The following is a 56,832-nucleotide window of genomic DNA, read 5'->3' as shown; positions in this document are numbered from 1 at the left end:
GGCTGGTGGCCCTCGGCAGGCCCGACGGGCCGGGAATGAGCATCGCCACGTAGCGGTTCTAGCACTTGACCCGGTAGAGTGCTAAGCAGTTTTGACCACCACGGAGGGTTTCGTGCCTACCTATTCCTATGCGTGCACCGAGTGTGACGACAGGTTCGATGCGATCCAGGCGTTCAGCGATGCCTCACTGACCACCTGCAGCAAGTGCAACGGCCGCCTGCGCAAGCTCTTCGGCAACGTGGGAGTTGTGTTCAAGGGCAGCGGCTTCTACCGCACCGACAGCCGCGAATCCGGCAAGAGTTCGTCGAACGGGTCCACCAACAGTGGCACCTCGGAGTCGAGCTCGTCGTCGGACAAGTCGAGCACCGGTTCGTCGAGTTCGAGCGACTCCGGCAAGAGTTCGAGTTCGAGTTCGAGTTCATCCAGCTCCCCCGCAGCGGCCGCCGCGTCGAGCTGACGCAGGGTTATCCACAGGCTGGCGGTCATCTTCCCCACCGGCGTACAGCGCTGCCTAATTTGGCGGCATGGGGGACACACTCAATCCGTTGCCGATCCATCGACTCACCGAGTTGCTGCGGCCCGACTGGACTCGCACGGCGCTGGCCCGGCGGATTGCCGCGGGCGGGCTGGTGGTGCTCGCCGCCGTCGCGGCGCTGCGCCCCGATCCTGACGACGAGCGCGTCGATGCCGTCGTCGCCGCACGCGACCTGAGTCCGGGCAGCGAACTGACCGCCGACGATGTCCGGCTCGAAAAGCTGAGTGCTGCAACAGCTCCCGATGGTGTTCAGACAGATGTCGCAGCCGTGGTCGGCGGAACGCTGGCCGGCCCCGCACGCCGCGGCGAGGCGATCACCGACGTCCGCATGCTGAGCCCCCGGCTCGCCGAAGCGACGGTGGGCCCCACGGCACGCATCGTGCCGCTGTCGCTCGACGAGACCGCGGTGCTCGACCTGATCCGCCCCGGCGACGTTGTCGACGTGCTGGCCGCCGGCCCCGAATCCGACCCTCGGCCAAGGGTTGTCGCGACCGACGCGGTCGTCGTGCTGGTGTCCGAAAAGCCCACGGGAGTGGGCGGCGGCACCGACCGGGTCATCCTGGTGGCGCTGCCCGCTCACGCCGCCAACGACGTCGCCGCCGCGACGTTGGTGCAGACAGTCACGCTCACGCTGCACTGAAGGACGCCCGTACGGGCATTTCGCCCCTGGTCGGTGCCCACGCAACTAACGTGCCTAACTGTCGACCGAACACCACTGCAAGGAGGATCGAGACAATGTTGAAGGGCTTCAAAGAATTCCTCGCCCGAGGCAACATCGTCGACCTGTCGGTCGCGGTGGTCATCGGTACCGCGTTCACCGGGCTCGTCACCAAGTTCACCGACAGCATCATTCAACCTCTGATCAACCGCATCGGCGCGGGCGGCGAATCCGACTACGGCATCCTGCGCATCGGCATCGGCGGCGGCCAGACCATCGACCTCAACGTGCTGCTGTCGGCGGCCATCAACTTCATCCTCGTCGCCGCGGTGGTGTACTTCCTCGTCGTCATGCCTTACAACCGGCTGCGCAAGAAGGGTGAGGTCGAGCAGGCGCAGGACACCGAACTGTCCCTGCTGACCGAGATCCGCAACATCCTGGCCGAGACCAACGGCTCATCGTCGGGGGCGCACAGTGCGGGCCCCGGCACCGGCCCAGACCCCGACACCGCGAAGACGACCAGCGCCGACAAGTCCTGACGGTAAAAAGGCAGCCCCCGGACGGGTCCGGGGGCTGTCGTGTTGCTCGGGAAAGCGGTCAGTTCATGTTCCACGGCTCGCCGTAGGTGGTGACGCTGTCGCCGGCCGAGGAGATCAGCCGGGCGAACGGACGCAACAACACCCCACCGGCGGCACCGGTCACCGTGCCGTGCGCGTTGGACACCGCCACACCACCATTGGCGCCGGCGACATCGACAGAAAACGTGGCAACCTCCTGAATACCCGGACCGTTGCCGAGGTCGGCGCTGATCGACGCGCCCGGGAAGAAGTTCGGCGTGGTGAGGAAGCCCGCCTCCGGGTTGAGGCTCGGCGGCGCCTGGTCGAACAGCACGTTGGGCGTGGTGTAGCTGAAATTGATGCCCACACCCAACGACCACGGGAAGCCGATCTGATACCCCAACTCCAACGTGCCCTCGAACTCGTCAGCCCCCGGGCCCGACACGATGTACTTCGCGCGGCCACTGTGGAACCACTCGCGAGTCAGCCGGTTGCGGTCAAGGGGAAACACCCCGTTGAGAAACGTGTCCCACTGCTGAATCGTCAACGTCCGGTCCTGACCGTCGACCAAACTCAACTCGTTATCCAGCCCGGCATGCGAGGTACCCGTGCTCACGAACAACGACGCGACAGCGGCCACCATCGCAATCACCACCCGACTGAATACCTTCATGTTCTCCCTAGCGTTGTCGATGCATGCCCCCGGTGGGCCCGCAACTGGTGTCCGTCCGTGCCGGCGCTACCGCCGCTACGCGACATACGCGACATACGCGACATGTGAGCACACGTGGAGCAAATCAGAGAACTCACATGGTGCCCGTACGTCTCGCTCATCCGTTGACACGAGGAACATAACGGCGCCGAAGAGAACCGGCAACGCGAGCGAACGGTCGAAATTCAGTGCGCAACACCACGGAGATTTGTTTGCCGAATTTGGATCGTCGTGCGATTAACGCTTGCAACAAGGAGTTTCGGAACGACGCTGCGCATGTCACAACATGTCAGCCTGGTGTTCTCACCCCTGCCGGCCGCGGGCGGTCGTGTGCTGCAGGGCTACCGACCAGCCTGCCGTGTGCGTGCGACGTTGCGGTCCGGTGACCGGTCGTGACCAAGATCACCAGCAAAGTAGTTTTATTGTTTACCAACCTGCAACGTCACGCCACGGTCAACTCGTGGACGACAAATAGACAGCCCCCGGACGGGTCCGGGGGCTGTCGTGTTGCTCGAGATGGCGGTCAGTTCATGTTCCACGGCTCGCCGTAGGTGGTGACGCTGTCGCCGGCCGAGGAGATCAGCCGGGCGAACGGACGCAACAACACCCCACCGGCGGCACCGGTCACCGTGCCGTGCGCGTTGGACACCGCCACACCACCATTGGCGCCGGCGACATCGACAGAAAACGTGGCAACCTCCTGAATACCCGGACCGTTGCCGAGGTCGGCGCTGATCGACGCGCCCGGGAAGAAGTTCGGCGTGGTGAGGAAGCCCGCCTCCGGGTTGAGGCTCGGCGGCGCCTGGTCGAACAGCACGTTGGGCGTGGTGTAGCTGAAATTGATGCCCACACCCAACGACCACGGGAAGCCGATCTGATACCCCAACTCCAACGTGCCCTCGAACTCGTCAGCCCCCGGGCCCGACACGATGTACTTCGCGCGGCCACTGTGGAACCACTCGCGAGTCAGCCGGTTGCGGTCAAGGGGAAACACCCCGTTGAGAAACGTGTCCCACTGCTGAATCGTCAACGTCCGGTCCTGACCGTCGACCAAACTCAACTCGTTATCCAGCCCGGCATGCGAGGTACCCGTGCTCACGAACAACGACGCGACAGCGGCCACCATCGCAATCACCACCCGACTGAATACCTTCATGTTCTCCCTAGCTACGTCGGCGGTCAGCCGTGGCTCACCGTGCTCTGCTGTTCGTGCGTGGCCCTACTGCTGCCCACACATGCTGCTCATTCTCGGCACGAGGAAACTTAACGGTCGCGTACCAGCCCGGCAACGTGAGATCGCTGCAGGTGTACGGGACGTTACCGGCCTACAGATATTTACTTAGACGTCACGCAGCGGCGCTGTGACGTGCGGTTACCTCGGCGTAACATCGGCGTCCGGATCTGCGCCGTGGAGCGTCACGGCCGCGAGTCGGCCGTCGACCGGCTGGGCAATGGCGTTGCGCCCGTACGGTGTGTCAAAGATGGTGCGGCGGAAGGTTTTCCCGTAACCACCGATCGCGTTCGGCTTCGTCGTCGGGCGACTGGGTATCGCGCTCGTCGGCCGAGATCTGCGGCATATCCTCTCCGAAGACGTCGTCGAGCGCATCCCTGGCTCGTTTAGACGGATCGGTCATATTTCGGCCCGATTGTGACGAAGATCACATTTATCGCAGTGTGGGCGCGACGAGGTCAGATTTCCAGGCTGGACAGTTCGCCGATGATCTGGACCGCCAACGGATTGAGCGTCGCCATACCGTCGCGTACCGCTGCGCGGGAACCGGCGAGGTTGACCACGAGCGTGCTGCCGGAGATGCCCGCGAGCCCCCGGGACACTCCGGCGTCGATCATGCCTGCGGACAGCCCGGAAGCCCGCAGCGCCTCGGAGATGCCGAGCAGTTCCCGGTCGAGGATGTCGCGGGTGGCTTCGGGGGTGACGTCGCGGGGCGTGACACCGGTGCCGCCGACGGACACCACGAGGTCCACTCCGCCGATCACCGCGGTGTTGAGCGCATTGCGGATCTCGACCTCGTCGGACGACACCACGACGACGCCGTCGACGACGAATCCCGCCTCGTTGAGCAACTCGGTGACCAGCGGACCGCTGTGATCCTCCTCGTCGCCGTGTGCGGTGCGGTCGTCGACCACGACCACCAGTGCGCGGCCCACCAACTCCCCTGGCTGTTCCATGAGTGCAACCGTATATGCGGGCTGCGACAGCGGCGCGGCCACTCTCAGCGGGATCGAGCCGGTCGGCGTCACTGCGGAGCCTTTCCGAGCGTGACCTGGACCGACTGCGTCCTGCCCGACGGGTCCAAGAACGACAGCGTGACCTTGTCACCCGGCGCCCGGGAACGGATGGCCGCGACGAGCGCGTCGGCGCTGCTGATCACCCGGTCGTCGACCTTCGTGACCACCACACCGCTCGGCAGGCCCGCCGCGGCGGCGGCACCACCGTCGACGACCTCGACGATGCGCGCGCCGTCGACCGATGCGTCGGTGCCTACCTGCACCCCCAGCGAGGCGTGTGCGGCGGTGCCGTTCTTGATCAGCTCGTCGGCGATCCGTTTGGCCTGGTCGACGGGGATCGCGAAACCAAGTCCGATCGAACCGCTCTGTGCCTGCGGTCCGGCGTCGGCACCCAGCGTGGCGATCGCAGAGTTGATGCCGATGAGCTCGCCGTTCATGTTGACTAGCGCGCCCCCGGAGTTGCCGGGGTTGATCGCGGCGTCGGTCTGGATCGCATCGAGCACGGTGTTCTGATTGCGGGCATCACCGCTCGCCGCGACCGGTCGGTTCAGCGCGCTGATGATGCCCGTGGTCACGGTGCCCTCCAAGCCGAGTGGCGAGCCGACGGCGATCACGTCCTGACCGACCCGCAGGTCCGCAGACGAACCGATGGCGATCGGGGTCAGATTCGATACGCCCTGCGCTTTCACCACGGCGATATCGCTGCTCGGGTCGGTGCCGACGACGGTGAACGAGGTGGTGCGACCGTTGGAGAAGGTGACCTTGGTCGGCCCGCCGGCGGGACCGCCGCCCGGGGCGGCCTGAGCCGCCGAGACCACGTGGTTGTTGGTCAGGATCAACCCGTCGGAGGACAGGATGACCCCGGAGCCCTCTTCGGACGCCCGGCCCATGTCGGTCTCGAGCTTCACCACGCTGGGCACCACCTTCGCGGCGACCTGTTCGACGCTTCCCGCCGGCAGGCTGGCGGCGGGCACACTCGGCGCGGCACCACCGATCGACGATGTCGCCGACTGCCCGTCCGGCTGCACCAGAAGCGCCACTCCGCCGCCGATGCCGGCCGAGACGACAGCGACTGCCACTGCACCGGCCGTCAAAGCGCCTGCGCGAGAACGCTTTTGCGGGGATTGGCCGGGTAGCGGCTGTGGTGCACCGCGGTAGGGGTCGTAGGGCGCGCGGAAATGCTGCTGGGTCGCGTGCTGCTGGGTCACATGCTGTTGGGTCGCGTAACGCCAGTCATACGGCTGCTGCGGGTACATGCCGGGGCGCTGGGCGGCACCCGGGTAGCCGGGCGCCGCATGCTCAGGACCGATCGGCCGACGACCGGGCGGCGGGGGCGGCGGCGAGTACCTCGGGTGGTTCGTCATGTCGCTCGGGCTCTTCCTTCTCTTCTAGGTCCGATATCTGCACAACGCTGGACGTATGGTCAACAGTGCCCAGTCGGGCTGAGAATCCACTTAGAGAACGTTCGGGACACACCCAATTCGTTCCCCCGTTCCCGCCGAGGTCAATCATCGTCGACGCCGACCCGTGGCGGGGCTACTCAGCGGGCGCGTGTCGGGAAACGCCCCGCTCGGGGGGAACGTCCAGCGTGGGCCGCCCCGGCAGCACGACGTGCACCGACGTGCCCGGTGGATTTCCGCCTGGCACGGTGTCCTCGATGCGTAGCGAACCACCGTGCTTGAGCACAACCTGTTTGACGATCGCCAACCCGAGGCCCGAGCCGGACATCGACCGCGCAGTCGTCGACCGGTAGAAGCGCTCGAACACCAGCGACCGCTCCTGCGGCGGAATGCCGGGGCCGTAGTCGGAGACCACCAACTCGGCATACATCGGATCGATCTGGTCCAGGCGCACCACCACCCGGCCGCCCGGAGGGCTCCACTTCGCGGCGTTGTCGAGCAGGTTGAGCACTGCTCGGCCCAACCCGGCCTCGTCGCCGTAGACCACCCATGAAGTGGTCGACGTCTCGAACTCGATGTCGTTGCGGCGGCGGCGAACTCGTTCCAGCGACCGGTCCACGATCTCCGCGACGTCGACCGATTCGTGCACGGTGACACTGGCGTCGTCGCGCGTGAGGTCGACGAGATCGCCGACCAGCGTCGAGAGTTCCTCGATCTGGGCGATCACGTCAGCGCGAAGATCCGCCATCTCCTCCTCCGGCAACCGCGGCGCACCGGGGGCCATCGACGCCATCAGCAGTTCGACGTTGGTGCGCAATGACGTCAGCGGTGTGCGCAGTTCGTGGCCGGCATCGGTGACCAGGCGGGCTTGGCGTTCCCGGGACTCCGCCAGCGCACGCAGCATCATGTTGAACGCCTCGGTGAGGCGGGCGAGTTCGTCGCTGCCGAACACCGGAATGGGCCGCAGGTCGTCGGTGCGCGCCACCCGCTCGGCGGCTTCGGTCAACCGTGCCACGGGGCGCAGGCCCGCGCGCGCGACGGCACCACCGGCGATGGCCGCCACCGCAACCCCGACTCCGCCGACGATGATCAGCACCGTGCTGAGGCGTCGGAGCAGTTGTGCGGTGGGCACCATGCTCTTGGAGATGAGCAGTGAGCTGTCGTTGGGCAGGTGCATCGCCAGCACCCGCTGATGGTTGGCCGTGCGCAGCGACATGATCAGTTCTCCGCGCAGCACGGCCTTTTCGGGTTCGCCCAGCGGCAGCGTCTGCCCCTGCTGGTTGGCCGTGAAGATGGCCCGGCCCGGAATCACCAGCATCGCGTTGACGTCCGAGTACGCGGTGCCCTCGATGGCCTTGCTCGGGTCGGCCTGCAGCGATCCGCTCTCGATCAACAGTCGGGCCCGGGTGCGCAGTTGGTTGTCGACGTCGTCGTACAGGGCGCGCGACACCACCGCCCAGACGGCCACCGCCATCAGCACCACGACCATCGCCACCATCGACATCGCCAGCAGCATCACGCGCCACCGCAGCGACACCGAACTCGTTCTCGACTGCGGATAGCGCGAATCAGGTTGTGGGGCAAACCCGTTACTCGGTGCAGACATCAGGGAGGCGTTTCGCGAAGCACATAACCCACCCCGCGCACGGTGTGGATCAGTCGCGGCTCTCCTTCGGCTTCGGTCTTGCGGCGCAGGTAACCGACGTACACCTCGAGGGCATTGCCGGAGGTCGGGAAGTCGAATCCCCACACCTCTTCGAGGATGCGACTGCGGGTCAGCACCCGGCGGGGGTTGGCGATCAGCATCTCGAGCAGCGCGAACTCAGTCCGGGTTAGGCTGATCGGGCGTTGGCCCCGGGTGACCTCGCGGGTGACGGGGTCGAGCGAAAGATCGGAGAACGTCATCGCGGCCGACTCGGCGTTTTCGTCCTCGGGGCCGGTGCGGCGGAGCAGCGCCCGCATGCGGGCCAGGAGTTCCTCGAGGGCGAACGGCTTCGGCAGGTAGTCGTCGGCGCCGGCGTCGAGGCCGGCCACGCGCTCGGAGACCGAGTCGCGCGCCGTCAACACCAGGATCGGCAGGTCGTCGCCGGTGCTGCGCAGCTGGCGACACACCTCGAGGCCGTCCAACCGCGGCATCATCACATCGAGCACCAGGGCGTCGGGCCGATCGCTGGCGATCAGGTCCAGTGCCTCGACGCCGTCCTGAGCCAGTTCGACGGAGTAACCGTTGAAGGACAGGGATCGGCGCAGCGACTCGCGCACCGCGCGGTCATCATCAACGACAAGAATGCGCACAGCCACAGTGTCGACCCCCTATCTGAGAGTGACCTGAGAGGCGCGTCGCCGGCCGGGCCGGCACTGCAGGCAGAGCGTCAGCGGCGGTCGAGGTCGATCAGGCCCAGGCGGGCTGCCTTGAGCAGCCGACGCGGCACCTTGTGCTGCTGACCGGCGACGTTCACGCTGACGAGCTCGGTGCGCTTGGCCTTCCACTGCGCACGCCGGCTACGGGTGTTCGCGCGCGACATCCTGCGCTTGGGCACAGCCATGATCGGATCTCCTCTTGGGGGTAAGTGCGTGCGGCGTCGGCTGGAGTTCTTTCGCTCCTCGCGTGCGCGGCGCCCTTCAGGATAACCAACGACCTGCGTAGCCTCCAAAACAGCGACTCGTGCGGCCAACCGGTGTGGCAGATGCCTTGACGCGATACCGCCGGTACCCGCTAACCTACCGGTTGGTTGAGGCCCGCAACGAAGGGAGCCTGCGTGACCTCCCCTGTTCCTGATCCGGCTCTGCACTCCGACCCGGTGCGCATCGGCAACTGCTCGGGCTTCTACGGCGACCGGCTGGCGGCGATGCGGGAGATGCTGACCGGCGGCGACCTGGACTTCCTCACCGGCGACTACCTGGCCGAGCTGACCATGCTGATTCTGGCCCGCGACCGCGCCAAGGACCCGGCCCGCGGCTACGCCAAGACGTTCCTGACCCAGCTCGAGGAGTGCCTCGGGCTGGCGCTCGACCGCGGTGTGCGGATCGTGGCCAACGCCGGTGGGCTCAACCCCGCCGGGCTCGCCGAGGCGGTGCGTGCACTGGCCGACCGGCTGGGGCTCTCGGTCAACGTCGCGCACGTGGAGGGCGACGACCTGCTCGGGCGCGCCGACGAGCTCGGGTTCGGCTCGGTGCTGGCGGCCAACGCCTATCTCGGCGCGTGGGGCATCGTCGAGTGCCTCGATGCCGGGGCCGACGTGGTGGTGACCGGCCGGGTGACCGACGCGTCGGTGATCGTCGGGCCGGCCGCGGCGCATCACGGCTGGCGTCGCACGGACTACGACCGGCTCGCCGGCGCCGTCGCGGCCGGCCATGTCATCGAGTGCGGCGCTCAGGCGACCGGCGGCAACTACGCCTTCTTCGCCCGCGATTTTCCCGACCTGACGACCTTGACCCATCCGGGCTTTCCGCTCGCCGAGATCCACTCCGACGGCACCTCGGTCATCACCAAGCATCCGGGCACCGGCGGCGCGGTCACCGTCGACACGGTCACCGCGCAACTGCTGTACGAGATCGGCGGCGCGCGGTATGCCAACCCGGACGCGACGTTGCGGGTGGACAGCATCGAGTTGTCCGGCGACGGCCGCGACCGGGTGGGGATCGCCGGGGTGCGCGGCGAGCCGCCGCCGCCGACGCTCAAGGTCTCGCTCAACAGCATCGGCGGTTTCCGCAACGATGTGACGCTGGTGCTCACCGGCCTCGACATCGAGGCGAAGGCCGACCTGGTGCGGCGCCAGCTGGAGAGCAGCCTGACGGTCAAGCCCGCCGAGATGGAGTGGACGCTGGCGCGCACCGACCACGCCGACGCCGACACCGAAGAGGCGGCGAGTGCACTGCTGCGGTGCGTGGTCCGCGACCCCGACCCGGCCAATGTCGGGCGCCAGTTCTCTTCGGCGGCAGTGGAATTGGCGCTCGCAAGTTACCCGGGCTTCCACGCCACCAGTCCGCCGGGACAAGGACAGGTGTACGGCGTGTTCAGGCCCGCGTTCGTCGCGGCCACCGAAGTGCCGCACGTGGCCGTGTATGCCGACGGCCGCCGTGTCGAGATCCCGCCCGCCGCCGAGACAATGGAGTTGGCGCCGGTGTCGCCGCTCGCGTCACCCGAGCCGCTTCCGGTCGGGGCGACGCGGCGGCTGCCGCTGGGCACCATCGCCGGCGCCCGCAGCGGAGACAAGGGCGGCAGCGCCAACGTCGGTGTCTGGGTGCGCACCGAAGAGCAGTGGCGGTGGCTGTCGCATGAGTTGACCATCGAAAAGCTGCGCGAACTGCTGCCGGAGACCGCCGATCTCACCGTCACCCGGCATCTGTTGCCCAACCTGCGCGCGGTGAACTTCGTCATCGAGGGCATCCTCGGCGAAGGAGTCGCTTATCAGGCCCGCTTCGACCCTCAGGCCAAAGGGCTCGGAGAATGGCTGCGCAGCAGGACCGTCGACATCCCTGTCGAATTCTGTTCAGACATCCCTGAGGAGCTATTGCCGTGAGTATCCGAAGACGAACGCGAGTGAGGATCGCGGCGAGGCACGAGCGAGGATCGGAGCGAGCGGGAGTCGAGGCATGAGTATCTGGCACACCCCCGAGCGTGAGCAACTGCGAAAGACGGTGCGCGCGTTCGCCGAACGCGAGGTCCTTCCGCATGTCGACGAGTGGGAGCGGACCGGCGAGTTGCCCCGCGAACTGCACCGCAAGGCCGGCGAGGCCGGACTGCTCGGCGCCGGCTTCCCGGAAGCAGTCGGGGGTGGTGGCGGCGACGGCGCCGACGCGGTGGTCATCTGCGAGGAGATGCATTACGCCGGATCCCCCGGCGGGGTCTTCGCGTCGCTGTTCACTTGCGGAATCGCGGTGCCGCACATGATCGCATCCGGTGACGAGCGGCTGATCGACACCTATGTCCGGCCGACGCTGCGCGGCGAGAAGATCGGCAGCCTGGCGATCACCGAACCCGGCGGCGGTTCTGATGTCGGACACCTGACCACCCGAGCGGAGCGCGACGGTGATCACTACATCATCAACGGCGCCAAGACTTACATCACCTCCGGCGTGCGCGCCGACTATGTGGTGACCGCGGCGCGTACCGGTGGGCCCGGCGCCGCGGGCGTTTCGCTGATCGTGGTGGACAAGGGCATGACCGGATTTGAGGTCACCCGCAAGCTCGACAAGATGGGCTGGCGGTCGTCGGACACCGCCGAACTGTCCTACACCGACGTCCGTGTGCCCGCCGCCAACCTCATCGGTGCGGAGAACACCGGCTTCGTCCAGATCGCCGGAGCCTTCGTCTCCGAGCGCGTCGGCCTTGCCGCGCAGGCGTATTCGAGCGCTCAGCGGTGCCTTGACCTGACCGTCGAGTGGTGCCGCAACCGCGAGACCTTCGGCCGCCCGCTGATCTCGCGCCAGCAGGTGCAGAACACGCTGGCCGAGATGGCGCGCCGCATCGACGTCGCGCGGGTCTACACCCGCAGCATCGTCGAGCGGCAGCTTCGCGGCGAGACGAACCTGATCGCCGAAGTCTGCTTCGCCAAGAACACCGCCGTGGAGGCCGGCGAATGGGTGGCCAACCAGGCGGTGCAGTTGTTCGGCGGCATGGGTTACATGTCAGAGTCCGAGGTCGAGCGCCAGTACCGCGACATGCGCATCCTCGGAATCGGCGGCGGCACAACCGAGATCCTCACCTCGCTGGCCGCTAAGACGTTGGGATATCAATCGTGACCGCACTGCACTCCACGCTCGACGCCGCGTCACCCGCCTACGACGAGGCGGCGTCCACGATGACCGCCAAGCTTGCCGAGCTCGAAGCCGAGCATGCCAAGGCGTTGGCCGGCGGCGGATCGAAATATGTTCAGCGTCACCACGACCGCGGCAAACTCACCGCGCGCGAGCGCATCGAGCTGCTGCTCGACCCGGACTCGCCCTTCCTGGAGTTGAGCCCGCTCGCCGCGTGGGGCAGCGACTTCACCGTCGGCGCCAGCGTGGTGGTCGGCATCGGGGCGGTCGAGGGTGTCGAGTGCCTGATCGTCTCGAACGATCCCACGGTCAAGGGCGGCACCAGCAACCCGTGGACGCTGAAGAAGATCCTGCGCGCCAACCAGATCGCGCTGCAGAACCGGCTGCCGGTGATCTCGTTGGTGGAGTCCGGCGGCGCCGACCTGCCGACGCAGAAGGAGATCTTCATCCCGGGCGGACAGATGTTCCGCGACCTCACCAGGCTGTCGGCGGCGGGCATTCCGACCATCGCGCTGGTGTTCGGCAACTCGACGGCCGGCGGCGCCTACATTCCCGGCATGTCCGACCACGTCGTGATGATCAAGGAGCGCTCGAAGGTGTTCCTGGCCGGCCCGCCGCTGGTGAAGATGGCCACCGGCGAGGATGCCGACGACGAGTCGCTCGGCGGAGCCGAAATGCACGCGCGCACTTCCGGGCTGGCCGACTACTTCGCGATCGACGAGCCCGACGCGATCCGGATCGGACGCCGCATCGTGGCACGGCTGAACTGGCACAAGCAGGGCCCGGCGCCCGCACCGGTCGTCGAGCCGCTCTTCGACGCCGAGGAACTGCTGGGCATCGTGCCCGCCGATCTACGGATCCCGTTCGACCCGCGCGACGTCATCGCCCGCGTGGTCGACGGCTCGGAATTCGACGAGTTCAAGCCGATGTACGGCTCGTCGCTGGTGACCGGTTGGGCCCGGCTGTACGGCTACCCGATCGGCATCCTGGCCAACGCACGCGGCGTGCTGTTCAGCGAGGAGTCGCAGAAGGCCACCCAGTTCATCCAGCTGGCCAACCGTTCCGACACTCCATTGTTGTTCCTGCACAACACCACCGGTTACATGGTCGGCCGCAAATACGAGGAAGGCGGCATGATCAAACACGGCTCGATGATGATCAACGCCGTGTCGAACTCGACGGTTCCGCACATCTCGCTGCTGATCGGCGCGTCCTACGGCGCCGGCCATTACGGGATGTGCGGGCGCGCCTACGATCCGCGGTTCCTGTTCGCGTGGCCCAGCGCCAAGTCCGCGGTGATGGGCGGTGCGCAGTTGGCGGGCGTGCTGTCGATCGTCAGCCGCGCCGCCGCCGAAGCCCGCGGCCAGGTCTTCGACGAGGAAGGCGACGCGGCACTGCGGGCGGCGGTGGAGGCGCAGATCGAGGCCGAGTCACTGCCGATGTTCCTGTCCGGCCGGCTGTACGACGACGGGGTCATCGACCCGCGCGACACCCGCACGGTCCTCGGAATGTGTCTGTCCGCCATCGCCAATGGCCCGATCAAGGGGACGTCGAACTTCGGCGTCTTCCGGATGTGAGCGCCGAGATGTCAGTGATTTCGGTGTACTTGGTCGCGGTGAGCGCAACCAACTGCGCCGAAATCGCGAAGGAAGGGGCCCGATGATCACACGAGTTCTGGTGGCCAACCGCGGCGAGATCGCGCGGCGGGTGTTCGACACGTGCCGGCGGCTCGGTATCGGCACCGTCGCGGTCTACACCGATCCCGACGCGCACTCGCCCCATGTCGGTGAGGCCGACGCGCGGGTCCGCCTCGAGGGCCGCACCGGATACCTCGATGCCGGGCAGTTGATCGCAGCGGCGAAGGCGACAGGTGCCGACGCGATTCACCCCGGGTACGGCTTCCTCTCGGAGAACGCGGAATTCGCCGCCGCGGTCCAGGACGCCGGGCTGACGTGGATCGGGCCGCCGGTGGCCGCGGTCGCCGCGATGGGGTCGAAGATCGAGGCCAAGAAGCTGATGGCCGCTGCCGGTGTTCCGGTGCTCGACGAGCTCGATCCCGACACCGTCACCGCCGATCAGCTACCGGTGCTGATCAAGGCGTCGGCGGGCGGCGGCGGCCGCGGCATGCGGGTGGTGCGCGAGCTGGCCGAACTTGCGGGCCAAGTCGAGGCGGCTCGCCGCGAGGCGCAGTCGGCCTTCGGTGACCCGACGGTGTTCTGCGAGCGCTACCTCGCCACCGGCCATCACGTCGAGGTGCAGGTGCTCGCAGACGAACACGGCACCGTCTGGGCGGTCGGCGAACGCGAATGCTCGATTCAGCGCCGCCATCAGAAGATCATCGAGGAGGCGCCCTCACCGCTCGTCGAGCGCACCCCCGGCATGCGCGCGAAACTGTTCGACGCCGCCCGGTTGGCCGCCACCGCGATCGACTACACCGGCGCGGGCACAGTCGAGTTCATGGCCGACGAGAACGGCGAGTTCTTCTTCCTCGAGATGAACACCCGGCTTCAGGTCGAGCACCCGGTGACCGAGGAGACGACCGGGCTGGATCTCGTCGAACTGCAACTGATCGTCGCCGACGGTGGTCGGCTCGGCACCGAACCGCCGCCGTCGCGCGGGTACTCGATCGAGGCTCGGCTCTACGCCGAGGACCCGGCCAAGGGGTGGCAGCCGCAAGCCGGCACCGTGCACCGGTTCGAGGTGCCGGCCAACGTGCGCGTCGACTCCGGCGTCGTGGCGGGCTCGGAGGTGTCGATCTTCTACGATCCGATGCTGGCCAAGGTCATTTCGTATGCGCCGAGCAGGCGCCAAGCCGCCGGCGTGCTCGCGGACGCGCTGACCCGCGCCCGGATCCACGGCGTACGCACCAACCGCGACCTGCTCGTCAACGTGCTGCGGCATCCGGCGTTCCTCGACGGTGCCACCGACACCGCGTTCTTCGACACGCACGGCCTCGCCGACCTCGCCGCGCCGCTGGCCGGCGATCACGCGGTGGCGTTGTCCGCGATCGCTGCCGCGCTCGCCGACGCCGCCCACAACCGCGGTACCGCAAAGGTTTTCGCGGCCGCACCCAGCGGGTGGCGCAATCTCGCGGCGGGCCACCAGACGAAGCGGTATGCCGACGTGACGGGCACCGAGCACGAGGTGCGTTACCGGTTCGCCCGCGGCGGCCTCGACCTGCCCGGCCACGACGGCGTCTCGCTGGTGTCGGCCGGTCCGACGCAGGTGGTGCTGCGGGTCGACGGCGTCGACCGGCCGTTCGATGTCGCCCGCTACGCCGACGCGGTGTTCGTCGACTCCCCCTCGGGCCCAGTGCAGCTCACCGCGCTGCCACGCTTCGGCGATCCCGACGCCGCGGTCGCCCTCGGCTCGCTGTTGGCGCCGATGCCCGGATCGGTGTTACGGATCGGCGCGGCGGTCGGCGACGCGGTCACCGCCGGCCAACCGCTGGTGTGGCTGGAGGCGATGAAGATGGAGCACACCGTGACCGCCCCCACCGACGGCGTGCTCACCGAACTGAACGTCGAACCCGGCCAACAAGTCGATGTCGGAGCAGTCCTGGCCCGAGTCGAGAACCCACAAGGAGACCAGCAATGAGCAGTTTCATCGAGACCGAAGAGCAGCAGGCGCTACGCAAGGCGGTGGCCGCGATGGCCGCCAACTACGGCCAGGACTACTACCTCGAGAAGGCCCGCGCCGGCCAGCACACCGACGAGTTGTGGTCCGAGGCAGGCAAACTCGGCTTCATCGGAGTGAACCTGCCCGAGGAGTACGGCGGCGGTGGCGCGGGGATGTACGAGCTGTCGCTGGTGATGGAGGAGATGGCCGCGGCCGGCTCGGCGCTGCTGATGATGGTGGTGTCGCCGGCGATCAACGGCACGATCATCTCGAAGTTCGGCACTGAGGAGCAGAAGAAGCGCTGGCTGCCCGGCATCGCCGACGGCTCGATCACGATGGCGTTCGCGATCACCGAACCCGACGCGGGTTCCAACAGCCACCGCATCACCACCACGGCGCGCCGCGACGGCAGCGACTGGATCATCAACGGCCAGAAGGTGTTCATCTCCGGCATCGACCAAGCGCAGGCGGTGCTGATCGTCGGCCGCACCGAAGATCACAAAACCGGCAACCTCAAGCCGGCGCTGTTCATCGTGCCGACCGACACAAAAGGGTTGAGCTGGACGAAGATCGACATGGAACTGGTCAGCCCGGAGAGCCAGTTCCAGGTGTTCCTCGACGAGGTGCGCCTGCCGTCGGACGCGCTGGTGGGTTCGGAGGACGCCGCGATCGCCCAGTTGTTCGCCGGCCTGAACCCCGAGCGGATCATGGGCGCCGCCAGCGCGGTCGGCATGGGCCGGTTCGCGATCAACAAGGCCGTCGACTACGTCAAGTCTCGACAGGTGTGGAAGACACCGATCGGCGCGCACCAGGGCCTGTCGCATCCGTTGGCGCAGAACCACATCGAGATCGAGCTGGCCAAGCTGATGATGCAGAAGGCGGCGTCGCTCTACGACGCCGGAGACGACGTGGGCGCCGCCGAGGCGGCGAACATGGCCAAGTACGCCGCCGGTGAGGCGTCGGTGCGCGCGGTCGACCAGGCCGTTCAGTCGTTGGGCGGCAACGGGCTGACAAAGGAGTACGGAATCGCCGCCGCGGTGACCGTGTCGAAGCTTGCCCGCATTGCGCCGGTCAGCCGGGAGATGATCCTCAACTTCGTCGCGCAGACCTCGCTCGGTCTGCCCCGGTCGTACTGATGAGTGCACTCGTCGGTTTCGCGGTCGACGGACCGGTCGCCCGGCTCACCCTGGACTCGCCGGACAACCGCAATGCGTTGTCGACCGCGCTGGTCGACCAACTGCACCAGGGCTTCACCGACGCCGTCGCCGACCCCGCCGTGCGGGCGGTGGTGCTCGGCCACACCGGTGGAACGTTCTGTGCGGGCGCCGATCTCGCCGAAGCTGCCGGACGTGACCCCGGCGCACTGGCGGTCGACCGCGCCCACGAGATGACCCGGCTGCTCCGCCGCATCCTCGAGCTGCCGATCCCGGTGGTCGGCGCCATCGACGGGCACGTCCGCGCGGGCGGCCTCGGCCTGGTCGGTGCCTGCGACATCGTCGTGGCCGGCCGGCAGAGCACGTTCGCGTTGACCGAGGCCCGCATCGGCGTTGCCCCGTCGATCATCTCGCTCACCCTGCTGCCGAGGATGACCAGTCGCGCGGCGGCCCGCTACTTCGTCACCGGGGAGAAGTTCGGCGCCGCGGAGGCCGCCGAGATGGGCCTGATCACGATCGCCGCCGACGACGTCGACGCCAGCGTCGCCGAACTCACCACGGCGATCGGCAAGGCGTCGCCGCAGGGTCTGGCCGCGTCGAAAGCCTTGACCACAGCATCGATTCTGGCGGATTTCGACCGCCGAGCCGAAGCCCTCACCACCCAGTCGGCCGAACTGTTCGTCTCCGAGGAGGCGCGTGAAGGCATGATGGCGTTCTTGGAGAAACGCCAGCCGAAGTGGATTTCGACGGCTCGCTCCTAGGGCACGGCCGGCTGCTCGGAGGACTGCTGCGGCGGTGACGGATTCGACCGCCCGCGGTTGCGCCATTTGGTCTTGAGCCGTGTCGGCAGTCGCTCGACGACCTCCCACGGCACGAACGCCAGATACAGCACAAACATGGCGAGGCTGAAGAACCCGACATTCAGGTTGAGCATGATCGTCAAGTGCATCAGCACACCGGCCAGCAGCACCCAGAACCGCCATCGCCGGCTCCAGACCAGTACCGCGAGCGCCAATTCGATCAGCAGGGTGCTCCACGTCAGGACATTGACCAGAATCGCGTTGGCGGACAACCATTCCGGCGCGGTCAGCAGCGCCCACCTGCCGTCGGTGTGCCACGCGTAATAGACCGCCGAACCCTCCACCCAGGGTTTGCCCGCCAGCTTCGCCTGGACGGTCGCGAGGTAGATGACCGACAACTGAATCTGCAGCAGCCGGACGGGCCACACCTGCCTGGCTTCTGCGGACCAGAACGTTCCGGTACGGCGCCGCTGGTCCATCGACAACGCCGCCCCGCACGACGAGAGCGCCAGAATCAGGGCGACGACGGTGAGAATGGCGTCACCGGCATTGAAGTATGGGGCGCCGCGCCGCAGGAACGACTGAAGCAGGACGAACACCAGGACCGCCGCCACGCGGCTGTGCCAGCCCACCGTCATCGCGACGGCCGACAACAGCATCAGCACCCACCCGATCACGAGCGCGGTGTCGCCGGGCCAGAACTCGAACACACTCCACTGGAAGTCGACCCTCGGATGCTCGGGCAGCACACCCTGATTCCCGAATACCTCGAGCAGATCGGGCAGCAGCGCCACGGCCCACGCCATGACCACGACCCCGAACCCCATCCGGACCAGGCCAAGTGTGTACGCCGGCGCAGACGTGAAGAAGAAGGCGCACCAGCGGTCGACGCACCTGCCGACCCCCGCCCGGAGCCGATCGGACACGCTCATCGGGAGCCCGCCAAGTTCTCTTGGTACAGAAGCTTCGTGGCGGTTGGGCGCCGATTTCCCGAAGGCGGTTCGTCCGGTGCCCGCAACGTTTCGGTTCGAAGCACCATGGTGACGCCGACGGCATGTTCGTTCGGCTTGCTGACCTGCCGGACCACCCAGTGCGCGAGCTGTGGCCGGAACGCGGAGTCGAGCACGGCGGCATATCTGAGCAGTAGCCAGCGATCCCACCAGCCGACGCCGCTTGCGCCGGGCTCGAAGGTCCACACCCGGACCTCGCCGCCGGCGAACCGGACCTGAACCTCGACCGTGTCTTGACGCCTGGTCGGGTTGGCGTACATCGCCCAACTCTGATCCAGACCCGTGGGCACCGCGACCGGTTCGACGACCGGTAGCAGGCTGCGCTTGATCGGCGAATCGGGCAGGTTGCACACGATGCCCACGAGGAGGAACAGCACAATGACGACGCTCACCACCGCCTTGCCCACCGGCGAGTCCTCGAAGCGCTGCTGAATCAACGTCGCCCACCCTTGCTCGCGTCGCAAACACCTTAGTTCACGTGAGGGTCGTCGCCATGGCGTCGCATCGTCGCTCATCGACAAGGCGGTCTATTCTGAGGCCTTCACCCGCCGAGGAGGAGCTGATGTCGCGCACGGTCCTCGTCACCGGTGCAACGGGCACGCTGGGGCATCGCGTCGTTCCAGAAGCGGTCGGGGCCGGGCATCCCGTCCGAGCGTTGAGCCGCAAGAGCCACGTCGGATACACCGGCGTGAATTGGGCGCAGGCCGATCTGGTGAGCGGCACCGGCCTCGACGAGGCGGTTGACGGGGTGCACGTCGTGGTCAACTGCGCGACGCAGCCCACCGGCGACAAGGACGTCACCGCGATGCGGAACCTCGTCGAGGCGGCGCAGCGAGCGGGCGTCGCGCACATCGTGCACGTGTCGATCGTCGGCATCGACCTGATCCCGCTGCCGTACTACCGCGCGAAGCTGCGCGCCGAACAAGTCCTCGAGGCATCGGGCGTCGGCCATACGGTGCTGCGCGCCACGCAGTTCCACGATCTGATCGGCGCCATGTTCGCGGTGCAGCGGTACTCCCCCGTGCTGTGGGCGCTGCGCGGCGTGAGATTTCAACCGATCTCCACTACCGACGTCGCGGCACGGCTGGTGGAGCTGATCGACGCCGAACCCGCCGGGCGGGCGCCGGACATCGGCGGGCCGGCCGTGCACACGCACAAAGAGTTGGCGCGCATGTACCTGACGGCGCACCGAAGCCGTCGGCGAGCCGTCGCGGCGCCCCTGCCGGGACACATCGGGGCGGCGCTGCGGTCGGGTGCCAACCTGGTCCCGCGGAACCCTGTCGGCACCGTCGGCTTTGCTGAGTTCCTGACGTCCGGGCGATAAGTTTGGTCATCTACCTTCTTCGCCGTGGCTCGTCAGGGCACAGTTTGGACAATGGTCTTGCGTGTGCCACGGTTCGTCGTAGGCTCGTATCCGATGAGCACTCCAGCGTCGCGGAACGGTTCGATGCGAGCTGCTGACACCGACCGCATTCAGGTGGCGCAGCTGCTCACTGACGCCGCCGCGCAGGGCCGCCTTCAACTCAACGAGTATGAGGACCGCCTGGCCAGGGCGTACGCCGCGCAAACGAACGACGAGCTCGACCGCCTGTCGGCGGATCTGCCCGGCGCGGTCACCCGGGGGCGCAGCGGCGGCCCGTGTCGGCCCGCGCCGTCGACGATGCTGCTGGCGATCATGAGCGGATTCGAACGCCGCGGCCGCTGGAACGTGCCGAGGCGGATGACCACGTTCGCTCTGTTCGGTGGCGGGGTCATCGATTTGCGGTACGCCGACTTCACCTCGCCGGAGGTGGAGATCCACTCGTACTCGATCTTCGGAGGCCAGACGATCCTGGTGCCGCCCGAGGTCAACGTCGACCTGCGTGGTGTCGGGGTGATGGGCACCTTCGACCAGTCCGTGGAGGGCGACGGCTCACCGGGGGCGCCGTGCGTGTGTATCCGCGGCTTCTCGCTGTGGGGCCGCGTTGCCATCAAGCGCAAGAAGCGCAAGGCCGCTTAGCGCGAGTCTCCCGTAGTAAGCAGGAAGCTCCTACGGTCGAGATTGCGCTGAGGGTCGTAGGGCGGCGCACGACCCTGACTGCAATCTCGCGTGTGGGACGCAAGAGTCACCCCGCACTCGGCCCGCTTGACCGTCGCTAGCGCCTCCGGCGCGACCGCAGGTAGTCGCCGACCACGGCCGCACCGAGACCGTCGAGATCGGGCACCACGACCCGGCCCTCCACCCGCCGGGCCACCTGGTCGATGAACCGCGCCAGTCCCGGATCGTCGCCCAACCGGAAGATCGTCACCTGCGCCCCGAGCGCGGCGACCTCGTCGAAGCCCTTGACGGTGTGCGCGATCGTCCGCGGATGCGGCGGGTAATCAAAGAACACGCCCGGCGGCTGAGCCGCCGAATCCGACCCAGCCCCGCGTCCGTATCCCTCCAGGTGCGCGGTCGGCTCACCGTCGGTGACGACCAGCACCACCGGCTGCGCGTTGGGATGGCGGCGCAGGTGCCGCCCGGCGAGCGCCAGCGCGTGGTGCAGGTTGGTGCCCTGCTCGTACACCCCTTCCAGCCCGGTGAGTTCGGCCGCCGTCACGGTGCGCGCGTAGCGGCCGAAGGCGATGATCTGCAGGGCGTCGGACCGGAACCGGGTGCTGACGAGGTGGTTGAGCGCCAGCGCTGTGCGTTTCATCGGCAGCCACCGGTTCTCCATCACCATCGAGAACGAGGTGTCGACCAACAACGCCACCGCGGCCTGCGTGCGCGTCTCGGTCTCGGAGATCTCGACGTCTTCGACCGTGATGCGAATCGGGCGTTCGGCCACCCCCGTCCCCGCCTGGCGCAGCACCGCGTTGGTGAGAGTCCGGGTGACGTTCCACGGTTCGGTGTCGCCGAACGCCCACGGCCGGGTCGCCCCGGTCAGCTCGCCGGCCGCGCCGGCCCGGCGGGTGTCCCGCTCGCCGTGTCGACCCGAGAGCCGTTGTGCCACATCGCGTAACGCCGTCTGACCAAGCTGACGCATCGCCTTGGGAGAGAGCCGCCACTGGCCGTCGGAACCCCGATTCAGGAACCCCTGATCCATCAGCGCCCGTTCGAGCTCCGTCAGCGTGCGCGCGTCGACGGCGGCGTCCTCACCCAGCTGGCGGGCCAGCATGTCGAGGTCGACGTCCTCCATCGTCGCGCCGGCGTAACTCTGCGACAACGCCTCGGCGAGCTGCTCGAGTTCGGCGATGTCGGCCATCGCCTGAGCGCCCTCTCCCATGCCCAGCGGATTGTCGCCGGAGAACTCCGACGAACCGGTCCAGTCCTCCCCCGGCCGCGCCGCCTGCAGGTGGGCGTCCAACCGGTTCAGCGCGTTCATCAACGACGGCGAGCCGAACGCCTGTTGTGCCAACGCATCCAATTCGGCCCGTTGTTCGGCGCTCAAACTGTTGCGGAACCGCTGCGCGGCCGCGGCGCGCTGGGCCAGCGAGTCCAGCAATTCGTCGACGTTGCGCGGGTTCTCCGGAAAGAACTCGCCGTGCTTGTTCATGAAGTCTTGAAAATCCTGTTGGGTGTCTTCACCTTTGGCGTGCTTGTCCAACAGGTCGTTGAGGTCGTCGAGCATCTCGTTAACGCGCTGGCGGTCCTCGTCGGTGGCGTTTTCCAGCGCCTGCTTCATACCCGCGAACCGCTGGTCGAGCATCTCGCGGCCGAGCAGGTCCTTGATCTGCTCGTACTTCTCGCGGGCCTCCTGCGAGCGCCAGTCGTAGTCGGACAGCTCCTGCACGGCCTTGGCCGGTGACGGCGGCAACGACTCGATGCGCATCTCGTTGAACCTGGCGTCATCGTCGAGCGCCCGGGCCAGCTCCTTGCGCTCGGCCAGCACGGCCTCGTCGAGAAGTTTCTTGATCTCGGCCAGCGTGCCGTCGAGATTGTTGCGCGACAACAGCTCTCGACGACGACGGTTGGCCTCGGCGGCGAGTTTGTCGGCGCCGCGCATTTTCTTGGTGCCGCGACGCATGAGTTCCGACAGCGCGCGCCGCGGCGAGCTGCCCTCCATCACGTCCTGGCCGATCTGCTCGAGCGCCTCGCGCAGGTCGAGCGGCGGCGCCAACGGGTCGGGTCCGCCGGTGTATCGCGAATACCGCGAAGTCCGTTTACTCATCGTCACGCGCCTCAACGCGCCTCGTTTGTGAATCTGACGACGTTTTTCGGCGATTTCCGTCGTCAGATTCACACTGGCCGACACGCGGCGTGCTCTTACCCATAGACGGTTTCGCCTTCTCCGGACACCTTGTCGATCCGCTTGGCCAGGTACAGCGCCTCGAGCGCCAGTTCGACGGCCGCGGCCCGCTGACCGTCGGTCACCGCCCCGAGCCGCTTCTGTATCTCGGCGATCGCCGGGACTTCGGGCACCGCGGCCAGCACCTCGCGAGCGGACACCCGCTCGCCGGTGGTGACCGCCGACCCGTTCTCGATTGCCACCACCAGCGGTCCGACGTCGATACCGCCGAGCAGCCGCTGCGCGGTGTCGGCGGTGGCCCGCCGCAGCAGGTGTTCGAGCACCGCCTGCTCGCGGCCCTCCTCGCCGGACTCGAACTCGAGCTTGCCGCGCAGCACGTCGACCACCGAGGACAGGTCGACCACGCGGGCGACGGGCTCCTGCTCGCCGAGGACGGCCGACCGGTGGCGCGCGGCCGCGGCGGCGGTCTCGGCGGCGGCGATCGCGAAGCGGGCCGACACGCCCGAGCGCTGGTCGATCGACCGCGACTCGCGTAGATAGCGGGCGAACCTGGCAAGCACGTGCACCAGGTACTCGGGCACCTCGGCGGCAAGGTGCGCCTCCTGGGTGATGACGCCGACTTCCGCGTCGAGTTCACGCGGATAGTGGGTCCGGATCTCCGCACCGAAGCGGTCCTTCAGCGGCGTGATGATCCGGCCGCGGTTCGTGTAGTCCTCCGGGTTGGCGCTGGCCACGACAAGAACATCGAGCGGCAGCCGCAGCGTGTAGCCGCGGACCTGGATGTCGCGCTCCTCCATCACGTTGAGCATCGACACCTGGATGCGCTCGGCTAGGTCGGGCAGCTCGTTGATCGCGACGATGCCCCGGTGTGCGCGCGGGATGAGGCCGTAGGCGATGGTTTCCGGGTCGCCGAGGCTGCGGCCCTCGGCCACCTTGATCGGGTCGATGTCGCCGACGAGGTCGGCCACGCTGGTGTCCGGAGTGGCCAGCTTCTCGGTGTAGCGCTCGCTGCGGTGCCGCCAGGCGATGGGCAGGTCGTCACCGCTGTCGGCGGCCCGGCGGATCGACTCCGGAGTGATCGGGCGGTACGGATGCTCACCCAGCTCCGAGCCGGCGATCACCGGGGTCCACTCGTCGAGCAGACCGGCCAGCGCGCGCAGCAGCCGCGTCTTGCCCTGACCGCGTTCGCCGAGCAGCACGACGTCGTGACCGGCGATCAGCGCTCGCTCCAACTGCGGGATGACGGTGTCCTCGAAGCCGAAGATGCCCGGCCACGGGTTGCGGCCCTCCGCCAGCGCGGCCAGCAGGTTCTCCCTGATTTCGGCTTTGACGCCGCGCTCGCGATGGCCGGACGTCCTCAGCTCGCCGACAGTGCGGGGCAGATCAGTGGGTGCAGTCACGATCTCCACGCTACGACTTGCTCCGCGACGGTGCGGGTTTGCACCCGACACGCCCGCTCAGTTCGGCGACGGCGGCAGGAGTTGGAAACCCGTCAACATCGTCTCGGTGTCACGTTGATACGTCGGGTCGTCGGGGTCCATGGTCTGGGCGGTCACGCTGACGGCGTAGGTCGCATTGTTGGAATGCATCACGACGCCGAGCGCGATGGCCGGGTGCGCCGCGATGTTGCCCAACACCGGCATCTGGTAGCGGAACGTCCGGGCAGGCAGCGCGCACAGCGTGCCCTCGGCGACGCGGACGTCGGTTGCGCCCAGCCCGGACTCCAACGCGTCGAGCATGTTGTCGAACACCAAGCCCGCGTCTTGGCTGCCCGCGGCGCGCTCGAACGTGACCACGACATTCGCCGCGAAACCGTCGGTGGTGAGACGGTCGTTGCGCAAAGCGAATCGGATCAGCTCCGAATCCATCATCGTCGACCGAACCCAATTCGGCGGCTGAGGGATCTTCATCACCGGCTCGTTATCGCCCCTGGCCGGGATCGTCGTCAGCGGAGCGTCGGTCGTCACGCACTGTGACGCGTCGGCTTCCGCCGCGGTCGCGGCCGCCGACAGGTCGGCGCCGGGCACCGCCCGCGGATCGTCGACGTAGCGGGTGCATGCAGCCAGGATCACTGTCGCCGCCAGCAGTAGGACGGTGGCAGGCCTCGATGCGGCGACCATGCTTGCAACCTAACCAGTCGGCGCGCATTCGCGCAGGGGCGTGGCGGACGTCAGTGCGCGAAGTGTCGCGCCCCGGTCAGGTACAGCGTGATGGAAGCTGCTTCGGCGGCTGCAGTCACCTGGTCGTCGCGCATCGAACCGCCGGGATGCACGATCGCCTTGACGCCCGCGTCGGTCAGCACCTCGAGCCCGTCGGGAAACGGGAAGAACGCGTCCGACGCCGCGACCGCGCCGCGCACCCGATCGCCGGCGCGCTGTACCGCCAGACGGGCCGCGTCGACGCGGTTGACCTGACCCATGCCGACCCCGACGGTGGCGCCGCCGGCGGCCACGACGATCGCGTTGGACTTCACCGCCCGGCAGGTCTTCCATGCGAACTTCAGATCCGCGAGCGTCGCGGGGTCGGCGGGTGAGCCGGTCGCCAGTGTCCAGTTGACCGGATCGTCGCCGGCGGCCGTGAACTCGTCGCGCTGCTGCAGCAACAGCCCGCCGCTGATCTGGCGGAACTCACTGCCACCCGGCTGCGGCTCGGAGGCCACCAGCACGCGGATGTTCTTCTTGCGCGCAAGCACTTCCACCGCGCCCGCTTCGTAGGCCGGCGCGATGATCACCTCGGTGAAGATGTCGGCGACGGTCTCGGCCATCTCGACAGTGACCTCGGTGTTGGCCGCGATCACGCCGCCGAACGCCGACAGCGGGTCGCACTCGTGCGCCTTGCGGTGCGCGTCGGCCACCGACGTCGACGAGACCGCGATGCCGCAGGGATTGGCGTGTTTGATGATCGCCACGCAGATCTCGCTGTGGTCGAACGCCGCCCGCCACGCCGCGTCGGCGTCGGTGTAATTGTTGTAGGACATCTCCTTGCCGTGCAACTGTTCGGCCTGCGCGAGCCCGGGCCACGCGGCATCGTTGCGGTACAGCGCGGCCCGCTGGTGCGGGTTCTCGCCGTAGCGCAGCACCGAATCGCGCCGCCAGGTGGCGCCGAGCCACTCGGGCAGCGGCGCGGCGGCATCCGGCTCGGGCGCCAGCACCGAACCCATCCACGACGCGACCGCGACGTCGTACTCGGCGGTGTGCCGGAAGGCCAACGACGCCAACCTCTTCCGCTCAGCCAACGTGAAGCCACCGGCTCGCACCGCAGCCAGCACGCCGTCGTAGCCGCGCGGGTCGACCACCACCGCGACGCTGGGATGGTTCTTGGCGGCGGCGCGCACCATCGACGGCCCGCCGATGTCGATCTGTTCGACGCACTCGTCCTCACTGGCACCGGACTCGACGGTCTCGGTGAACGGGTACAGGTTGACCACGACGAGTTCGAACGCCTCGACACCGAGCTCGACGAGCGCCGAAACATGTTCGGGTTTACGCTGATCGGCCAGCAGGCCGGCGTGCACTCGCGGATGCAGGGTCTTGACCCGCCCGTCGAGCACCTCGGGAAAGCCCGTGACGTCTTCGACCGGCGTCACCGGAACATCTGCTGCGGCAATGGTTTTGGCCGTCGAGCCGGTGGATACGATCGCGACTCCCGCTTCGTGCAGGCCGCGGGCCAGTTCGGCCAGGCCCGTCTTGTCGTAGACGCTGACCAACGCCCGCCGAATCGGCCGCTTACCTTCGGTCATCCGATCATCGCCTTTCGTCCTGTCCAGGTCACGCCGCGGACGGCCACGGCGGCCAATACTTCCACCAGCAGCCGTCGTTCGACGACTTTGATCCGCTCGTGCAGGGTGGCTTCGTCGTCGTCGTCGAACACCGGCACCGCCTCCTGGGCCAGCAGCGGACCGGTGTCGGTTCCGGCGTCGACGAGATGCACGCTGCAACCGGTCACCTTCACGCCGTAGGCCAGCGCGTCGTGCACCGCGTGGGCGCCCGGAAACGCGGGCAGCAGGGCTGGGTGGGTGTTGATGATCCGGCCCAGGAACCGCGAAAGGAACTGGGGGCCAAGGATCTTCATGAAACCCGCGGACACGATCAGGTCCGGCGAGTGTGCGGCGGTGGCTTCGGTGACGGCCGCGTCCCACGCCGCCCGGTCCGGGTGGTCGCGCAGTCGCACGGTGTACGACGGCACCGACGCCGCCGCGGCGATGTCGACGGCCGGGCAGTCCCGGTCGACCCCGACCGCGACGATCGACGCGGGATAGTCCCCCCCGGTGGCGTCGAGCAGCGATCGCAGCAGTGAACCGGTGCCGGAAGCCAGCACCACCACCCGTGCAGGCACCTTCGGGGGCACACGGAGGGGTTGCTGCACGCCTGGCAGCCTAACGGGTTCCGGGAGCGCCTCCATCGTCGTCCGCGACGAAGTGTTCCTCCGGGTCGTCGAGGGGGGCCGGCGGACCGGCAGCCGGCGGCGCGGGCTCCGGTTCGGGATCCGGTTCCGCGTCGGCCAGCACGTCGGCCTCGCTTTCGATGGGCTCGACGTCGGCTGGCTCGTCGGTTCCGGCGTCGTCCGGCTCGGGTTCGGGTCCGGCCTCGTCGTCCGGTTCGGCCGTCACCGGCTTGGGCACCCGCGGTCTGCGGGTGATGCCGCCGGTCATCGCCACCGTGAGCGCGCCGATCACGACGAACCACAGGAAGACCCCGGGACCGAACGTGGCTTGGTCCACGCCGACGTCGCCGAAGTTGCCCAGCCGCCCACCGCCGGCGTGGCCGAGCAGCGCCATGGTCAGTGCCGCCACCCCCGAGGCGACGGCCAGCTTGCCCATCGCGGGCCCCAGGGGAAGCGGATGCCGCGCACACTGCTGCCCGACCGCCACCGCGGACGCCGCCGCGACGATCAGCAGCGCCACCCACACCGGGCCCAACGGCGGCGACGGCACCGCCGCCAGCACCGGGAGCGCGGGGATGTCGCCGCCGAACACGGTGAACGAGCTGAAGGTGGCGAGCCCGACGTGGGCGCTGGACCCGACCGCGACCGCGGCCGTACCGACGATCACATTCGGGATGTAGAGCACCGACAACACGGTCAGGCTGAGCTGGCCGAACGTCGAATCCGTGATCGAGTAGAGGTCGTGCATGGTCGACCAGTGCACGACCATCGAACCGGCCATCACCACGCCCGAGAGCCCGGCCAGCGCGAGCACACCGGCGACGGCGGCGCGAAGCGCGTCGGGCAGCCATGCGGGCAACGGGGACGCCGCCAGCAGCCGCGGGCCGACCCGCGATCCGACGCCGAGGACTGCACCGATCGCGTGTACGGCCAGCACGCCGCCGAATGCGCGCAACGCGTGCGGGGTCTGCAGGTCGGTGAGGACCGAGGCGGCGTCGTGGATGACGGCCAGCGCGATCGCGGCGATCAGCAGCGGCCCGCCCAGCGCCGATGCCACGATCCAACGCGTCACGAACCACGAGCCCTGCGGGGAGGTGGCCGCGGCCGTCGTGCGGGCCGTCGCCCACACCATCGCGAGCATCGGCAGCAGCGGCATCACCCCCAACTCGGCGCCGCCGATCGACGCCGGCACCAGGTGCACGCCCAGCCACATGCTGGCGATCGCGCCGAGCGCGCCGGTCATGTCGCTGTTGGCGATCAGCAGCTGCAGCAGGACGATCGCCGCGATGATGACAAGCGCCACCAACGACGGCCCGAACGCGACCCGAAGCAGCTCACGCGCCTGGCGTGCGCCGACTGGCCGTTGATCCACTGGTTGGGCCGCTCCTCAGTCAGGCTGCCGCGCGAAGGTCACGCACGCGCGGCTCAGACTACGACGGCGCCGGGCCAGACTGCGACGAAGACGACTGCTGTGCCTGAGTCGTCGGATTCGACGTGTGAGCCGACTGGGACGGCGGCTGGCCGTAGGTGGGGAATCCGGTCGGCGGTGTCGGCGGCCCCTGGTGGCCCTGCTGATGGCTCTGCTGGCCCTGCTGGTGGCCTTGGTGGCCCTGCTGCGGCGCCGACAGGTAGCCGCCCGTCGACGGGCCGCCCGGGTAGCCGCCCGGGTAGGTCGACGGATATCCCGGCCGCTGCTGCGGTCCCCCGTGATGCTGGCCCGGCTGCTGGCCGTAGTACGGGCCAGGGGCGCCGTACTGCTGCCCGTAGGGCTGGTCGTACTTCTGCCGTGGTGCCGGTGGGGTGATGATGCCGGATTCGAACAGCAGCGCCGCCACCGCGACGATCGCCTGGAAGAGCGTGAACGCGATGATCAGGTAGAGGCCCCAGTCGATCGCGGCGCCGCTCGGCCTGTTGATCACCTCGGCGATGACCAAGAGGAACGCGACGACCGCCAGCACGGCGTACACCGACGTGGAGACGGACTGTTTGGGCAGCAGGCTCGTCCCGGCCAGCAGACCCGCCAGAAGCGCCGCCGCGACGGCGAGCACCAGACCGAACGAGGTTCCGCTGATGCTGCCCAAGCCCCCGAACTCGGACGCGGAGATGGTGAACAGCGGCCCGAAACTCGACAGGTACACCGCAAGCCCCAACACCGCCACCGCGATGGCGAGATACATCGGCAGCTTGTTCGCGACGCCGGTGGCCGGTGACCCCACGTCCGGCGTCTTGCCGAACTGTTGCGTCGGCGCGGAGAACTGGGTGGTCGGCTGCTGTGCGGGCGGGTATCCGGGGCTGCCGGGCGGACCTGACGGGTAAGACATGGCCTCTCCTGTGCTTCCTGTGCTCGGGCGGGCTTCGGAACCACGCTAGCGCACAGCGGGTCAGCCCGAGACGTGCACCGGTTCGCCCGATCGCCGTGAACATTCGTCTCCGACCTTGCGCTTGCCCTTCTGACTAGAACACGTTCTAATTCGGGCATGGACTACGGGCTCGTGCTGTTCACCAGTGACCGCGGGATCACTCCCGCGTCGGCCGCCAAGCTGGCCGACGATCACGGCTTCACCACGTTCTACGTGCCTGAGCACACCCACATCCCGATCAAGCGGCAGGCGGCGCACCCCACGACGGGCGACGAGTCGCTGCCCGACGATCGCTACATGCGCACCCTGGACCCCTGGGTCAGCCTCGGCACTGCGGCCGCGGTGACCTCGCGCGTTCGGCTGTCGACGGCGGTGGCGTTGCCGGTCGAACACGACCCCATCACGCTGGCGAAGTCGATCGCCACGCTCGACCACCTGTCGGGTGGCCGCGTCAGCCTCGGGGTGGGGTTCGGCTGGAACACCGACGAATTGGCCGACCACAACGTGCCGCCCGGTCGGCGACGCACCATGCTGCGCGAGTATCTGGAGGCGATGCGGGCGCTGTGGACCGAGGAGGAAGCGTCCTACGACGGCGAATTCGTCAACTTCGGGCCCAGCTGGGCGTGGCCCAAGCCCGTGCAATCGCACATCCCGGTCCTCGTCGGCGCCGCGGGCACCGAGAAGAACTTCAAGTGGATCGCCCGGTCCGCGGACGGCTGGATCACCACGCCGCGTGACTTCGACATCGACGAACCGGTGAAGCTGCTGCAGGACACCTGGGCGGCCGCGGGTCGCGACGGAGCGCCGCAGATCGTCGCGCTGGATTTCAAGCCGGATCCCGAAAAACTGGCCCGCTGGGCCGATCTCGGTGTCACCGAGGTGCTGTTCGGGCTCCCCGACAGGTCCGCCGACGACGTCGCCGCCTACGTCGAGCGCCTGGCGGGCAAGTTGGCCGCGCTGGTGTGATCAGGGCCTGCCGAAGCCCGCTGCGCCGAGCACCTTCTGGCCCGCCTCGCCGGTCACCGCGTCGACGAATTTCCGTGCGAGGTCGGGCCGTGACGACTCCTTCAGCGTCGCAATGGGATAGACGTTGACCGCGTCGGCGGCTTCGGGCAACGCAACCGCGGTGACGTCGGCCCCTGCGTCCCGGACGTCGGTGACGTAGACGATCCCGGCGTCGGCCTGGCCGCTGGTGACCTTGTTGAGGACGTCGGTGACCGACGACTCCTCGCTGACCGGCGACAGTTCCACGCCTGCGGCCTGCTGGACCTTCTGCGTCGCCGAACCGCAGGGGACCTGCGGTGCGCACACGACGGTGCTGACGCCGGGCCGGGTGAGGTCACGTAACGCGTTGATGTGTTTGGGGTTTCCCGGTCGTACCGCGATGGTCAGCGTGTTCGACGCGAAGTTCACCGGGTCGCCGGCCAGCAGTCCCGCCGCCGCGGCCTTGTCCATGTTCCTGGTGTCCGCGGAGGCGAACACGTTGGCGCGCGCGCCCTGGGTCAACTGCGTGACGAGGTCGGACGATCCGGCGAAGGCGAATTCCACCCGAACGCCGGGGTTGTCCGCCTCGAACTGCTTGCCGATTTCGGTGAACACGCTCTTCAGCGACGCCGCGGCGAACACCGTCAGCGTGTCCTGCGATGACTGCTCCGCACACGCGGTGGCCAACATGAGCACCGTGGCCAGAAGCGCGAGTGGTTTCACGGCTGTCCTTCTGCGGTCAGGCCAGGCTCGCGCGGTTGACCTTGTCGCTCGGGCGCACCGTGATCGCCGCCCCGAGTGGGTCGCCGTCGGACATCAGCGCGACGAGGTCGTCCTCCTCGGAGATGGCCAGGAACCGCGAGTCGTCCGAGTCGAGCCTGCCGACGATGATCCCGGTGCGCACCGGCCAGTCGTACCGCACCGAGTACGTCTCGATGGTGGCGCGCCCCTCGGGGCGCTCGGTGACCGGAACCGTCGGCAGCGCAGCGACTTCCGCATTCAGTTCTGCGCTGCGGTCGGCCCGCCAATCGGCAGGAAGCGTCGAATAGATGCCGACCGAGTACTTGCTCATCGTGCCGCCGTTGGCGCCCACAAAGCCGAATCGGCTCGGGATGTCGCGCAATTGGGTGACCGTCTCGGCGATGGCGTGCAACGAGTAGCTGTTGCCCGGCCCGCCGAAGTAGGGCAAGCCGCCGGTCACCGTCAGGCCACGCGGGTCGTCACCATCGATGCCCAGCGCTTCACAGATCACGAAGACCGGGAAGGGGAAGCAGCTGTACAGGTCGAGAGTCGCGAGGTCGTCGACACCGATTCCGGCCACCCGCAGGGCTTCCCGCGCGGCGTGCACGGCCGCGGGGCTCGCGCCGAGGTCGGCGCGGTCCAGCAGGCCTTGCTCGGTCATGTCCGAGTGGCCGTGCAGATACACCCACTTCTCCTCGGGCACCCCGAGGCGCCGTGCGGCGGCCACCGACATCATGATCGCTGCGGCACCCTGGTTGACCTGATCGCGTGCCACCAGCAGGCGGGGATACGGGTCGCAGATCATCCGGTTGTCGTCGGTGACGGTGACGATCTCCTCGACCGAACGCTCGACCGGCGATGACGAAAACGGGTTCTTGGCAGCCACTTTCGACAGCGGCGCGAACAATTCGGCCATCTCCCGCCGGTATTCGGCGACACCCAGCCCGAGCCGGCGGCGCCGCGCGTTGTCCAGCAGGCCGTATTGCACTGCTGCGCCGGTCAATCCGTGCGAGGCGGTGTACTCGGTGAAGTACTGGTGGATCTGATGTCCGCGGTCCTCGAGTTGGCCGTCGACGTGTTCGGTGAAGTCCGGCTTCTCGTCCCGGCTCGCAAAGTAGCGCGCCGTCGATCCCGGCTCCGAGCCGATCACCATCGCCACGTCGAATTCACCGGCGGCAATGGCGTTTCCGGCCTCGGTGACCAGCTTCTGCGGACCCTGCCCGCCCACCGGCTCGAGCACCACTCGCGCGGGATCGCCGCCGACCCGCCGCATCACCGAACGCGGATAGTTGTTCGACTTTCCCAGCGTCGCGGGCATCGGACCGGAGATCTCGAACTGGCGCAGGCCGTACACCGTGTCGATCGCCTTCGCGACTGTGGAAGCCTCCGCCCCAGTGTCGGCCAGCGCCGCGCGCACCGCCTCGGTGGCGAGGTCGACCGCCGACATGCCCCGGTAGTCGGGATCGTCGATCCGCTCGGTGAACTGTCCGACGCCGACGATGACCGGGGTCCGGGGATCGACCATTACAGACCTCCTGACGGGTGTTAATTCGTCAGGCTAATCGACCGGTGGAACGTGGTCCTAATCCTGCGGTGAACTTCACACCGGCCAGGACTACATGCCCTGGAGGATCTCCCGGGCCAGGCGCGCGGTCTCCGACGGCGTCTTGCCGACCTTCACCCCCGCGGCCTCCAGCGCTTCCTTCTTGGCCTGCGCGGTACCGGACGACCCGGACACGATCGCGCCGGCGTGACCCATGGTCTTGCCCTCGGGCGCGGTAAAGCCCGCGACGTAGCCGACGACCGGCTTGCTCACGTTGGCCTTGATGTAGTCGGCGGCCCGCTCCTCGGCGTCGCCGCCGATCTCACCGATCATCACGATGACCTTGGTGTCGGGATCCTTTTCGAACGCTTCGATCGCGTCGATGTGCGTGGTGCCGATGACCGGGTCACCGCCGATGCCGATCGAGGTCGAGAAGCCCAGATCGCCCAGTTCGAACATCATCTGGTAGGTCAGCGTGCCCGATTTGGACACCAGGCCGACCGGGCCGGGGCCGGTGATGTTGGCGGGCGTGATGCCGGCCAGCGCCTCGCCGGGCGTGATGATGCCCGGGCAGTTGGGGCCGATGATGCGGGTCTTCTGTCCCTTCTCGACGTTATAGGCCCAAACGAAGGCGGTGTCCTGCACGGGAACACCCTCGGTGATCACCACGAGCAGCGGGATCTCCGCGTCGATGGCCTCGATCATCGCGTCCTTGGCGAACTTCGGCGGTACGAACACCACGGACACGTCGGCGCCGGTTTCCTTCATCGCCTCGGCGACGGTGCCGAACACCGGCAGCTCGACGTCGTTACCGTCAGAGTCCTTGTGCGACACCGTGGTTCCGGCCTTGCGGGCGTTGACGCCGCCGACCAGTTGCGTGCCGGCCTTGAGCATCAGCGCGGTGTGCTTGGTGCCCTCGCCGCCGGTGATCCCCTGGACGATGACCTTGGAATCTCTGTTGATGAAAATAGACATCGGTCATCTCTCCTTAAGATTTGCTCGCCAGCTCGGCGGCTTTGTCGGCGGCTTCGTCCATCGTGCCCAATTCGGTCACCAACGGGTGGTTGGCCTCCGCCAGGATGCGACGGCCTTCATCGACGTTGTTGCCGTCGAGTCGGACCACGAGCGGCTTGTTGGCCTCGTCGCCGAGGATCTTCAGCGCGTTGACGATGCCGTTGGCGACCGCGTCGCAGGAGGTGATGCCGCCGAACACGTTGACGAACACGCTCTTGACCTGCGCATCGTGCAGGATCACGTCCAGGCCCGCGGCCATCACCTCGGCCGAGGCGCCGCCGCCGATGTCGAGGAAGTTGGCCGGTTTCACGCCGCCGTGCTTCTCGCCCGCGTAGGCGACCACGTCCAGCGTCGACATCACCAGGCCCGCCCCGTTGCCGATGATTCCGACCTCACCGTCGAGCTTGACGTAGTTGAGGTCGTGCTCCTTGGCCTTGAGCTCCAGCGGGTCGGTGGCGTCGCGGTCCTCGAACTCGGCGTGCTCGGGATGACGGAAGTCGGCGTTGCCGTCGAGCGTGACCTTGCCGTCCAGCGCGAGGATCTGATCATCGGGAGTGCGCACCAGCGGGTTCACCTCGACCAGCGTGGCGTCCTCTTTGACGAACACCTCCCACAGCTTGGCGATCGTCACCGCGGCCGCGTCGAGCACCTCGGCGGGCAGGTGCCCCTTCTCGGCGATCTCACGCGCGAACGCCTCGTCGACGCCCTTGGTGGCGTCGACGGGCACCCTGGCCAGCCGGTCCGGCTTGGTGGCGGCGACCTCTTCGATCTCCATGCCGCCCTCGACCGAGCACATCGCAAGGTAGGTGCGGTTGGCGCGGTCGAGCAGGAACGAGATGTAGTACTCCTCGGCGATGTCGCTGGCCTCGGAGACCAGCAGCTTCTTGACGATGTGGCCTTTGATGTCGAGGCCGAGGATGTTCTGCGCGTGGGTGAACGCGTCGTCGGCGGTGGCCGCGTACTTCACGCCGCCGGCCTTGCCGCGGCCGCCGGTCTTGACCTGCGCCTTGACCATGACGGGTTTGCCGATCTCCTCGGCGATCGCCTTGGCGTCCTCGGCGGTGTCGGTCACCCGACCCGGTGTGGTCGGTACGTTGTGCTTGGCGAAGAGCTCTTTCGCCTGATATTCGAAGAGATCCATTGGCTTTGGAACGTCCCTGTCTCTAGCGCGTCGATTGCGGAGTTGTTGGGCCGAAGGCTCGGGGGAACTTTATCCACACCCGTGGAACGCGATGGCACCGCCCACCTGTCATGTGGCAGATCTCACCGCTCGGCCGCAGTGATACAAGTCACATTCGCTCGCGGAATAGCCGCACAGGTTGCAGCCTTCATTGGGATTTGGTTAACGTGCCTCTGGCTTCGATAACGTTTCGATCACGGCAACCTTCACGACAAGCAAGGACCCTTCACGTTGGCTGCGCACCGTTCGTCTGGATCTCATCGCAGATCATCGACGAACCGGCAAATAGACGGCCGCGTAAGCGAATCCCCCGCCGAAGTCACCGACATCATTCCGTTCAACGAGTTCGGCGGCTTGCCCGATTTGGGAGGCGACGCCGACTTCCGTGAGAACAGCGCGTTCGACCGCGAAGCACAGGTCATCCACGCCCCCGAACTCGACGATCTGAACGACACCGACGACCTCGTGCCGCTGCGGCTGGCGGTCCCCTCGGAGTTCCAGGCCGGGCCGCGCCACGCGCGCCGCTCGCATGCCTACCGCGACAGCAACACCGACACCAGCGACGGCATGGCCGCCACCGACGTGATCAACATCGGCGGCCGCGGAGGCCAGCACCGCAAGCAAGAGATCCCGGTGAAGGGCCGGCTGATGGTCGCAGCGATGGCGGTCGGCGCGACTGCCGCGGGGGCGTACTCGATGGCCAACGCCGCGCAGGAGTCGTCGTCGCAGACCGTGCTCGCCGTCGACCAGGACGCCCTCGCGAACGCGGTCGGCGGCACGACGGACGGCATGCAGATCGTCGCCGTCACGCCCGCCGCCAGCTCGGCGCTGCACACCGAGGAGATCCAGAAGGCCGCGGCCTTCGCCCAGGAGCGTGCCGAACGCGAAGCACGCCTGCAGCGGCCGATGTTCGTGATGCCCACCAGGGGCGTGTGGACGTCGGGCTTCGGCTATCGCTGGGGGGCACTACACGCCGGGATCGACATCGCCAACTCGATCGGCACACCCGTGCTCGCCGCGTCCGACGGCGTGGTCGTTTCCGCCGGCCCGTATGCCGGTTACGGCAACATGGTCAAGCTGCGCCACGCCGACGGCACCGTGACGCTGTACGGCCACCTCAGCGCGTGGGAGGTCGAGGTCGGACAGCGGGTGTGGGCCGGTGACCAGATCGCCAAGATGGGCAACACCGGCAACTCGACCGGACCGCATCTGCACTTCGAGGTGCACCTGAACGGAACCGACCGCGTCGACCCGGTGGGTTGGCTGGCCAAGCGCGGGCTGAACCCGTCGAACTAGTCTGGCCAAGTGGCCGGCGACGACGACCCCGACGAGGGACGGGCAGAACCTCCGCGGCGCACACCGTCGAACGCTGAGACGGGCATCATCCGCCGCCATCCGACGGGCGAGATCCCCACCGGTCAGGACCCGCAGACCAGCATCATCCGCCGCCACCCCACCGGCGCGATTCCCGTCGCCGAGGCCGAGCCGCAGACGAGCTATATCCCCCGGGCCCGGCCGGTCACCGTGTCTCCCACCCAGCCCCGACCGGCCAGCCCGAAGCCGGCGATCGCCGCGGCGGCCGTGAGCATCCTGACCGGTTGGGCCACCGCCGTCATCGCCACCGACCTGATCACCGGTTGGTGGCGCACCGATCGCCTGTTCTGCGTCGCGGTCGGCTTCCTGACCGCGATCTCTGCGGCCGCCCTCATCGCCGGGCTGATCGGGCTGCTGTTGCGCCGCTGGGTCAGCCGGTGGCTGATCGTCGTGGGGGCGGTGGTGGCGCTGCTGATCTTCTCCAGCCTGTTCGTCGCCGGCGCCAAGCTGCCCGCCGCGGTGTACGCCATCCCGGTGCTGCCGCTGGCCAGCATCGTGCTCGCGGCCCTGCCCGCGACGGGCCGCTGGGAGCGCTCGGGCTAAAGCTTGCTGATCGGCGCGTGGTTGTGCATCAGCTTGACGCGGCCGGAGCTGCCGAAGTCGATGAGCGACATCGCCGACTCCCCCACCCCGGTGACCTCCTCGACCCGGCCCAACCCGTACTTGTCGTGGGTGACCCGGTCGCCGGGCTCGAGCACCAGCAACGGCCGCTTACCCGCTCCCGACCGCGTCGGCGACGGTCGCGGGGAGCCGAACCGGCCCGCGCCGCTCACCGGCGCGCTGAACGACGGTGTCGGGTCGGTGCGCCGCCAGTCGATGAGGTGCTGCGGAATCTCCTTGAGGAAGCGCGATTCCGGGTTGAGGATCGGCTGACCCCACGACGAGCGGACCTTCGCCCGGCTGACGTAGAGCCGCTGTCGCGCCCGGGTGATGCCGACGTAGGCCAAGCGGCGCTCCTCGGACAACTCGGTGGGATCGCCGAGCGCCCGCATGTGCGGGAACATGCCGTCCTCCCAGCCGGTCACGAACACGACCGGGAACTCGAGGCCCTTGGCGGTGTGCAACGTCATCATCGTTACGACTCCGGCGCCGTGCTCGGGCAGTTCGTCGGCGTCGGCCACCAGCGACACCCGCTCCAGGAACTGCGCCAACACCCCGGTGTCGGGGATGTCCTCATCGACGGGCTCGTCCTCGTCGAGTGCCTGCGCGTTGGCCAGGTCGGTGCTGAATTCGTGCGCGACGCTGACCAACTCGTTGAGGTTGTCGAGCCGCGCGAGATCCTGCGGATCGCTGGACGACTCGAGTTCGGCGCGGTAGCCGGTGCGGTCGAGCACCGCCTCCACCAGCTCGCCGAGCTCACCATCGAGACGGCCACGCAGGTCGTCGAGCATGTCCACAAACGCCGAAATGCACTTCTCCGCACGGGTGTTGAGCATCGGCACCTTACCCTCGGCGGCCGCCTGCAGGGCGTCGTTGAAGCTGAGCCCGGTGTTCTCGGCATACACCGCGACACAGGCTTCGGCTCGGTCGCCGATGCCGCGACGGGGCGTGTTGAGGATGCGGCGCATGCTCACCGAGTCGCCGGGATTGTCCAGCACCCGTAGGTAGGCGACGATGTCGCGGATCTCCCGGCGCTCGTAGAAGCGCACTCCCCCAACGACTTTGTACGGGATGCCGGCGCGGATGAAGACCTCTTCGAGCGAGCGCGACGAGTTGTTGGTCCGGTAGAACACCGCGAAGTCGTTGTAGGAATACCCGCCCTGGTCGGCGAGCGCGTCGATCTCCTGCGCGACGAACCGGGCCTCGTCGTGTTCGTTGTCGGCGACGTAGCCGACGATCAGCTCACCGTCGCCCTCGTCGGTCCACAGCCGCTTCTCCCGGCGGCCGGCGTTGCGCGAGATCACCGAGTTCGCCGCGTTCAGGATGTTCTGCGTCGAGCGGTAATTCTGTTCGAGCAGAATCGTTGTGGCATTGGGGAAATCGCGTTCGAAGTCCTCGATGTTGCGGATCGTCGCACCGCGGAACGCGTAGATCGACTGGTCGGCATCGCCCACCACGCACAGTTCGGCCGGTGCCACCCCGGCTGGATCGTCTTGCGAGGCCGCCGTGCCGACCAATTCGCGCACCAGCACGTACTGGGCGTGGTTGGTGTCCTGGTACTCGTCGACCAGGATGTGCCGGAACCGGCGCCGGTAGTACTGCGCGATCTGCGGAAACGCTTGCAGCACAGCGACTGTCTCGCCGATCAGGTCGTCGAAGTCGAGCGCGTTGGCCGCGCGCAGGCGCCGCTGGTACTCGGCGTAGACCTCGGCGATGATGCCGGGCAGCTCCTCACCGGCCTCCGAAGCCTCGGCCGCTGCCTGTTCCGGCCCGATCAACTCGTTCTTGTGGTTGGAGATGCCGTTGGACAGCAGCCGCGGCGAGTACCGCTTGGTGTCCAACCCCATGTCCTTGCCGATCATCAGCAGCAGGCGCCGCGAGTCGTCGGCGTCGTAGATCGAGAAGTTGGAGTTCAGGCCTTTGATCAACGAGGCCTGGTTGCGCAGGATCCGTACGCACGAGGAATGGAAGGTGGAAATCCACATGTTCCTGGCCTTGGGACCCACCATGGCCACCACCCGCTCGCGCATCTCGGCGGCGGCTTTGTTGGTGAACGTGATGGCCAGCACCTGCCCGACGCCGACGTCGCGAGCGGCCAGCAGGTAGGCGATCCGGCGGGTGAGCACGGCGGTCTTGCCGGAGCCGGCACCGGCGACGATGAGCAGCGGTGAGCCCTGGTGCAGGACGGCCTCGCGCTGCTGCGGGTTGAGCCCCTCGAGCAGCTGGTCGGTTTCGGGGGCCAGGTTCATCTGGGTCATGTCACTACCGAACTTACCGCTGCGCAGGGACATCCCCGCGGTCGAACCGCGTATCGAGCTTTGCGCTGGCAGGGCTGTTGGTGGCACACTTTGTCTCGTGCTCAGCAAACAGCGATTTTTCTACGGGTACCGGTCCGCGGTACCCGTGGTCTAGCTGCTTCCCAAGAGCCTCCGCGGTCCGCTTCGGTGATCCGCGGCACGCCTCTTGTGTGAGGCCTAAAGGAACCGGACGAGACCAGACCCACACAACGAGAGCGGTGAGAATCCCATGACGACCGAAACCGAGCCCGTGCCCGATATCGATGACCTGCGCCAGGAGATCGACCGGCTCGACGCCGAGATCCTCGCGGCCGTGAAGCGCCGCACCGAGGTGTCCAAATTGATCGGCCAGGCCCGGATGGCGTCCGGCGGAACCCGCCTGGTGCACAGCCGGGAGATGAAGGTGATCGAGCGCTACAGCGAACTCGGCCCCGACGGCAAAGACCTCGCGATGCTGCTGCTGCGCCTGGGCCGCGGTCGCCTCGGCCACTGATCTCACGTGATTTCGGTGTAGTTGGTTGCGCTGACCGCAACTGGCGACACCGAAATCACTAGCGCAGCGCGTCGGTCAGCCAGGGCGTCAGCCACTCCACCGCTTCGGGGGTCGGATGCACGCCGTCGCTGCGGATCCGGATGCCGTCGATTCGGTTGGTGTAGCCCCCGTTGGGGCCCAGCTTGCGGTTCAGGTCGAGCACCGAGACGTTCTGCCGGTACTTGACGGCGCTGCGCAACAAGGCGTTCCAATCGTCGGTGCGATCCGGGTCGTCCTCCGGATAGAGGCTGCCGTCGGGTTTCTCGGCGCGCCGGTTGTAGGGCTCGGTGGTGACGACGACGCGCGCGCCGGTCGAGGACAGGATGTCGAGCGCGCGATTGAGTTCGGCCCGCAGATAGGCGTCGTAGGCCGGCTCGCCGATGTGGGTCCAGCGGCCTTCGTTCATCCGGTCGACGACCTCCCACCGGCCGACGATCAGCAGCACCACGTCGGGGCGGTCGTGTTTGATGCGCTGTGACCACCTGCTCGGCCATGAATCGCATTCGGGTTTCTGGTTCAGCGTCTGCCCGACGTACCGGTACGGCCCGCCGCGCGCGATGCCGCATCCGATCGTCGTGTAGTCGGTGATCGCCAGCCCCGGCGTTTCGGGCAGGTAGCGCATCAACGTCCACGCGACCGAGTCGCCGAACACCGCGACGGTCTTGGTGCCGGGCTCGTGGGCGACGGTGCGCTGCACCTCGACCGGAATCTCCGGTGCGACCAGCGCGGCGGAGTCGATGCGCGAATCCTGCACCGGGGCGGACGGCACGCCGACCGGCAGCACGGTCATCGTGACGACCGCGGCGGTGGCAGCCGTCGCGCCCGCCAGCGGCAGCATCGGCACGATCACCGGTCGCCAGCGTCGGATGGGCTGTTCCAGCAGCCACCACGACAGCGCCGCCACCGCGAGCGTGGCGGCGCACCGCAGGGCGAACAACGACCAACCGGACCATCCGGTGCGTTCCCCGTTGACCACCAGAAAGATCGGCCAGTGCCACAGGTAGACGCCGTAGGAGATCGCACCCAGCCAGACCAGCGGCCGCCACGCCAGCACCTGCGCGGCGGGTCCGTCCTGGTCCATTGCCACCGCCCCGATCACCAGACCTGCCGCAAGCGCCACGACGATCAGCAGGCCGGCGCGGAAGTCGCCGACGCTGCCGGTCGCGGTGTGCACGGCGAAGATGAGTACCGCGATGCCGACGACGGACAGGATGCGGGCGGCCCACCGCAGCCACCGCGTCCGGATCACCGGCCCGGCCATGGTCACCGTCGTCCAGTCCCGCACCAGCAGGGCCGCCGCTGCGGCGCCGACGAGCAGCGCCTGCGCACGGGTGTCGGTGCCGAAGTAGATGCGGTTGAGCGACCCGTCGTTGACGAACACGATCGCCGCCGTCGCCGACGCGATCGCGCCCGCGGTCGCCAGGGCGAACACCACCCACCGCAGGTGCAGCCGGTCGCGCCGGCAGAACACGAACCCGACCGCGATCAGCAGCAGCGGCCACAGCAGGTAGTACTGCTCCTCGACCCCCAGCGACCAGGTGTGCTGCAGCGGCGACGGCGGTGCGCCCACAGCGAAGTAGTCGGTGCGCTGGGCGACGAACGCCCAGTTGGCCACCCAGAAGAACGACGCGACGGCGTCGTCGCGCAGCGCCGAGATCGCCTCGGTCGAGAAGAGGTCCCGCGCCGCCACCACTGCGAGCACCATGACCAGCAGCGCGGGCAGCAATCGGCGGGCCCGGCGAATCCAGAAGTCGCGCAGCCGGATTCGGCCGGTGCGGGCATGCTCGTCGAGCAGCAGCGACGTGATCAGGAAGCCGCTCAGCACGAAGAAGACGTCGACGCCGAGGAAGCCGCCGGTGACGCCCGGGATGCCGCCGTGGTCGGCGAGTACCAGTGCGACAGCGACGGCGCGGATGCCGTCGAGGGCGGGAATCTCGCCACGCCGATGCGCACGCGAGGAGCGAATGTCGGACAGCGAGCGGCGATCAGCGGGCGCGACGGAGCGACGCGCATTCACTTGCGAAATCTTGCCTTCGCCGACGGACGCGGGGGTGCAGGCGCGGCGGCGTGTCGGCCTACTTCGTCAGCGCGATGTACTTGATCTCGAGGTACTCGTCGATGCCTTCGAAGCCGCCCTCGCGACCGAAGCCGGACTCCTTGACGCCGCCGAACGGCGCCGCCGGATCGGAGATCACGCCGCGGTTGACGCCCACCATGCCGGACTCGATGCCCTCCGCGACGCGCAGCGCACGGTCCAGCGACCTGGTGTAGATGTAGGCCGCCAGCCCGTACTCGGTGTCGTTCGCGGCGGCGATGCCATCCTCCTCGGTGTCGAAGCCGGTGATCGGCGCGACGGGGCCGAACACCTCCTCCTTGAGGATTCGCGCGTCGGCGGGCACGTCGGTCAGCACCGTCGCGGGATAGAAGTTGCCGGGGCCGCCGGGGGCCTCGCCGCCGACGGCGACGGTCGCACCGCGGTCTACCGCGTCTGCCACCAGTTCGGTGACGGTGGCGACCTGCTTGGCGTTGATCAACGGTCCCAGCGTCGCCGACTCGTCGAGACCCTTGCCGAGCGTGAATTCGCTCATCCGCTTGACCAGCTTCTCGGTGAACTCCTCGCGCACCGGGTTCGCGACGTGGAAGCGGTTGGCCGCGGTACACGCTTCGCCGCCGTTGCGCATCTTGGCCAGGATGGCGCCGTCGACGGCGGCGTCGATGTCGGCGTCGTCGAACACCACGAACGGCGCATTGCCGCCGAGTTCCATCGAGGTGCGCAGAAGCTTGTCGGCCGATTGCTTGACCAGCGCCCTGCCGACGCCGGTGGAGCCGGTGAAGGTCAGCTTGCGCAGCCGGCCGTCGTCGATGAGCGCGGCGGTGACGTCTTTCGGGTTGTTGGTCGGCAGCACCGACAGCACACCCTTGGGCAGACCCGCGTCGTCCATCAGCTTGGCCAGCAGCAGCATGGTCAGCGGCGTCTCCTGCGCAGGCTTGACGATCATCGTGCAGCCGGCGGCGAGCGCCGGGCCGATCTTGCGGGTGCCCATCGCCAGCGGGAAATTCCACGGCGTGATCGCGTAACACGGGCCGACCGGCTGCTTGGTGACCAGGACGCGGCCGCTGCCCGCCGGGCTCGGGGTGTAGCGGCCCGCGATGCGCACGGCCTCCTCGGCGAACCAGCGGAAGAACTCGGCGCCGTAGGTGACCTCGCCCATGCTCTCGCGCAGCACCTTGCCCATCTCGAGGGTCATCAGCGTGGCGATGTCCTCGGCGCGTTCGGTGATGGTGTCGAAGACCGCGCGCAGGATCTCGCCGCGCTCGCGCGGGGCGGTGGCCGCCCACTCGGCCTGCACGCCGCAGGCCACGTCGAGCGCGGCGACCGCATCCTCGGCTCCCGCATTGGCGACGGAGGTCAGCACGGAGTCGTCGGACGGGTCGAGCACGTCGAACGTCGAGGACGTCTGGCGTTCTTCACCACCGATCCACAGTCCGGTGGGCACTGACGACAGCAGCTTCGCGGTATCCATCCTTCTTGATTACACCTTTGGGCATTTGGCCGCACTAAGGTCGTGCCCATGAGCAGCGATGAGCGCTTGCGCGAAGAGCCGACAACATCGGAGATTCCCGATATCGCCTCGACCCCGGCATGGCAGGCCCTGCAACGGCATCACGACGAGATCGGCGGCAAACACCTCCGCGAGTTCTTCGCCGAGGATCCGGCTCGCGGCACCGAGTTGGCGACGACGGTCGGCGATCTCTACGTCGACTACAGCAAGCACCGCGTCACCCGTGAGACGCTCGCACTGCTGGTCGACCTGGCCCGCGCTGCGGGCCTTGAGCAGCGGCGCGACGCGATGTTCTCCGGCGTGCACATCAACACCTCCGAGGACCGGGCGGTGCTGCACACCGCGCTGCGAATGCCGCGCGGCGCAGAACTGTCGGTCGACGGCCAAGACGTCGTCGCCGATGTGCACGCGGTGCTCGACAAGATGGGCGACTTCACCGACCGGTTGCGCAGCGGCGAGTGGACCGGGGCGACGGGCCAGCCGATCAAGACCGTCGTCAACATCGGCATCGGCGGCTCGGATCTCGGGCCGGCGATGGTCACGCTGGGGCTGCGCCACTACGCCGACGCCGGCATCTCGGCGCGGTTCGTGTCCAATGTCGACCCGGCCGATCTGGTGGCCAAGCTGGACGGACTCGACCCCGCGACAACGCTTTTCATCGTCGCATCGAAGACATTCTCCACCCTGGAGACGCTGACCAACGCGACGGCGGCGCGACGGTGGCTCACCGACGCGCTCGGTGACGCGGCGGTGGCCAAGCACTTCGTCGCGGTGTCGACCAACAAGAAGCTGGTCGACGATTTTGGCATCAACACCGAGAACATGTTCGGCTTCTGGGACTGGGTGGGCGGGCGCTATTCCGTCGACAGCGCAATCGGTTTGAGCGTGATGGCGGTCATCGGCCGCGAACGGTTCGCCGAGTTTCTGTCCGGCTTCCACGTCGTCGACGAGCACTTCCGCACCGCGCCGTTGGAGTCGAACGTGCCGGTGCTGCTCGGCTTGATCGGGCTCTGGTACAACGAGTTCTTCGGCGCGGAAACCCGTGCCGTGCTGCCGTATTCGAACGACCTGGCGCGGTTCGCGGCGTATCTTCAGCAGCTGACGATGGAGTCCAACGGCAAGTCGGTGCGTGCCGACGGGTCACCGGTCACCACGAGCACCGGCGAGATCTTCTGGGGCGAGCCGGGAACCAACGGCCAGCACGCGTTCTACCAACTGCTGCACCAGGGCACGCGGCTGGTGCCTGCCGACTTCATCGGTTTCTCCCAACCCACCGACGACCTGCCGACCGCCGACGGCCGCGGCAGCATGCACGACCTGCTGATGAGCAACTTCTTCGCCCAGACGCAGGTGCTCGCATTCGGCAAGACCGCCGAGGAGATCGCCGCCGAGGGAACACCACCGAATGTGGTGCCGCACAAGGTGATGCCGGGCAACCGGCCGACCACGTCGATCCTGGCCACCAAGCTGACGCCATCGGTGCTCGGCCAGCTGATCGCGCTCTATGAACACCAGGTGTTCACCGAAGGCGTCATCTGGGGCATCGACTCGTTCGACCAATGGGGCGTCGAACTCGGTAAGACGCAAGCCAAAGCGCTGCTGCCGGTCATCACCAATGACGACGCCCCCGCTGAACAATCGGACAGCTCGACCGACGCGCTGGTGCGGCACTACCGCGCCGAGCGTGGCCGCAGCGCGTAGCGATTAGGCGTCGGGGTCCGGACGACTCCAGCCGAGGATCATCGCCGGCGCGCAACCGCCGAACACCAGCACGGCCAGCGACATCAGCGCACCCGCGTACGCCACGTCGGTGTCGGTGTCGCGCAAGTAAATTGATGCGACGATCAGGTAGCCGATCGGGATCAACATCAAGTTCTGGGTGATGGTCAGGCCGATCGAGCGGGCACTGTTGCGCTGCTGCACCTCGTACTCGTCGAGGGCCGCCTCCGGGGCGTCGCCCTGCCTGCCGGAGACGATCTGCAGCATGATCCACAGCGGGAAGAAGAACAGACATGCGACCAACCACAACAACGGCGCCCACCATAATCCGAAGGCGCTCAGGACACTCACCGCGAACATGAACGCGAAGGTGAGGCCGAGACCGACCACGAGAATTCGGCGTCGGGACTGGGTGCGCCAACTCGGAAGCGAGTGGGCATAGGTCCGCTCGTGCTTGAGGAACCGCCTCGTCCGGTAGTCCTGGTAGCGATCGATGAGCGTTCGGTCAGTCTGCCGGGTCGATGGGGACATCTGAGTCGCCTCCTTGTGCGCGCGGGTTCCTCCGGTAGAGCTCGATGGACAGCGGCGTGAACTCCGTGCGGGAGAACACCGCCTCGACGGGCAGGCCGAACACGTCGCAGATCCGAAACGCCAGGTCCAGGCTCGGATAGTGGTCGCCGCGTTCGAGCGCGCCGACGGTCTGCGGGTTCACATCGATCAGCGCCGCGAGTTCAGCCCGCGTCATCCGCCGCTCGGCGCGCAGGACGCCGATGCGGTTGTGGATGGGGAGCGAATCGCCCCGTCTCACCGGACTCACACAACACAGTGTTAGGAAAACCCAATGATCTGTCAAGCAGACCTATCGGTCGGTGGTTCGCAGGTGCCATCGGCGCGGCGCGACTCACCGAGCGGTCCTTCTACCGGCCATCACCGGAGCGCGGTGCGATTGCCGGGACAACGTCGCGGGCACACCGAACGTATGCGAGGAACCAATGCGCGTGCCATCGCGGCGGTCGGCATCGTGCTCGCCGCGGTGGCCGCAGCCTGTTTGATAATGCCGGCGGCCAGGGAGTTGGGAACACTTTCGGGGATGTGGGTGGCAGCGGCCATCCTGGGCGTACCAGTCCTGTTGATCCTGGCTATCTCTGGATTTCCGGCCTATGGAGTGCGTCGTTCCCTGGCAGTGGCGATCGGCGTCACAGTGGTGACGTGCGCGGTGTCATGGGTCGTGGCGGTGTTCGCGTTTGCGACCGCATTGAGCGGCACGTCGTCTGGGATACTGCTGGCGATTGTGCTTTTCGGTGCTCCTGCTGCTTCTGTCTTGGTGTTCGGGTTTCTGGCGCGCCGCCTGGTCACCGACCGCACCGAGGCCATTGGCTGAAATCCCCTGTGCTACAAGTTCGTCAGCGAGTTGGTCAGCGCAGCGCGGCGCACGCTCACCGAGAAGCGTGCGCCGCGACGCTGGGCGAACTCAGCTGCTTGTTACGGAGCCGGGATGTTCACGCAGCCGACATTCGGCAGGCACCCGCTCGCACCGCCGGGTCCGGCCGTGCCGCCGGGTCCGTTCGGAGCCAGCGAACCGCTCGCGCCACCGGGACCGGCCGAACCTCCCGGGCCGCCGGGGATCACGCCGCCGGCGCCGCCTCCGTCGGCGGTGCCCTGCGGGCCGTTCGGAACATTCACTTGCGCACCACCACCGGGACCGGCCTCGACATTGCCGATACCGGCACACGGGGTGCCGTCGGCGTTGAGACACGGCGGGGGCGCCGGTTGCGCACCGGCGGTCGGCGCGACGGCGATCGCGACTGCCGCAGCGCCCGAGAACAACAGGGGCGTCATCTTCGTCAGTTTTTCGATCATGGGACTTGGCTACCACGACGCGGGATTGCTTAAACCTGCGAACGACCTACAACCTGGCCACCTGCCTCAGCCCGGCGACGGTGTCCGCCAGCGTCTCCTGCGGGTCCCGGTAGCTGATGGCGAGTTCGATCTCGCTGGGTGAATCGTCAGACGACGGCATCTGGGTGTAGTACTGCATCGCCGCCCCAGTCACCGGCGCGTCCAACGGTAGATAGGGCCCGGCCACGTCGACCACCCTTCCGAGGTTGCGCAGCAACGTATCCGGCACCGGGTACACCCGAAGCGACCGGTTCGCTGCGCGGCCGATCATCGACGCCAGGTCGGCGATCGCAACGCGCTTGCCGCCTGCCATGTATCGACGTGGCCCCTTGCCGGGTTCGAGTAGCGCGGCGTGCAGCGCAGCCAGATCGCGGACGTCGACCACGATCCAGGCGGCACCGCGCCCGGGGACCCCTCGCATCTGAACCGCCGCCTGGACGCCTTCGGCCGCTTCGCCGAACTGGTTTCCCGCCGGCGGCCCGAGCACCATTCCCGGATACGTGATGGTCACCGGCGCACCCGCATCCTGTAGCTCTCGTGCGTACTTCTCCACCTCCGCCTTGGACTTCCCGTAGCCGTCGGATCCCCCGACCACGGGAAGATCGGCGTGAAGTACGTCGAGGCCGGGACGGAACAGTGCGGTGAAGCTGGATACGTGGACGACCGGATCGAGACCGCGCTCAACCGCCGCGCCAAGGACGTTGCGGGCTCCGGCGAGATTGGTCCGCAGCATCTTGTCGGCCTGCCGTGGATCCATGGAAACCATTGCTGCGGAGTGGATTACAGCGTCACAGCCGTCCATCGCCGCGGCCGTCGCGTCGGCGTCGGCAATGTCGCCGATGGCGTAGTCGTCGGTGTCGACGCCGATCTGCGCGGCGCTCGTCTCCAACCGCGCCGGATCACGGACCAGGAAGCGAACCTGATGCCCCGCGTCGGTCACTGCCTTGGCCGTCCACGCTCCAACGAACCCGGTGCCACCGGTCAGCAACACTTTCATCGGAGCCGGGCTACCCGTTGGCGCCGGCCTTTACACGGCTCGCCGCTTCAGGCGAACGGCTTCATGAGGCGAGGCGGCAGCACCCGCATCAGCCCGACCAGCGGCGCCCATGGCCACCACGGCACCGCCGCGCGCCCGGTCTCGCGCTCGATGACGGCCACCATCGCGCGCACCCCGGTTTCGTTGTCCACCATCAACGTCGTCGATTCGGCCTTCGCCGACATCTCCGATTCGATGTAACCGGGCTCGAGGACCGTGACCTTGATGGCCCCACGCGCGTACTCCGCGCGCAACGACTCACCGAGCGACGACACACCGGCCTTGCTCGCGGCGTAGGCCGCCTTCACCCCCGGAACGCCCTTGTTGCCGAGCACCGAGGAAACGAGCACCAGATGGCCTCCGCCCGTTTGCTTGAACATCTCGAGCGCTGTCTCGATCTGCACCAGTGCGGCAACGAGATTGGTTTCAATGGTGGCCTTGTTCGCCCACAGCTTGCCCGATCCCAGCGGCGCGCCCTTTCCGATGCCCGCATTGACGATGACGCGGTCGATGCCGCCGAGTTCGGCGGCCAGCTCACCGAACACCTTCGGCACCTGGTCGTGGTCGTTGACGTCGAGCGCGGAGACGGCGACTTCGATTCCGGGATGACGCTCGAGCAGTTCGGCCTTGAGCTCGTCGAGCCGGTCGATGCGGCGCGCACACAGCGCGAGATCGCGGCCCTTCGCGGCGAACGCGCGGGCCATTCCGGCGCCCAGGCCGGAGCTCGCGCCGGTGATCAAGATCTTCTGCCGAGTCACCCCGACAGACTAAGCGAGGGTGATCGAGGTCGATGATGGATGCATGGTTGCCCTGCGGATGACGACATCGGCCCTGGTGATGCTGCTTGTCGCGATCTCACAGCCGGTCGCGCATGCCCAGCCGGTCAGCCCGCTGTACCGGCTGGTGGACACCGCGGCGCAGCGGCTGGCCACCGCCGACCCGGTCGCGGCGGCCAAATGGATCAACGGTGGGCCGATCACCGACCGGCAGCGCGCCGACGCGGTCCTCGACGCCGTCGCCGCCGACGCCGCCGCACACGCCGTCGACCCGGGCTACGTGCGGACGGTCTTCACCGACCAGATCGACGCCACCGAGGGCATCCAGTACACCCGCTTCGGCCAGTGGAAGTTCGACCCCCCAGCCGCACCCACTGTGGCGCCCGAGCTGTCCGTGCTGCGATCGGAGATCGACGGGCTCAACAAGATCATGGTCGATGAGATTGCACTGCAATGGAATACGCTACACAGCCCCGATTGCGTGCGAACGCGCAAGGATGCGTCGGACGCCGTGGCCAATGCCCGCCAGCTCGACGCCCTCTACCGGCAGGCGCTCTCGGCGGCCACCCGCTCGTACTGCCGGATCACTTGAGCAGTCGCGACATCCGACGATCGGCCAGCACCTTGCCGCCCGTCTGACAGGTCGGGCAGTACTGGAAAGACTTGTCCGCGAACGACACTTCGCGCACGGTGTCCCCGCACACCGGACAGGGCAGACCGGTGCGGGCATGTACCCGCAAGCCGGAGCGCTTCTCCCCCTTGAGCGTTGCCGCCTGCTGACCGACCGAACGCGTCACCGCGTCGGTGAGGACACCGATCATCGCGTCGTGAAGCGCCGCCAGCTGCGCATCGGTCAGCTTGCCCGCCGTCGCGAACGGAGAGATCCGCGCGACATGCAGAATCTCGTCGCTGTAGGCGTTGCCGACACCTGCGATCACCTTCTGGTCGGTGATCACCGTCTTGATTCGGCCGCTGTTGCCCGCTAGTACTCCGGCGAGATCTTCGGGGCCCAGCGACAATGCGTCGGGGCCCAACCCCGCGATGCCCGGTACCTTGGCCGGATCGTCGACGAGCCACACCGCGAGCCGCTTCTGGGTCCCGGCCTCGGTGAGGTCGAATCCCGCTGCCTCGCCGGGTGTTCCGAGGTGAACCCGGAGCGCGATCGGCCCCTTGCCGGGCTTCAACGGCGCCGCCGCCAGCTTGTCCGACCACCGCAACCAGCCCGCGCGCGACAGGTGGGCGATCAGGTACAGGTCGCCGGCCTGCAGGCCCAAGTACTTGCCCCAGCGGTTGGCGTCGGTGACGGTCCGCCCGTGCAGCGCGGTGACCGGTGGGTCGAACGTCTTGAGCACCGAGAACGCCGACACGTCGACGCGGCCGATCGGGTGTCCGACGGCGTGGCGACGCAGGTGATCGGCGAGCGCTTCGACTTCGGGCAGTTCTGGCATGGCTCCAGTGTGCCTTCCTCGCACACCGTGCGGTCAGGGTTGACGCCTAGCCGCGGCTGCTCACTGTTTAACCGCGGCCGGTGACCACCGACAGCAGCCAACTCACGATCGACAGCACGATTGCCGCCCAGATCGCCGTCCACCAGAAGTCGTCGATGAACAGGCCCCAGTGCGTGGTGTGCTCGGTGATCCAGGACGTTATCCACAGCATCAGCGCGTTGATGACGATGTGGAACAGGCCGAGCGTGAGGATGTAGAGCGGGATCGAGATGATCTGCACGATCGGCTTGATCACCGCATTGACCACGCCGAAGATGACCGCGACCACGAAGATGATGCCGACGTCGGCCAGCGCGGAATCGCCGCCGACGAAGCGGATGCCGGGCACGATCAGCGTCACCACCCACAGCGCAACCCCCGTCAGCGCGGCGCGGACAACAAACGACACCATGCCGGCGATCTTGCCACGGTCGCGTTGCGAAGAAATGGCTCTAAGGGGTTGATCGCATGCAGCAGGTGAAGGCAATTAACCCCCGTTAACTGCGTCCAGGCGCCGAACGCAGGAGGTAGGTGTCCATGATCCAGCCGTGCCGGGCCCTGGCGTCGGCGCGCACCGCCGCGATCCGCGAGCCGACCTCGCCGACGGTGCCCGACATCAGCAACTCGTCGGGCGTGCCGAGGTAGGCGCCCCACCAGATGCGGGTGTCGGGCGGGCACGACAAGAAAGAGCAGTCGGCGTCGAGCATCACCACCGCGCTTCCGGCCAGCCCACGGTCGCGCAGTTGCCTGCCGGTGGTGATGAGCACGGGTTCGCCGACGTCGTTGAGCGGGATGCGATGCCGCGCGGTGAGCGTCTGAATCGCAGTGACGCCCGGGATCACGTCGTAGTCGATGTCGACGTGGCTCGCGACGGCGTCGAGGATGCGCAGCGTGCTGTCGTACAGCGACGGATCACCCCACGCGAGAAATGCTCCGGTGGCGCCGTCAGAAAGCTCGGAGGCGATCGCGTCGGCCCACACCCGCGCCCGCGCCGCATGCCAGTCGGCGACCGCCCGGCGATAGTCCGGACCGTCCGCGGCGGCCCTGTCCCTGGGCAGGTCGGGCAGTTCGACGAACCGGTAGCCGGGCTCGCGGATGAACCGTTCGCAGATCTGCCTGCGCAGCGCCACCAGGTCGTGCTTCGAGTCGCCCTTGTCCATCGCGAAGAACACCTGCGTGTCGTTGAGCGCGGTCACCGCCTGCGCGGTCACCTGGTCGGGATCGCCCGCGCCGATGCCGATGACATGAATCCGACGGGTCACGCCCGCAGTATGCCTTCAGTGTTTGCGGCCCCGCGAAAAACGCAGCCGCCTGGCCCGCTTGACGTCCTTCTTCTCGGCGGCCGCTTCCTTGCGCAGCTTGTGGGTGTCCTTGGGTGGTAGCTGCAATTCCTGCTCGGCGGCCAGACCGGCCTGCAGCTGACGGCTGCGCTCCAGCTCGGCGTCCACTTCGGCGCCGAACAGCAGGGCGAGGTTGGTGATCCACAACCACAGCAGGAAGACGATCACACCGGCCAACGCGCCGTAGGTCCTGTTGTAGCTGCCGAAATTGGCCGCATAGACACCGAACAGCAGGGACGCGAGGAGCCACACCAGGATCGCGAGCGCCGCGCCGCCGCTGATCCAGCGGAACCTCGGCTGCTCGACGTTGGGTGTGACGTAGTACAGGATCGCGACGGCCAGCACGACGAAGAGCAGGATCAGCGGCCACTTGGCGATACTCCAGACCGTCACCGCCACCGCGCCGAGGCCGATCGCATTGCCGACCGCCTCGGCGACCGGCCCGCTGACCGCCAGCATCAACACGACCGCCGCAGCGAGCACCAGGCCGGCCAGCGTCAGCAGCAACTGCACCGGACGCAGCTTCCACACCGGTCGACCCTCCTCGACCTCGTAGATGCGGTTCATCGCGCGGCCGAACGCGCCGACGTACCCCGACGCCGACCACAGCGCGCCCGCGATGCCCATCACCAACGCGAGCCCGGCCGTCGGGGAGTTGACCAGCTGCTCGACTGTCGGCCGCAGTGTGTCGAGCGCGGACGCCGGGGCCACGTCATCGGCGATGTCGAGCAGCCCGTCGACCGTGCGTTTGCCCTGCCCGAACACGCCGAGCAGCGACACCATCACCACCAGCGCCGGAAACACCGAGAGCACCGCGTAATACGTCAGCGCCGCGGCAAGGTCGGTGCACTCGTCGTCCCGGAACTCCCGGACGGCCTTGCGCATCGCGTAGAGAAGCGACGGCCGGGTGAGGTCAGTCGGCGACTGAGGCTTGCGCGGGTCGTCGGGGTCCGGTGCACGAGTGGCGTTGTCGGACTCGTCAATTCGCATACCACCCGATACCCCGGGCGGCCCCGGCCAAACGCTCGGTACCGGAAGTATGCGGTACCGCAGGTATTGACTCCGATGCGCGGGCTGCCTACCTTGGGGATCAAGTCACCCAAAGGGAGGTCGCCGATGACAACCCCCGCTGTCGCGTCCAGCCGCAACGAGTTCTCCGAGCGCCTGCTGAAGGGGTCGGTGAAGAAGTCCTACGCCCCCGTGGTCGACATCGACTGGTCCGCGCCGCTGGACCCGGACAAGTTCTTCCTGCCGCCGAAGATCGTCTCGCTCTACGGCACACCACTGTGGGACACGATGACGCGCGAGGAGCAGATCGAACTGTCCCGCCAGGAACTGGTGAACACCTTGTCCGCCGGCATCTGGTTCGAGAACATCCTCAACCAGTCGCTGCTGCGCAAGATGATGCATCAGGACCCCACCGCCAGTAACACGCACTATGAGTTGACCGAACTCGGCGACGAAACCCGTCACATGGTGATGTTCGGCAAGGCCATCGAGCGGGTCGACGCAAAGCCGGTGTGGCCCAAGTGGTATCAGCGGGTCATCATCAACGCGCTGCCGTTCGTGTTCCAAGGCTCGGCGTTGTGGGTCGCCGCCCTGATCGGTGAGGAGATCTTCGATTCGCTGCAGCGCCAGATGATGGACGACGACGAGCTACAGCCCATCGTGCAGCGCCTGATGCGTATTCACGTCACCGAGGAGGCCCGGCACATCCAGTTCGCCCGCGACGGATTGCGCAAGCGGGTCCCGCACATGCGTCCGCTGCCGAAATTCGTGCTGTCCAACATCAACGGTCTTGGCGGCTACTTCTTCCGCTTCCTGTTCACCAACAAGGTGCAGTACTCGCGCGTCGGCCTCGACCCCAAGCAGACGCGGCGCATCGCGCGCAGCAGCCCACATCGGCGCGAAACCCAGATGACCGGCTTCGCACCGCTGGCGGCATTCCTCGACGAGGTAGGGCTGCTGGGCCCGATTGCGCGCCGGATGTGGCGGCGAAGCGGCTTCCTGCCCCAATGACCGGCGTCTACGACGGGCCGGCCGAACTGCGGTTGCACGATGCGGAGCACGGCGTGCGGGTGCGGCTGACCGGTCACCTCGACCCGATCGACGGTCGGTACCACTGGCGGGGCATGGTTTTCGACCTGGCACCGGATGTCCGCATGCCGCAGACCGTGCACATATCGATCGGCGACCGCACGGCGCAGGGGCAGTTGACCGAGGTGACGCCGTGGGGCACGCACTGCGTTGCAGGCGTCGGCGCTCCGCCATACCCGCCGGACACCGAGGGTTAAGGCGTCGGCTCCGACCTGCGCTGTGCGACAACGCGTTCGCGTACCGCGTCGCCGTCGGGCTCCTGCGCGAGCGCGGCATAAACCGTGTCCGCCTTGGCTTCCGGCATCAGCGGCGGAAGCATCGGCGTCTTCGGGTCGACGACGGCTTCGAGCACGGTCGGCCGGTCGGCCTCGAACGCCCGTTGCCACGCCGCATGCGCCTGCGCCGACTCGCTCAGCTTCAGTCCCTGCAGCCCGAGGAGTTCGGCGTAGTCGGCGTAGGGGAACGGCGGAACATCCTGGGACGCCGGGAAGCGCGCATCGCCCTCCATTTCGCGCTGCTCCCACGACACTTCGGCCAGATCCTGGTTGTGCAGCACCAGGATCACGAACCGCGGATCCGGCCAGCCGCGCCACCGGTCCGCGATCGTGACGAGTTCGAGCAACCCGCTCATCTGCATGGCGCCGTCGCCGACCAGCGCGATGACCGGGCGGTCCGGCGCGTCCAGCTTGGCCGCTATCCCATACGGCAGCGCGCAGCCCATCGATGCGAGATAACCCGACACATGCGCCGGTACCCCGCGCGGCAACCGGAGCTGACGGGCATACCAGTATGTCGCCGACCCGACGTCCACGGCGACCCGGGCGTTGCCCGGCAGGTGGTCGCTCAACGCCCGCACGACGAACTCCGGGTTCGCCGAATCATGTTGGGCATCAGCGCGTTCGGCCGATTCGCGAAGCCAGTGCTGCGTCCAGCGCGTGACCTGCTGCTGCCACCGGCGGTCGGTCTTGCGGTGAATCAGCGAAGACAACCGGGTCAACGTGTCCGCCGCATCGCCGGTGAGCGCCACGTCGACCGGATACTTCGCGCCGACGACCCGCGGCTCGATGTCGATCTGCACCGCGCGCGCCTGCCCGGGGCCGGGATAGAACTCCGTCCACGGGTCGTTGCTGCCGACGATCAGCAGGGTGTCGCAGCCGGCCATGAGTTGCGCGCTGGCCGTCGTGCCCAGATGACCCATCACCCCGGTGTGCCACGGCGCAGCCTCGTCCAGGACCGGCTTGCCGAGCAGTGAGGTCGCCACGCCGGCGCCGAGCAGGTCGACGATCTCGGCGATCTCGTCCTCGGCGCCCATGCCCCCGCGTCCGACCAGCAGCGCGATCTTCTCGCCGCTGTTCAGCAGCTCGGCCGCGCGGTGCAGGTCGGCGTCCCGGGCAACCACGTGCGGACGGGTGTAGGTCGCCGCTGAGGGGACCACACCGTGACTGTGCTGGATCTCGTCGGGCATCTGCGCCTTCTGCACGTCGTGCGGCACGATCAGGCACGTCGGCGTCGACGTCGCCAATGCGGTCCGCATCGCGTTGTCCAACGCCATCGGCATCTGCTCGGGCGCGAAGACGGTCTGGACGTACTGCGCACACACGTCCTTGAACAGCGTGTGCAGGTCGACCTCCTGTAGATAGCCACTGCCCAGCGCCGTCGACACCACCTGCCCGACGATGGCCACCACCGGTTGGCGGTCGAGCTTCGCGTCGTAGAGGCCGGCGAGCAGGTGGATCGCGCCGGGGCCCTGGGTGGCGAGGCAGACGCCCACCTCACCGGTGTACTTGGCGTGGCCGCAAGCCATGAACGCCGCGAGCTCCTCGTGCCGGGTCGCGACGAATTCCGGCTCACCGGCCCGGGCGAGCGCCCCGAGAAGTGTGTTGACGCCGTCGCCCGCGTAACCGAAGATCCGCGTCGCTCCCCAGTCGCGCAGCCGCGTCACCAACGCGTCGGCGACGAGATCGGGCACCGCTCACCTCGGTTCCGCGCAAGAACGCGCTAGCGCAGGTCTTCGTTGGTCAGTGCGTGGAATCCCTTGGCCTGTGCCCGGGCGAGGGCCGCACGGATCAGGCCGACGATCAAACCCTGCAACGCGGCGGCGATGAACACCTCGCGCGTCGATCGGCTGAGGTCCTTGGGATCCGGCTCCTCATCCTCCGGGTTGATCCGCTGCCAGACCTCGGTGAAGATCTTGCCGGCGATGAGGCCACCGACAACACTGCTGGCGATTGACAAGGGCTTGGACATGGTCTTGGCCGCGCTCACGGCGTTCAAGTTCCCTGCGTGCCATCTCCTAAACCCGGGACTAGAACCCGTTCTAGTATTGCGGCGTGCGGTTCACCTATGCCGAAGCGATGACCGATCCGACGTTCTACGTACCGTTGGCGCAGGCCGCCGAGGCGGCGGGCTACCACGCGATGACGATCGCCGACAGCGTCGCCTACCCGTTCGAGTCGGACTCCAAGTACCCCTACACACCAGACGGCAGCCGCGAATTCCTCGACGGCAAGGCGTTCGTCGAGGCGTTCGTCCTCGCGGGTGCGTTGAGCGCGGTCACCACGACGCTGCGGTTCAACTTCTTCGTCCTCAAGCTGCCGATCCGGCCGCCCGCACTGGTGGCCAAACAGGCCGGCTCGCTGGCTGCGCTCTTCGGCAACCGGCTCGGGCTGGGCGTCGGCACCAGCCCGTGGCCCGAGGACTACGAGTTGATGGATGTGCCGTTCGCCAGGCGCGGTAGACGCATGGACGAGTGCATCGAGATCATCAAGGGCCTTACCACCGGCGAGTACTTCGAATTCCACGGCGAGTTCTACGACATCCCGAAAACGAAGATGACACCGGCACCCACCAAGCCGATCCCCATTCTCGTCGGGGGCCACGCCGACGCCGCGCTCAAGCGGGCGGCCCGCAACGACGGCTGGATGCACGGCGGCGGCGACGCCGAGGAATTGGATCGACTCCTCAAGCGGCTCAATCGGTTTCGCGAAGAAGAGGGCCGCACGGGACCGTTCGAGGTGCATGTCATCTCCGCCGACGCCTACACGCCCGACGGCATCAAACGGCTCGAGGACAAAGGCGTAACTGACGTCATCGTCGGTTTTCGGATCCCGTACATCACGGGGTCGGACACCGAACCGCTCGACACCAAGATCCGCCATCTCGAGAAGTTCGCCGAAAACGTCATCGCCAAGCTCTGACAAGGGTTATCCACGCTCTAGCGCGGGTAGTCCGACCACGATGGCGGACAC

At 67.7% G+C, this 56,832-nt stretch carries 57 protein-coding genes and 2 pseudogenes (2 of these 59 only partly in view); 23 read left to right on the top strand and 36 right to left on the bottom strand.

The annotated features are described in order from the left end of the window. The 4 genes from AU187_RS14465 to mscL form a co-directional block, all read left to right on the top strand. Positions 1-53, top strand: partial view of a 5-formyltetrahydrofolate cyclo-ligase gene (locus AU187_RS14465; RefSeq protein ID WP_059098095.1) — the 3' end only. The gene continues 571 nt to the left of window position 1, outside the view; the window shows 53 of its 624 coding nt (coding positions 572-624); the start codon falls outside the window, past its left edge; it ends in the stop codon at positions 51-53. A 59-nt stretch (positions 54-112) separates the two neighbouring features. Continuing rightward, the gene (locus AU187_RS25100; protein ID WP_082683869.1) at positions 113-457 is read left to right on the top strand and encodes an FmdB family zinc ribbon protein; all 345 of its coding nucleotides are present in this window, start codon (positions 113-115) and stop codon (positions 455-457) included. Between the two features lie 67 nt (positions 458-524). Then, complete coding sequence (locus AU187_RS14455) at positions 525-1,175, top strand: SAF domain-containing protein (RefSeq protein ID WP_059098097.1); 651 nt, start codon at positions 525-527, stop codon at positions 1,173-1,175. Between the two features lie 95 nt (positions 1,176-1,270). After that, on the top strand, positions 1,271-1,732 hold the full coding sequence (gene mscL / locus AU187_RS14450; RefSeq protein WP_059098098.1) for a large-conductance mechanosensitive channel protein MscL: 462 nt from the start codon (positions 1,271-1,273) through the stop codon (positions 1,730-1,732). Positions 1,733-1,790: 58 nt separating this feature from the next. Here mscL and mspA (AU187_RS14445) read toward each other — a convergent pair whose 3' ends face one another. The 8 genes from mspA (AU187_RS14445) to rpmF form a co-directional block, all read right to left on the bottom strand. Then, positions 1,791-2,423 (bottom strand): porin MspA, encoded by a 633-nt coding sequence (gene mspA / locus AU187_RS14445; protein ID WP_059098099.1) that lies wholly within the window; start codon positions 2,421-2,423, stop codon positions 1,791-1,793. 562 nt (positions 2,424-2,985) lie between these two features. Next, entirely contained in the window at positions 2,986-3,618 is a 633-nt protein-coding gene (mspA, locus tag AU187_RS14440; RefSeq protein ID WP_059098099.1) for a porin MspA, read from the bottom strand. A gap of 319 nt (positions 3,619-3,937) precedes the next feature. Further along, entirely contained in the window at positions 3,938-4,096 is a 159-nt protein-coding gene (locus tag AU187_RS25685) for a hypothetical protein (RefSeq protein ID WP_172800263.1), read from the bottom strand. Positions 4,097-4,151: 55 nt separating this feature from the next. Continuing rightward, entirely contained in the window at positions 4,152-4,697 is a 546-nt protein-coding gene (locus tag AU187_RS14435; protein ID WP_172799595.1) for a MogA/MoaB family molybdenum cofactor biosynthesis protein, read from the bottom strand. Positions 4,698-4,717: 20 nt separating this feature from the next. Continuing rightward, positions 4,718-6,073 (bottom strand): S1C family serine protease, encoded by a 1,356-nt coding sequence (locus tag AU187_RS14430; RefSeq protein ID WP_059098100.1) that lies wholly within the window; start codon positions 6,071-6,073, stop codon positions 4,718-4,720. A 172-nt stretch (positions 6,074-6,245) separates the two neighbouring features. After that, positions 6,246-7,715, bottom strand: coding sequence for a HAMP domain-containing sensor histidine kinase (locus AU187_RS14425; RefSeq protein ID WP_059098101.1), 1,470 nt, complete (start codon positions 7,713-7,715; stop codon positions 6,246-6,248). Continuing rightward, the gene (mprA, locus tag AU187_RS14420; RefSeq protein ID WP_059098429.1) at positions 7,715-8,404 is read right to left on the bottom strand and encodes a two-component system response regulator MprA; all 690 of its coding nucleotides are present in this window, start codon (positions 8,402-8,404) and stop codon (positions 7,715-7,717) included. Before mprA ends, AU187_RS14425 begins: the two co-directional genes overlap by 1 nt. Positions 8,405-8,481: 77 nt before the next feature. Continuing rightward, the gene (rpmF, locus tag AU187_RS14415; protein WP_059098102.1) at positions 8,482-8,655 is read right to left on the bottom strand and encodes a 50S ribosomal protein L32; all 174 of its coding nucleotides are present in this window, start codon (positions 8,653-8,655) and stop codon (positions 8,482-8,484) included. 255 nt (positions 8,656-8,910) lie between these two features. On the opposite strand from rpmF, the gene AU187_RS14410 reads away from it, so the two are divergent. From AU187_RS14410 to AU187_RS14385, 6 genes are all read left to right on the top strand, one after another. Further along, positions 8,911-10,632 (top strand): acyclic terpene utilization AtuA family protein, encoded by a 1,722-nt coding sequence (locus tag AU187_RS14410; protein WP_172800278.1) that lies wholly within the window; start codon positions 8,911-8,913, stop codon positions 10,630-10,632. Positions 10,633-10,705: 73 nt separating this feature from the next. Further along, entirely contained in the window at positions 10,706-11,854 is a 1,149-nt protein-coding gene (locus AU187_RS14405; protein ID WP_059098103.1) for an acyl-CoA dehydrogenase family protein, read from the top strand. Then, positions 11,851-13,446, top strand: a complete 1,596-nt coding sequence (locus AU187_RS14400; RefSeq protein WP_059098104.1) for an acyl-CoA carboxylase subunit beta — start codon at positions 11,851-11,853, stop codon at positions 13,444-13,446. Before AU187_RS14405 ends, AU187_RS14400 begins: the two co-directional genes overlap by 4 nt. Before the next feature lie 82 nt (positions 13,447-13,528). After that, positions 13,529-15,466: an ATP-binding protein gene (locus AU187_RS14395; RefSeq protein ID WP_059098105.1), complete on the top strand. Its 1,938-nt coding sequence runs from the start codon at positions 13,529-13,531 to the stop codon at positions 15,464-15,466. Beyond that, positions 15,463-16,623, top strand: coding sequence for an acyl-CoA dehydrogenase family protein (locus tag AU187_RS14390; protein WP_059098106.1), 1,161 nt, complete (start codon positions 15,463-15,465; stop codon positions 16,621-16,623). The genes AU187_RS14395 and AU187_RS14390 overlap by 4 nt, the downstream gene beginning before the upstream one ends. Next, entirely contained in the window at positions 16,623-17,402 is a 780-nt protein-coding gene (locus AU187_RS14385; RefSeq protein WP_059098107.1) for an enoyl-CoA hydratase family protein, read from the top strand. Before AU187_RS14390 ends, AU187_RS14385 begins: the two co-directional genes overlap by 1 nt. Here the strand turns inward: AU187_RS14385 and AU187_RS14380 are convergent. Both AU187_RS14380 and AU187_RS14375 read right to left on the bottom strand, forming a co-directional pair. After that, entirely contained in the window at positions 17,399-18,373 is a 975-nt protein-coding gene (locus AU187_RS14380) for an HTTM domain-containing protein (RefSeq protein ID WP_059098108.1), read from the bottom strand. The two genes, AU187_RS14385 and AU187_RS14380, sit on opposite strands and share 4 nt — an antisense overlap. Further along, positions 18,370-18,888 (bottom strand): hypothetical protein, encoded by a 519-nt coding sequence (locus AU187_RS14375; RefSeq protein WP_156425491.1) that lies wholly within the window; start codon positions 18,886-18,888, stop codon positions 18,370-18,372. Before AU187_RS14375 ends, AU187_RS14380 begins: the two co-directional genes overlap by 4 nt. Before the next feature lie 125 nt (positions 18,889-19,013). Here AU187_RS14375 and AU187_RS14370 point away from each other — a divergent pair, with 125 nt between their 5' ends. Next, positions 19,014-19,775: an SDR family oxidoreductase gene (locus AU187_RS14370; RefSeq protein ID WP_059166877.1), complete on the top strand. Its 762-nt coding sequence runs from the start codon at positions 19,014-19,016 to the stop codon at positions 19,773-19,775. A 93-nt stretch (positions 19,776-19,868) separates the two neighbouring features. Further along, positions 19,869-20,450 carry a DUF1707 SHOCT-like domain-containing protein gene (locus AU187_RS14365; RefSeq protein ID WP_059098111.1) on the top strand — a complete coding sequence of 194 codons (582 nt, stop codon included), beginning with the start codon at positions 19,869-19,871 and terminating at the stop codon, positions 20,448-20,450. A gap of 136 nt (positions 20,451-20,586) precedes the next feature. Here the strand turns inward: AU187_RS14365 and AU187_RS14360 are convergent, their stop codons facing one another. The 7 genes from AU187_RS14360 to AU187_RS14330 form a co-directional block, all read right to left on the bottom strand. Beyond that, positions 20,587-22,581, bottom strand: coding sequence for a VWA domain-containing protein (locus tag AU187_RS14360; protein ID WP_059098431.1), 1,995 nt, complete (start codon positions 22,579-22,581; stop codon positions 20,587-20,589). A 95-nt stretch (positions 22,582-22,676) separates the two neighbouring features. After that, positions 22,677-24,059, bottom strand: coding sequence for a sigma 54-interacting transcriptional regulator (locus AU187_RS14355; RefSeq protein WP_059098432.1), 1,383 nt, complete (start codon positions 24,057-24,059; stop codon positions 22,677-22,679). 57 nt (positions 24,060-24,116) lie between these two features. After that, on the bottom strand, positions 24,117-24,779 hold the full coding sequence (locus tag AU187_RS14350) for a hypothetical protein (protein WP_059098112.1): 663 nt from the start codon (positions 24,777-24,779) through the stop codon (positions 24,117-24,119). A 50-nt stretch (positions 24,780-24,829) separates the two neighbouring features. Continuing rightward, the gene (gene purH / locus AU187_RS14345) at positions 24,830-26,398 is read right to left on the bottom strand and encodes a bifunctional phosphoribosylaminoimidazolecarboxamide formyltransferase/IMP cyclohydrolase (protein ID WP_059098113.1); all 1,569 of its coding nucleotides are present in this window, start codon (positions 26,396-26,398) and stop codon (positions 24,830-24,832) included. Next, positions 26,395-27,024 (bottom strand): phosphoribosylglycinamide formyltransferase, encoded by a 630-nt coding sequence (gene purN, locus AU187_RS14340; protein ID WP_059098433.1) that lies wholly within the window; start codon positions 27,022-27,024, stop codon positions 26,395-26,397. Before purN ends, purH begins: the two co-directional genes overlap by 4 nt. A gap of 10 nt (positions 27,025-27,034) precedes the next feature. Next, positions 27,035-28,414 (bottom strand): cell division protein PerM, encoded by a 1,380-nt coding sequence (locus AU187_RS14335; protein WP_059098114.1) that lies wholly within the window; start codon positions 28,412-28,414, stop codon positions 27,035-27,037. 58 nt (positions 28,415-28,472) lie between these two features. Beyond that, on the bottom strand, positions 28,473-29,363 hold the full coding sequence (locus AU187_RS14330) for a DUF5336 domain-containing protein (protein WP_059098115.1): 891 nt from the start codon (positions 29,361-29,363) through the stop codon (positions 28,473-28,475). A 156-nt stretch (positions 29,364-29,519) separates the two neighbouring features. Between AU187_RS14330 and AU187_RS14325 the strand changes: the two genes are divergently transcribed. Next, complete coding sequence (locus AU187_RS14325) at positions 29,520-30,368, top strand: LLM class F420-dependent oxidoreductase (protein WP_059098116.1); 849 nt, start codon at positions 29,520-29,522, stop codon at positions 30,366-30,368. Here AU187_RS14325 and modA read toward each other — a convergent pair whose 3' ends face one another. The 4 genes from modA to sucC form a co-directional block, all read right to left on the bottom strand. Then, a complete protein-coding gene (gene modA, locus AU187_RS14320) occupies positions 30,369-31,076 on the bottom strand; it encodes a molybdate ABC transporter substrate-binding protein (RefSeq protein WP_059098434.1) in 708 nt (235 codons plus the stop codon). A 49-nt stretch (positions 31,077-31,125) separates the two neighbouring features. Then, positions 31,126-32,652 carry an acetyl-CoA acetyltransferase gene (locus AU187_RS14315; RefSeq protein WP_059098117.1) on the bottom strand — a complete coding sequence of 509 codons (1,527 nt, stop codon included), beginning with the start codon at positions 32,650-32,652 and terminating at the stop codon, positions 31,126-31,128. A 90-nt stretch (positions 32,653-32,742) separates the two neighbouring features. After that, positions 32,743-33,645, bottom strand: coding sequence for a succinate--CoA ligase subunit alpha (sucD, locus tag AU187_RS14310; protein ID WP_059098118.1), 903 nt, complete (start codon positions 33,643-33,645; stop codon positions 32,743-32,745). Positions 33,646-33,658: 13 nt separating this feature from the next. Further along, on the bottom strand, positions 33,659-34,825 hold the full coding sequence (gene sucC / locus AU187_RS14305) for an ADP-forming succinate--CoA ligase subunit beta (protein ID WP_059098119.1): 1,167 nt from the start codon (positions 34,823-34,825) through the stop codon (positions 33,659-33,661). Positions 34,826-35,095: 270 nt separating this feature from the next. On the opposite strand from sucC, the gene AU187_RS14300 reads away from it, so the two are divergent. Together AU187_RS14300 and AU187_RS14295 are read left to right on the top strand one after the other, a co-directional pair. Next, on the top strand, positions 35,096-36,160 hold the full coding sequence (locus tag AU187_RS14300) for a M23 family metallopeptidase (protein ID WP_059098120.1): 1,065 nt from the start codon (positions 35,096-35,098) through the stop codon (positions 36,158-36,160). A 9-nt stretch (positions 36,161-36,169) separates the two neighbouring features. Then, complete coding sequence (locus tag AU187_RS14295; protein WP_059098121.1) at positions 36,170-36,781, top strand: hypothetical protein; 612 nt, start codon at positions 36,170-36,172, stop codon at positions 36,779-36,781. Here AU187_RS14295 and pcrA read toward each other — a convergent pair. Continuing rightward, positions 36,778-39,096, bottom strand: a complete 2,319-nt coding sequence (gene pcrA, locus AU187_RS14290) for a DNA helicase PcrA (protein WP_172800262.1) — start codon at positions 39,094-39,096, stop codon at positions 36,778-36,780. The two genes, AU187_RS14295 and pcrA, sit on opposite strands and share 4 nt — an antisense overlap. Positions 39,097-39,328: 232 nt before the next feature. Here pcrA and AU187_RS14285 point away from each other — a divergent pair. Beyond that, positions 39,329-39,628: pseudogene (locus AU187_RS14285) on the top strand (chorismate mutase); the annotation flags it as partial. A 58-nt stretch (positions 39,629-39,686) separates the two neighbouring features. Here AU187_RS14285 and AU187_RS14280 read toward each other — a convergent pair. Continuing rightward, positions 39,687-41,642, bottom strand: a complete 1,956-nt coding sequence (locus tag AU187_RS14280; protein WP_172800276.1) for an acyltransferase family protein — start codon at positions 41,640-41,642, stop codon at positions 39,687-39,689. A 100-nt stretch (positions 41,643-41,742) separates the two neighbouring features. Further along, positions 41,743-43,191, bottom strand: coding sequence for an NAD-dependent succinate-semialdehyde dehydrogenase (locus AU187_RS14275; protein ID WP_059098123.1), 1,449 nt, complete (start codon positions 43,189-43,191; stop codon positions 41,743-41,745). A gap of 48 nt (positions 43,192-43,239) precedes the next feature. On the opposite strand from AU187_RS14275, the gene pgi reads away from it, so the two are divergent. Next, on the top strand, positions 43,240-44,931 hold the full coding sequence (pgi, locus tag AU187_RS14270) for a glucose-6-phosphate isomerase (protein WP_059098124.1): 1,692 nt from the start codon (positions 43,240-43,242) through the stop codon (positions 44,929-44,931). A 3-nt stretch (positions 44,932-44,934) separates the two neighbouring features. On the opposite strand, the gene AU187_RS14265 is transcribed toward pgi, so the two are convergent. Continuing rightward, positions 44,935-45,480 (bottom strand): hypothetical protein, encoded by a 546-nt coding sequence (locus AU187_RS14265; protein WP_059098125.1) that lies wholly within the window; start codon positions 45,478-45,480, stop codon positions 44,935-44,937. Beyond that, positions 45,455-45,766, bottom strand: coding sequence for a helix-turn-helix transcriptional regulator (locus tag AU187_RS14260; RefSeq protein WP_059098126.1), 312 nt, complete (start codon positions 45,764-45,766; stop codon positions 45,455-45,457). The genes AU187_RS14265 and AU187_RS14260 overlap by 26 nt, the downstream gene beginning before the upstream one ends. A 162-nt stretch (positions 45,767-45,928) precedes the next feature. Between AU187_RS14260 and AU187_RS14255 the strand changes: the two genes are divergently transcribed. Continuing rightward, a complete protein-coding gene (locus AU187_RS14255) occupies positions 45,929-46,330 on the top strand; it encodes a hypothetical protein (protein ID WP_059098127.1) in 402 nt (133 codons plus the stop codon). 101 nt (positions 46,331-46,431) lie between these two features. Here the strand turns inward: AU187_RS14255 and AU187_RS25465 are convergent, their stop codons facing one another. The 3 genes from AU187_RS25465 to AU187_RS14240 are packed head-to-tail and all read right to left on the bottom strand — an operon-like array spanning position 46,432 to position 48,642. Beyond that, positions 46,432-46,809 (bottom strand): hypothetical protein, encoded by a 378-nt coding sequence (locus tag AU187_RS25465; protein WP_059098128.1) that lies wholly within the window; start codon positions 46,807-46,809, stop codon positions 46,432-46,434. Between the two features lie 46 nt (positions 46,810-46,855). Then, positions 46,856-47,845 carry an NAD-dependent epimerase/dehydratase family protein gene (locus tag AU187_RS14245; protein ID WP_059098129.1) on the bottom strand — a complete coding sequence of 330 codons (990 nt, stop codon included), beginning with the start codon at positions 47,843-47,845 and terminating at the stop codon, positions 46,856-46,858. A gap of 47 nt (positions 47,846-47,892) precedes the next feature. After that, a complete protein-coding gene (locus AU187_RS14240; RefSeq protein ID WP_059098130.1) occupies positions 47,893-48,642 on the bottom strand; it encodes an SDR family oxidoreductase in 750 nt (249 codons plus the stop codon). A 58-nt stretch (positions 48,643-48,700) separates the two neighbouring features. Here AU187_RS14240 and AU187_RS14235 point away from each other — a divergent pair, with 58 nt between their 5' ends. Continuing rightward, positions 48,701-49,252 carry a chorismate mutase gene (locus AU187_RS14235; RefSeq protein ID WP_059098131.1) on the top strand — a complete coding sequence of 184 codons (552 nt, stop codon included), beginning with the start codon at positions 48,701-48,703 and terminating at the stop codon, positions 49,250-49,252. Here the strand turns inward: AU187_RS14235 and AU187_RS25980 are convergent. The 5 genes and pseudogenes from AU187_RS25980 to AU187_RS14215 form a co-directional block, all read right to left on the bottom strand. Beyond that, complete coding sequence (locus tag AU187_RS25980) at positions 49,245-49,703, bottom strand: zinc finger domain-containing protein (RefSeq protein ID WP_231740249.1); 459 nt, start codon at positions 49,701-49,703, stop codon at positions 49,245-49,247. The two genes, AU187_RS14235 and AU187_RS25980, sit on opposite strands and share 8 nt — an antisense overlap. Positions 49,704-49,865: 162 nt before the next feature. Continuing rightward, positions 49,866-50,108, bottom strand: a pseudogene (locus AU187_RS25975) (DNA-formamidopyrimidine glycosylase family protein); the annotation flags it as partial. A gap of 67 nt (positions 50,109-50,175) precedes the next feature. Beyond that, complete coding sequence (locus tag AU187_RS14225) at positions 50,176-50,559, bottom strand: phage holin family protein (RefSeq protein ID WP_059098133.1); 384 nt, start codon at positions 50,557-50,559, stop codon at positions 50,176-50,178. Between the two features lie 85 nt (positions 50,560-50,644). Further along, the gene (gene cobF, locus AU187_RS14220) at positions 50,645-51,409 is read right to left on the bottom strand and encodes a precorrin-6A synthase (deacetylating) (RefSeq protein ID WP_059098134.1); all 765 of its coding nucleotides are present in this window, start codon (positions 51,407-51,409) and stop codon (positions 50,645-50,647) included. Between the two features lie 15 nt (positions 51,410-51,424). Then, the gene (locus AU187_RS14215) at positions 51,425-52,477 is read right to left on the bottom strand and encodes a YihY/virulence factor BrkB family protein (protein WP_059098135.1); all 1,053 of its coding nucleotides are present in this window, start codon (positions 52,475-52,477) and stop codon (positions 51,425-51,427) included. 126 nt (positions 52,478-52,603) lie between these two features. Here AU187_RS14215 and AU187_RS14210 point away from each other — a divergent pair, with 126 nt between their 5' ends. After that, entirely contained in the window at positions 52,604-53,506 is a 903-nt protein-coding gene (locus AU187_RS14210; protein WP_059098136.1) for an AurF N-oxygenase family protein, read from the top strand. After that, a complete protein-coding gene (locus AU187_RS14205; RefSeq protein ID WP_172800261.1) occupies positions 53,503-53,781 on the top strand; it encodes a DUF4873 domain-containing protein in 279 nt (92 codons plus the stop codon). The genes AU187_RS14210 and AU187_RS14205 overlap by 4 nt, the downstream gene beginning before the upstream one ends. On the opposite strand, the gene AU187_RS14200 is transcribed toward AU187_RS14205, so the two are convergent. Then, the gene (locus AU187_RS14200; protein WP_059166876.1) at positions 53,778-55,553 is read right to left on the bottom strand and encodes a thiamine pyrophosphate-requiring protein; all 1,776 of its coding nucleotides are present in this window, start codon (positions 55,551-55,553) and stop codon (positions 53,778-53,780) included. The genes AU187_RS14205 and AU187_RS14200 overlap by 4 nt on opposite strands. A gap of 29 nt (positions 55,554-55,582) precedes the next feature. Then, positions 55,583-55,831 carry a DUF4235 domain-containing protein gene (locus tag AU187_RS14195; protein WP_172800275.1) on the bottom strand — a complete coding sequence of 83 codons (249 nt, stop codon included), beginning with the start codon at positions 55,829-55,831 and terminating at the stop codon, positions 55,583-55,585. Positions 55,832-55,914: 83 nt separating this feature from the next. Here AU187_RS14195 and AU187_RS14190 point away from each other — a divergent pair, with 83 nt between their 5' ends. Next, positions 55,915-56,781: a TIGR03619 family F420-dependent LLM class oxidoreductase gene (locus AU187_RS14190; protein WP_059098139.1), complete on the top strand. Its 867-nt coding sequence runs from the start codon at positions 55,915-55,917 to the stop codon at positions 56,779-56,781. A gap of 40 nt (positions 56,782-56,821) precedes the next feature. After that, positions 56,822-56,832, top strand: partial view of a hypothetical protein gene (locus AU187_RS25680; protein ID WP_156425492.1) — the 5' portion only. It continues 136 nt past the right edge of the window; only the first 11 of its 147 coding nucleotides appear in the window; its start codon is at positions 56,822-56,824; its stop codon lies off the right edge, out of view.

The sequence above is a fragment of the Mycobacterium sp. IS-1556 genome (genome assembly GCF_001499985.1).
Taxonomy (GTDB): Bacteria; Actinomycetota; Actinomycetes; order Mycobacteriales; family Mycobacteriaceae; genus Mycobacterium.
This window is presented reverse-complemented; position numbering and strand designations above follow the sequence as displayed.

Coding starts and splice junctions, on each gene's coding strand:
- AU187_RS14455 (WP_059098097.1), top strand. CDS start 525: ATGGGGGACACACTCAATCCGTTGCCGATCCATCGACTCACCGAGTTG.
- mscL (WP_059098098.1), top strand. CDS start 1,271: ATGTTGAAGGGCTTCAAAGAATTCCTCGCCCGAGGCAACATCGTCGAC.
- mspA (WP_059098099.1), bottom strand. CDS start 2,423: ATGAAGGTATTCAGTCGGGTGGTGATTGCGATGGTGGCCGCTGTCGCG.
- mspA (WP_059098099.1), bottom strand. CDS start 3,618: ATGAAGGTATTCAGTCGGGTGGTGATTGCGATGGTGGCCGCTGTCGCG.
- AU187_RS25685 (WP_172800263.1), bottom strand. CDS start 4,096: ATGACCGATCCGTCTAAACGAGCCAGGGATGCGCTCGACGACGTCTTC.
- AU187_RS14430 (WP_059098100.1), bottom strand. CDS start 6,073: ATGACGAACCACCCGAGGTACTCGCCGCCGCCCCCGCCGCCCGGTCGT.
- AU187_RS14425 (WP_059098101.1), bottom strand. CDS start 7,715: ATGTCTGCACCGAGTAACGGGTTTGCCCCACAACCTGATTCGCGCTAT.
- rpmF (WP_059098102.1), bottom strand. CDS start 8,655: ATGGCTGTGCCCAAGCGCAGGATGTCGCGCGCGAACACCCGTAGCCGG.
- AU187_RS14405 (WP_059098103.1), top strand. CDS start 10,706: ATGAGTATCTGGCACACCCCCGAGCGTGAGCAACTGCGAAAGACGGTG.
- AU187_RS14395 (WP_059098105.1), top strand. CDS start 13,529: ATGATCACACGAGTTCTGGTGGCCAACCGCGGCGAGATCGCGCGGCGG.
- AU187_RS14390 (WP_059098106.1), top strand. CDS start 15,463: ATGAGCAGTTTCATCGAGACCGAAGAGCAGCAGGCGCTACGCAAGGCG.
- AU187_RS14385 (WP_059098107.1), top strand. CDS start 16,623: ATGAGTGCACTCGTCGGTTTCGCGGTCGACGGACCGGTCGCCCGGCTC.
- AU187_RS14380 (WP_059098108.1), bottom strand. CDS start 18,373: ATGAGCGTGTCCGATCGGCTCCGGGCGGGGGTCGGCAGGTGCGTCGAC.
- AU187_RS14370 (WP_059166877.1), top strand. CDS start 19,014: ATGTCGCGCACGGTCCTCGTCACCGGTGCAACGGGCACGCTGGGGCAT.
- AU187_RS14365 (WP_059098111.1), top strand. CDS start 19,869: ATGAGCACTCCAGCGTCGCGGAACGGTTCGATGCGAGCTGCTGACACC.
- AU187_RS14360 (WP_059098431.1), bottom strand. CDS start 22,581: ATGAGTAAACGGACTTCGCGGTATTCGCGATACACCGGCGGACCCGAC.
- AU187_RS14350 (WP_059098112.1), bottom strand. CDS start 24,779: ATGGTCGCCGCATCGAGGCCTGCCACCGTCCTACTGCTGGCGGCGACA.
- purH (WP_059098113.1), bottom strand. CDS start 26,398: ATGACCGAAGGTAAGCGGCCGATTCGGCGGGCGTTGGTCAGCGTCTAC.
- AU187_RS14330 (WP_059098115.1), bottom strand. CDS start 29,363: ATGTCTTACCCGTCAGGTCCGCCCGGCAGCCCCGGATACCCGCCCGCA.
- AU187_RS14325 (WP_059098116.1), top strand. CDS start 29,520: ATGGACTACGGGCTCGTGCTGTTCACCAGTGACCGCGGGATCACTCCC.
- modA (WP_059098434.1), bottom strand. CDS start 31,076: ATGTTGGCCACCGCGTGTGCGGAGCAGTCATCGCAGGACACGCTGACG.
- AU187_RS14315 (WP_059098117.1), bottom strand. CDS start 32,652: ATGGTCGATCCCCGGACCCCGGTCATCGTCGGCGTCGGACAGTTCACC.
- sucD (WP_059098118.1), bottom strand. CDS start 33,645: ATGTCTATTTTCATCAACAGAGATTCCAAGGTCATCGTCCAGGGGATC.
- sucC (WP_059098119.1), bottom strand. CDS start 34,825: ATGGATCTCTTCGAATATCAGGCGAAAGAGCTCTTCGCCAAGCACAAC.
- pcrA (WP_172800262.1), bottom strand. CDS start 39,096: ATGACCCAGATGAACCTGGCCCCCGAAACCGACCAGCTGCTCGAGGGG.
- AU187_RS14275 (WP_059098123.1), bottom strand. CDS start 43,191: ATGGATACCGCGAAGCTGCTGTCGTCAGTGCCCACCGGACTGTGGATC.
- pgi (WP_059098124.1), top strand. CDS start 43,240: ATGAGCAGCGATGAGCGCTTGCGCGAAGAGCCGACAACATCGGAGATT.
- AU187_RS14265 (WP_059098125.1), bottom strand. CDS start 45,480: ATGTCCCCATCGACCCGGCAGACTGACCGAACGCTCATCGATCGCTAC.
- AU187_RS14255 (WP_059098127.1), top strand. CDS start 45,929: ATGCGAGGAACCAATGCGCGTGCCATCGCGGCGGTCGGCATCGTGCTC.
- AU187_RS25465 (WP_059098128.1), bottom strand. CDS start 46,809: ATGATCGAAAAACTGACGAAGATGACGCCCCTGTTGTTCTCGGGCGCT.
- AU187_RS14245 (WP_059098129.1), bottom strand. CDS start 47,845: ATGAAAGTGTTGCTGACCGGTGGCACCGGGTTCGTTGGAGCGTGGACG.
- AU187_RS14235 (WP_059098131.1), top strand. CDS start 48,701: ATGACGACATCGGCCCTGGTGATGCTGCTTGTCGCGATCTCACAGCCG.
- AU187_RS14225 (WP_059098133.1), bottom strand. CDS start 50,559: ATGGTGTCGTTTGTTGTCCGCGCCGCGCTGACGGGGGTTGCGCTGTGG.
- AU187_RS14215 (WP_059098135.1), bottom strand. CDS start 52,477: ATGCGAATTGACGAGTCCGACAACGCCACTCGTGCACCGGACCCCGAC.
- AU187_RS14210 (WP_059098136.1), top strand. CDS start 52,604: ATGACAACCCCCGCTGTCGCGTCCAGCCGCAACGAGTTCTCCGAGCGC.
- AU187_RS14205 (WP_172800261.1), top strand. CDS start 53,503: ATGACCGGCGTCTACGACGGGCCGGCCGAACTGCGGTTGCACGATGCG.
- AU187_RS14195 (WP_172800275.1), bottom strand. CDS start 55,831: ATGTCCAAGCCCTTGTCAATCGCCAGCAGTGTTGTCGGTGGCCTCATC.